Here is a 55,939-nt window from a genome sequence, read left to right as displayed (position 1 = left end):
TCCGCCGCGGTGGGCGCCGGTCGCCGGGCGAGGTACGCGACCTGGCTCGCCGCCGGGGCCTTCGCGTTATCGAGTGGGCTGGCGCTGTCCCTGGCGGTGGTCGCGGGCAGTGCGGGGGACGGCACGCTGCTGGTGCTCGCGCGGCTCACCCTGGTGATCGGCGGTCCGATCCACCTGGCCGGGCTCGCCGGGCTGCTGTGGTCGGTCTCGCGACGCGCGCTCGCCGAGGGGCTCCGGCCGCGCTGGCTGGTCCGGTTCGGTGTCGTCGTGGGCCCGTTGCTGCTGATATCCCTGGTCTCGCTCGTGGTGCCCGCGGTGGCCGTGGTGGAACCCCTGTGGCGGCTGCTGGCCGCGGTGTGGATCAACGGTGTCAGCGCTGCCGGGCTCGGCCGGGCCGACCGCCGAAGCGCTGTTGCCGAGTCGGGTCGGACGGGAACGCATTCGTCGACCGGCAGCTGATGGTCCATCATGCAGCGCTTCTGCGACGGCTCATGAGGCGAAGGGTGAGAAGTCGGCCGGGCCGACTTCTCGCGCGACCGGGTCTCAGTGGGGCCAGGCGGCCACCAGGGCACGGTGGCTCGCGAAGCGCGGGCCGGGAACCGTGTCACGGTCCTCCCGGCCGTCCAGCCAGCAGATCTCGAAGACGTCGGTCTCGGTGTCGAGCAGGCAGCACACCCCGTCGGCGGCGGCGGTGAGGCCGGTGAACACCGACCTGACGCTCGCGGACCGCTCGAACATCCGGCTCATCCCCGAGGAGGCCGCGGTGAACTGCAGCGATGCATGGCGGGGGTGCAGCGTGGGCGCGAACCGGACGGTGAGGTAGATGTATCCGACCGCGATCCTCCCGAGCTCGTCGAACTCCGCCGTACGACCCTCGAAGTACTCGCGTATGACGTCATCGGCACCGAACAGGAGGACGGTGTCCAGATCGAGCGCGCCGCCCGCCGAGCAATCCACCGGCGCGCTGCGGAAGTTGGAGGTGAACGGGACGACGACCCGGTCGCCGCCCGGCAGAGTGACCGTGAGCGGCGGGTTGCGGCGGTTCGGCGGCGCCAGCTCGGCGACCTGGGCGAGTGCGCGGGCGACGTTCCGGGCCGGTACGAAGATCTCGTAGCTGTAGTCGAGTCCCATGTCAGAGCCGGGATTTCAGTACGTCGATCTCGCAGCCCGGCGCGGATGGATCGAAGCCGTGCTCGACCAGCCAGCGGACCGCCAGCAGGCTCCGCAGCGACCACCACGCGCGGATCACCTCGACGTCGACGTCGACGTCGACGTCGGTCCCGTAACCGGCCAGGACGTCGGCGAGGTGCTCCTCGTGGCCGAGCGTCAGGATGGCGAGGTCGAACAGGGCGTCGCCCGGGCCCGCCTCGGACCAGTCGATCACGCCGGTGATCTCCTCGCCGTCGACGAACACATGGGAGGCCTGGAGGTCGCCGTGCGTGAACACCGGCGTCCACGACCGGAGCGCGGTCCCGGCGATCCGGCGGTTGACCGCGACCAGTTCGGTGGGCAGGACGCCGTGGTCGACGAGCCACTCGCACTTGCTGTCGAGCTCTGCCGTGAGCGAGTCGAGGCTCTGGCCGGGCCAGGGCGGTAGGGGTGCCTCGTGCAGCCTCCGTACGGCGGCGCCCGCCGCGGCCCAGGCCCCGGGCGATGCCGTCGACGGCTCGCCGAGGTGGCCGAGCGCCACCCCCGGGAGGGCGGCCAGAGCGAGCACCGGGGGCTGGTGCCAGAGGATCTCGGGCGTCGGGAGGGGCGCCAGCGCCATGGCCGCGGCTTCGGTCTCGGCGCGCGCCCGATCGGCGTCGACCTTCAGGAACACCTCGCCGACCCGCAGGGTCGCCCGCTCGTTGTGGGCGACGACGACCTCGACTTCTTCCACGGCTTCTTTCATGGCTTCGTCCACGGCGGTCATTGTTCCCCGGGGCGACCGCGGCCGTCGCGGGGATTTCCGCGTGCGCCGCTCAGCCCGGCAGGCCGTGACGCATCGGCGCGCAGGGTGCGCTGGGTGTCCGGCCGGTCCGTTCCGTCAGCAGTGCCCGGACCAGTGCCCGGGCCCTGCTGACGGAACGGGACGCGATGACCTCGCCCCGTCGAGCCGCACGCTCGACGGGGCGAGGCATGGCCGGCCGGCCGGTGTCAGCCGGCGCGGACGGCGCTGACCAGGTCGGGCAGCAGGGTGGCCGCGTTCGGCGTGCCGAGGCCGGTGACCGGGTCCCAGCCGGTGGTGGCGGGGTAGCCCGGGACGGTCGGGTCGGTGGTGTTGTTGCCGAGGGTCACGTCGTTGAAGTCGGCCGCGTACTTGGCCGGGTCAGCGGCCAGCTTGTACAGGGCCGGGTTGATCTGGCCGAGGCCGCCGCCGTTGATCTGGTCCGCGATTGAGACCAGGCCGGCCCACTGCGGGCAGGAGAGCGACGTCCCGCCGATGTCGTACCAGCCGGTGCTGCACGGCGTGCCACCGCACTTGAGGCCCGAGTTGCCGTCCGGCGGCAGCGACAGGTAGACCAGCGCGCCGGTGCTGGAGGCGGCCTGCAGGGAGATGTCCGGGACGCCGCGCTTGGCGCCGATCGCGGTGGAGCCGCCGGGCAGCGTCGACTGGTAGCCGGGCTTGTCGAAGACCTGGCTGAACCCGCCGCCCGAGTTGGTCCAACCGACCTCGGCGGAGCCGGAGTGGCTCTGGCAGGCGGCCGGGTTGTCGGTGCTGTCCACGCTACGGCCGCCGGCCGCGTTGGGGTCGGTGCACAGGTAGGTGCCGCCGACGCCGGTCACCAGCGGGTCGGAGGCCGGCCACTCCACCGAGGGGTACGGCAGGGTGGAGCCGCCCTGCTTCACCGGGGTCTTCTCGGAGCCGGTCGTGCCGCTGTCGCCGGAGGAGCCGAGCACCGTGACGCCGTTCAGGGCCGCCGACTTGAAGGCGTGCCGCAGCGGCTCGATCGACTGGGAGCTGGCGAACGCGCCCTCGGCGGAGGCGAAGGACTGGGACATGACGTTCGCCAGGTGGTGGTCGACCACGTACTGTTCGGCGTTCATCAGGGCGGGCAGGCCCTGGACGCCGAGGGTCTCGGCGGTGGGCGTGGAGACCAGCAGGATGTTGGCCCCGGGGGCCATCGCGTGCGCCGTCTCGACGTCCAGGGCGACTTCGAGCGCCCAGCCGGCCTTGCTCTCCTGGCCGGTGCCCTGACTGGTGGACGGCGGCGGGGTGGTGGCCGGATCGCCCTGGACGTGCAGCTCGCTGAAGGTCGGCATGCCCGGCTGGCAGGTCACGCCTTCCTCGCCGCACATCGCGGCGACGCCGAGGGCCTGGTCGAAGACGTGCAGGTCGTGCGCCATCGTGTCGCTGCCGTAGGAGTCGAAGATGGCGATGGTCTGGCCCCGGCCGTCGAACCCGCTCGCGTACAGCGGACCGAGGTTGTAGGCGGCCCTGATCGCCTGTGGGGAGAAGCAGCGGCGGCCCGCCGAGGCGCACTGCGCCTGGGTGGGGGGAGTGGTGCTCGCCGACACCTGGAGGTAGTCGGCCACGGCGGGGTGCACCGTCGGGTAGTCGGCGGCGGCGCCGACCGCGCTGACGGCCGTCGGGACGGCGAACGCGCCGGAGGCCGCGAGGGCCAGGCCGCTCACGCCGGCCAGCAGCATCCGGCGGATGGTTGGAGCCTTCAAGTAGTCCTCCATGAGGGATGGTTGGGGGACATCGGCCCGGGACCCGGGTCGGATCCGACGACACCGGGTACGTGGGGGCGTCCGGGACGCGAGGTCACGGACGGCGGCGAGTGTAGGCGCGGCGGCGGTGCAGTCTCAATGGCCCGTCGCGCACCGGTTCTCCCACCCGACCGGCCCCGGTCCGCGCGGGCGGCTTCCGTCGGCAGGTCTGCCAGGGTTCCTTCGTCCGAACACAGTCGGGTGGGAGGTGGAGCGGGGAGATTTCTCACCCGATTCTTGCCGACCGGTGCCGGCCGGACAGCCCGCTTCGGCGATCACGTAGTAGCCGGGGGACCGTGCCGTGAAGCACGGAGGCCGGGGACGGCCGGGGACGGCGGGGGATGGCGGGGACAGCGGGGGACATGGAACGGGAGCCCACCCCATGGCGCCCCGTCGTGTGCCCCGGCGCCATCGTCAAGGCGCGCCGGGCGCCCCCCGGTTCGGGGTTCCGTCGGGCGCCCGAACCCGTTCGAGTGAACGGCCGCCCGGTTGCTTCGTCTACGGCCGTCAACACGCCAAGCTGGGCCGCGAATCGGTGGGACCCCCCGGAGGAAAGGCCGTTCGATGACGCGCGCGCTGATCGTGGTGGATGTGCAGAAGGACTTCTGTGAGGGCGGCAGCGTGCCGGTCGGCGGCGGGGCCGACCGGGCACGGGCGATCGCCGCGCTGATCCAGGGGCCGGAGCGGGAGGGCTGGTCCCGGGTGGTGGCCACCCGGGACCATCACGTCGACCCCGGCGGCCACTTCTCCGAGCAGCCCGACTTCCACGACTCCTTCCCGGTGCACTGCGTGGTCGGCACCGAGGGCGGCGAGTTCCACCCGGCCTTCACCCCGGCCGTCGAGGCCGGCGCGGTGGACGAGGTGTTCTACAAGGGCGCCCACTCCGCCTCGAAGAGCGGTTTCGAGGGCTTCACCGCCGACGGCACCCCGCTCGCCGACTGGCTGCACGACCGGGGTGTGGACGCCGTCGACGTGGTCGGCATCGCCACCGACCACTGCGTCAAGGCCACGGCGCTGGATGCCCGGCGGGCCGGCTTCGACGCCCGGGTGCTGCTGGACTACACGGCGGGCGTGGCGGCAGACACCACCGACGCGGCCCTCACCGAACTGCGCAGCGCCGGCGTGGACTTGACGGGAGCCCCGGTCGTCCGCAGCTGAGCCGGGCGCCGTCGGCGGAGACCGCTCGCCGGGCTCGGACGGAGGTCCCTCGCCTCCGTCCGGGCGGAGGTGAGGGGCGGTAACGGAACGGTTGCGGTGCCCGTCCTCCCGGGGCCGGGGTCTTGACGGCGTGGTGAGCGGAGGCGTTTGCTGTCTCCCGCTCGTGCGAATCTGTTGGGTTCTGGTTTGTTTTGTGGTTTTGAACGTTCAAATCCATGGACGAGCACGCGAATACGCGAATACACGGACGCGCGAACACATCCGCGCGAATCCCAGCGAACCCCGTACGCCCCCCGCCCGCCCCGTTCCCGCACAGCGCCACCCCATCGGGAGGAATGCAATGTCACACCTTTCCCGTCGCGACCTGCTCCGGTCCTCCGGAGCCGGCCTGCTGGCCCTCGCCGCCGGCGGCACCCTCGCGGCCTGCGGCTCCGGCTCCGGGAGCGCCGCCGGCGGGGACGCCGACACCGGCACCGTCACCGTCTGGTCCTGGGCCACGGCCGCCGCCGCCCTGCGTGCCGTCGTCCCGGCCTTCGAGCAGGACAACCCCGGCATCAAGGTCGACGTCCAGGACATCGGCAACCCCGCCATCTGGGACAAGATCACCGTCGGTCTGGCGGCCGGTGGCCAGGGCCTCGGCGACGTCCTGCACATCGGCTGCGACTACCTCCCCGGCTACCTGGAGAAGTTCCCCGGCGGTCTCGCGGACCTCTCCGGCTTCGGCGCCGACGCCCACAAGGACAAGTTCGCCAAGGGCCTGTGGCCGGTCGTCACCGGCAAGGACGGCCACGCCTACGCGCTGCCCTGGGAGGTCAACCCGCTCGGCTTCTTCTACCGCAAGGACTACTTCGACAAGGCCGGCCTCGACCCCACCACCTTCGCCACCTGGGACGACCTGACGGCGGTCGCCGACCGCTTCAAGGCCGCCAACCCCGGCATCTCGCTGATCGGCATCAACAAGGCCGCCAACCCCAGTCCCGACCTGGACTTCGTGCAGTCCCTGATGCAGCTCCAGGGCGCCTTCTACTTCGACCTCCAGGGCCGGATCACCCTCGGCTCCCAGCCGGAGGTCCGGGCCCTGGCCACCCTCAAGAGCCTGGACGACGCCGGGCTGGTCGCCGACGCCCCCGGCGACCAGGGCTGGGCCACCCTGATGAGGGCCGGCAAGCTCGCCGTCGCCCCGATGCCCGCCTGGGCGGTGCACTACCTGGAGGCCAAGTTCGCCGACCAGGGCGGGAATTGGCGCCTCGCCAAGCCCCCGGCCGTCACCCCCGGCGGCAAGCGCACCGCCCTGGTCAACTCCACCCACCTCGCGGTCTCCGCCGGCAGCCCGCGCCGCCGCGCCGCCTGGAAGTTCGTCGAGTACGCGCTCACCCGCCCCGCCTCGGTGAACGCCATGTTCAACGGCGGCGGCGTCTTCCCCGCCCTCCTGGACGCCTACGCCGACCCGATGTACGCGAAGCCCAGCGACTACTACGGCGGCCAGTCCCCGCTGAAGACCTTCACCGAACTGGCCACCGACGGCGGCGACCCGACCAACTACTCCGGCGACTACGCCCGCGCCCTCAAGCTGGCCGGCGACGCCCAGACCAAGGTCTTCCTCAAGGCCGGCGACCCGGCCACCGTCCTCCAGGACGCCGCCAAGCAGCTCGCCCAGCAGACCGGGCGCACCATCGCATGACCGCCACCGCCCCGCCCCCCGTCCTCACCGGGCCGGCCCGCCCCGCCCGCCGTACCGAGCGCGCCCACCGCCGGGCCCGCCTGCGCCGCACCGCCCTGCCGTACCTGCTGCTCGCCCCCGCCCTGCTCACCTTCGGGGTGTTCAAGGCCTACCCGGTCGTCGACTCGCTGCTGCTCTCCTTCACCACCGGCTCCGGCGCCGCCACCCGCCCCGCAGGCCTGGCCAACTACCGCCGCCTGCTGGACGATCCGCTGTTCTGGACGGCCCTGCGCAACACCGGCGAGATCCTCGTCGTGCAGGTCCCGCTGATGCTCGGGCTGGCCCTGCTGCTGGCCGTCGGCATCAACTCCGCCCTGGTGCGCTGGCGGGCCGTCTGGCGGCTCGGCGTCTTCATGCCCGCCGTCACCGGCCTGGTCGCCACCGGCGTGATGTTCGCCTTCCTGCTCAGGCGCGACGACGGCGCCGTCAACTGGCTGCTGGACGCCGTCGACCTGCCCGCCGTCGACTGGCTCGGGCAGCCGTTCTGGGCCCGGATGTCCGTCGTCCTGGTGCTGACCTGGCACTACACCGGCTACAACGCCGTCATCTACCTGGCCGGCCTGCAGTCCGTCCCCAGGGAGCTGTACGAGGCCGCGATGGTCGACGGCGCCGGGCCGGTCCGGCGCTTCACCGCGATCACCGTCCCGGCGCTGCGCCCGTTGCTGCTGTTCACCGTGGTGCTCTCCACCATCGGCACGCTCCAACTCTTCGACGAGCCGTACGTGTTGACCGGCGGCGGGCCGGACAACGCCACCCTGACCGTCTCCATGTACCTGTACCAGAACGGCTTCCGCTACTTCGACTTCGGCTACGCCTCCGCCATCGCCTACGCGCTCACCCTGCTGGTGGCCGTGCTCGGGGCGGTCCAGACGCGCCTGATGGGGGACAAGGACCGATGAACCCCAAGAAGCTCCGCGGCTGGCCGCTGACCTTCCTGCTGGCCGGCCTCACCGGGCTCTCCGTCGCCCCCTTCTACTGGCTGCTGATCTCCACCACCCGCAAGGACACCGAGATCTTCGACTGGCCGCCGCACCTGCTGCCCGGCGGCGGCCTCGGCGAGAACCTGCACCGGCTCGACCACCGGATCGGCCTGCTCCGGGTGCTCGGCAACTCCCTGCTGGTGGCCGGGATCCAGACCCTCGGCGCACTGGTGGTCGCCCTGCTGGCCGGCTACGCCTTCGCCAAGTTCCGCTTCCGCGGCCGCACCCTGCTGTTCGCGCTGCTGCTCTCCACTCTCGTGGTGCCCGAACAGGTCATGCTGGTACCGCTGTTCACGATGATGACGAACTTCGGCCTGCTGGACTCCTACCAGGCGATCATCCTGCCCGGCCTGTGCGTGCCGTTCGCGATCTTCCTGATGCGCCAGTCGCTGGCCGGCCTGCCGGACGAACTCCTGGACGCCGCGCGGGTCGACGGCGCGGGCGAGTTCCGGGTGCTGTGGAACGTCGTCGTCCCGGTCATGCGGCCGGTGCTCGCGGCGCTCTCGATCTTCCTCTTCCTGGGCTCCTGGAACCAGTTCGTCTGGCCGCTGATCGCCCTGCGCAGCCCGGAGATGCACACCCTGCCGGTCGCCCTCGCGACCCTCTACGGCAACCAGGCCACCACCGACTACGGCGCCATCCTCTCCGGCACCGCGCTGTCCACCCTGCCGATGATGGTCCTCTTCCTGGTCCTCCAGCGGCAGTTCATCTCCGGCCTGCTGGCCGGCGCCACGAAAGGCTGAGCGGCATGACCGAGCCCGAGACCGTGACAGAGCCCGAGACCGGGACCGAGACCGCGACAGAGCCCGGGACCGCGACAGAGCCCGAGACGGCGACAGAGCCCGAGCCCGAGCCCGCGACCGCCGTCTGGGAACCGCACGCCCCCGCCGCCGGCCCGCTGAGCCCGCTCGCCGCCCCCGGCCTGGACCTGCGGGTGAGCGGCGCCGGCCGCGTCCGGGAGATCGCCGACGGGGTGGTCGAGGTAACCGCCGAAGGGCCGTCCGAGGTCCGGATCGAATGGCGGGTGCCCTGCGTGGACGCCACCTCCTTCTGGACCCCGGAACCGCGCGGCACCGGCTGGCTGCCCGCCGCCTGGAGCGCCCCGCGCCGCACCGGCCTCGCCTCCGGCGCCCCGATCGCCGCGCTGGTCGCCACCGGGGACACCGCCCGCTGCGCCTTCGCGGCCGACCGGCCCGACGTGCTGGCCGGGGCCGGAGTGGTCGAGGAGAGCGGCGAGTTCCGCTTCTGGGCCGGGGCCGAGGGCCGGCTCACCGTCCGCATCGACACCTCGGGCCGGCACTTCGCCCGGTGCCTGGCCGACCTCACCGCCTGGTCGGGCCGGGGCCGCACCGCCGTCATCCCGGACGCCGCCCGCCGCCCCGCCTACTCCACCTGGTACTCGATGCACCAGGACGTCTCGCCCGAGCGGATCGAGACCCAGGCCGCGCTCGGCAAGGAACTCGGCCTGGACGTGATCATCGTCGACGACGGCTGGATGACCGCCGACCGCACCCGCGGCTACGCCCACTGCGGCGACTGGGAGCCGCTCTCGCTGCCCGACACCGCCGCGCACGTCCGGCGCGTCCACGACCTCGGCGTCCGCTACCTGCTCTGGTACGCGCTGCCGTTCATCGGCAAGGACAGCGCCGCCCACCGGACGATCGGCGGGCACGCCCTCGCCGACGTCGCCCACCTGGGCGCGGTCGTCGCCGACCCGCGCCACCCCGAGGTCCGCTCGTTCCTCACCGACCGGCTGGCCCGGGCCGTCGAGGAGTGGGGCATGGACGGGCTCAAGGTCGACTTCGTCGACTGGTTCGCCCGCGCCGACCCCCCGCCGGCCGGCCCGGAGGCGGACTGCGCCGACGTGGACGAGGGCGTGCGCAAGCTGCTCGCCGCCATCCGCGCCCGGATCACCGCCGCCGACCCGGAGGCGATGATCGAGCACCGCCAGCCGTACGTCAGCCCCGGCCTGTGGCCGTACGTCACCATGATCCGGGCCACCGACTGCCCGCTCAGCCCGCAGGAGAACCGGCAGCGCACCGTCGACCTGCGGCTGGCTGCCGGGCCGGTACCGGTGCACTCGGACATGCTGATGTGGCACCCGGCCGAGCTGCCGGAGCAGATCGCCTGCCATCTGATCAACGTGCTGTTCTCGGTGCCGCAGATCTCCGTCGACCTCGCCGCCCAGACCGCCGGGCAGCGCGCGGCGATCGCCTTCTGGCTGGGCGTCTGCCGCGAGCACCTCGACACCCTGCAACTCGGCGAACTGCGCCCGAGCCGGCCGGACCTCGGCTACCCGCTGGTCACCGCCCTCGGCGAGGGGACGGTCGCGATCGCCCGGTACGCCGCGCTGCCGGTGGACGCCTCGGACCCGCACTGGCACACCCTGCTGGTGGCCAACGCCGACCCGGACCCGGACGTCCGGCTGACCGGCGGCAGCGGGACGGCCGCCCTCACCGTCCAGGACGCCCGGGGGCGTATCGTCCGGCAGGGCGAGGTCGACCTCGACCGGACGGACACCGTCGCGGTGCCGCGCGGCGGGCTGCTCACCCTGCGCCGCGCCTGACGCCCCACCGGCCTTGCGGGAACCACCCGCCCCGCAGGCCCCGCACACCCCGCACACCTGGAGGACCGCATGTCGGAGGGAGCGCACCGACCGCGTCGCGGCGCCAGCACCATCGAGGAGGTCGCCCGCGTGGCCGGGGTGTCCCGGCAGACCGTCTCCAACGCGCTCAACGCCCCGCAACTGCTCCGCCGGGAGACCCTGGAGCGGGTGAGTGCGGCGATCCGCGAACTCGGCTACCAGCCGGACCAGTCGGCCCGCTCGCTGCGCAGCGGCGCCCGCCGCACCCTCGGCTACCTCGCCCCGGCGGACGACCCCCACGACCCCAACCCGTTGATGGCCGGCTTCCTGGAGGCGCTGGTCGACGCGGCCGGGGCCGAGGGGCAGCGGGTGCTGCTGTTCCGCCCCGCCCGGGGCACGGCCGACCCGGGGGCCGCCATCGAGGAACTGGTGGCGGCCCGTCAGGTCGACGGGCTGGTCCTGGCGGACGTCCTGCCCGAGGACGCCCGGGTCGATCACGTCGCCCGGCTCGGCGTCCCGTTCGTCGCCTTCGGCCGGACCGGGCCGGCCCAGCCGCAGCACTGGGTGGACATCGCCAACGACACGGCGACGGCCGCCGTGGTCCGCCACCTCGCCGCCCTCGGCCACCGCCGGATCGGCTACCTCGGAGCGGCCGAGCACCTGCCCTGGATGGCCGCGCGCCGGGCGGGCTTCCGCGCCGAGGCGCACCGGCTGGGGCTGTCCGCCGTCACGGCGGACGGCCCGGAGCCGACGGCCGTACGGGCCCTGCTGCGCGGGCCGGACCGCCCGACCGCCGTGGTGGCGGGCAGCGACCTGCTGGCCCTGGACGCGTACGAGGCGGTGCGGGCGGAGGGGCTCGCGGTCGGCCCGGGCGGCGTCGCGGTCACCGGCTTCCACGACACCCCGCTCTGCCCGCACCTGCACCCGCCGCTGACCTCCGTCCGGCTGCCGCTGCGGGCGATCGCCACCGCGCTGGTGGCCCGGCTGCTCGACCAGGTGCGCGGGGCGGCCGGGCCGACGGAGGGGCTGGAGCTGGCCACCGAGCTGATGGTGCGGGCGAGTTCGGGCCGGACGGGCGACCACCCGTAAAGGGTGACGTGTTCTGTCGGGTTTGCCGTGAACGATGGATGACATGAGCAACGAGGACATGAGCAACGAGGACATGAACAACGAGGACATGAGCAACGAGGGCGACAACGCGGACGGGAACGCCCAGGGCCCGCGTCGAGAGGACCGGGACGGCTCCGCACCCCCGCTCGCCGGCCGGATCGCGCTGGTGGCCGGCGCCACCCGCGGGGCCGGGCGCGCGCTGGCCGTCGAGCTGGGCCGGGCCGGTGCGACGGTGTACGTCACCGGCCGCACCACCCGGGCCCGGGTCAGCGAGGTCGGCCGGGCCGGCGAGACCATCGAGGAGACGGCCGAACTGGTCACCGCGGTCGGCGGACCGGGGATCGCGGTCCCCACCGACCACCTGGACGAGGCCCAGGTGCGGGCCCTGGTCGAACGGATCGACCGGGAGCAGGGCCGGCTCGACATCCTCGTCAACGACCTGTGGGGCGGCGAGCACCTCCTCGCCGGATCCGTGTTCGGGAAGCGGAGTTGGGAGACCCCACTGGCCGACGGCCTGCGGATGCTGGAGCTCGGCGTGCGCTCGCACGTGATCACGGCGGCGCTGCTGCTGCCGCTGCTGATCCGCTCCGACGCGCCGCTGCACCTGGAGGTGACCGACGGCACCGCGCACGCCAACCGCCGCTACCGCGAGAACATGTACTACGACCTGGCGAAGAACGCCCCGATCCGGCTCGCGTTCGGCCTGGGCCAGGAGTTGGCGGAGTACGGGGGCGCGGCGGTCGCGGTCTCGCCGGGCTTCCTGCGCTCGGAGCAGATGCTCGCCCACTTCGGCGTCCGCGAGGAGAACTGGCGCGACGCGATCGCCCAGGAGCCGACCTACGCGATCGCCGAGTCCCCGCAGTACCTGGCCCGGGGGGTCGCGGCGCTGGCCGCCGACCCGGACCGCGCCGAGCGGTGGAACGGCCGGTCCACCTCCAGCGGAGAACTCGCCCGGGTGTACGGGGTGACGGACGTGGACGGCAGCCGGCCGGACGCCTGGGCGTACTTCGAGGACGTCGTCCACGGCGGGAAGGAGGCCTCCGTCGAGGACTACCGCTGACCCTCGCCCTCCCCGGAGCCGTCCCGGTAGAGGGCGGCCAGCGCCGCCGCACGCTCGCGGAAACGTTCGCGCAGCGCGGCCGGGGCCAGCACCTCGGCGTCCGCGCCGAGCCGGGACAGCTGGTCGAAGGCGACGTCCTCGGACTCGGCGGGCAGGTTGAGGGTGACCCGCCCGGCCGGGTCCGGGGCGCTCGCGGAGGCCAGCGCCTCCTCGACGGCGGCCCCGTCCACCACGTCCGGCAGGCGGCGCAGCCCCCGTTCGGTCAGCCGGAGCGTGACCGTGGCGCGCAGCAGCGCCCGGGCGAAGGCGGCCGAGCGCTCCCGCCAGTGCGCGGCCAGGTCGAAGGCGGCGTCGCGGACGAACGGCTCCTCGCCGCCGGGGGCGGGGGCGAGTGCCGTGACGCGGTCGACGCGGTAGGTGCGCCAGGCCTCAGCAGGGTCCGGGGTTCGGGCCCGGGCCACGACGTACCAGGTGCCGGCCTTCAGCACGAGCCCGTACGGCTCGACCACCCGGGTCACCGTGGCGGGCGGTGAGCCGTCCCGGCCGGGCCGCGCGTACGCCAGCTCGACGGCCCGGTCGGCCCACACGGCGCGGGCGAGGTCCGGCAGCAACTCGGGCGTGGACGGCTCCCGGAACCAGGCCGGGGCGTCGAGGTGGAAGCGCCGCGCCGACGACTCGGCGGCCTCGCGCACCGATGGGAGCAGGGTCGCGGTGAGCTTCAGCCGGGCGGTGTCCGCCGCGTCCGCGAGGCCGAGGTCCCGCAGGGCCGTCGGCAGCCCCGACAGGAACAGGGTCTCCGCCTCGCTCGGGTGGAGGGTGGTCAGCCGGGTCCGGTAGCCCGGGGCCAGGAAGTACCCGCCGACCCGGCCGCGCTCCGACCGGACGGGGAGGCCGGCCTCCTGGAGCGCCTGGGCGTCGCGGATCACGGTCCGCTCGGAGACCTCCAGTTCGCGGGCGAGTGCGACGGCGGTCAGGCCGGGGTTCGACTGGATCAGGAGGGCCATGCGGATCAGGCGGGCGGCGCGCATGCTCCAAGGATCGCCCTTGCGAGGACCGCCCTTGCGAGGACCGCCCTTGCGAGGACCGCCCCTCCTTCGGGCGGTGGATCAGCTGTCCACCGGGAGGCCGTCCCGCTGCTTGATCGGCTTCATGATGATCTGCGAGTTGACGGCGGTGGCGCCGGGGAGCCGGGTCAGCCGTTCGGTCCACAGCTTCTCGTAGGCCGCCAGGTCGGCGACCGCGACGCGCAGCAGGCAGCCGGGGCTGCCCATCAGGCGGTACGCCTCCACCACGTCCGGGATGGTCAGGAGTTCCTCCTCGAAGGCGGCGACCATCGTGGTGTCGCGCTCGATCGACACGAGCACCTCGAAACTGCGGCCGATCGCCTGCGGGTTGACCACCGCCCGGTAGCCCTCGATCACGCCGTCCTGTTCCAGCTGCCGCACCCGCCGCAGGCAGGGGGAGGCGGTGAGACCCACGCGCTGGGCGAGCTCCTGGTTGGTCAGCCGGCCGTCCTTCTGGAGCTCCCGCAAGATACTGCTGTCGATCGAATCCATGCAGCCATTATCTGCCACCGTCCGGGCCGCCCCCGCAGACACTCGCACACCCATTGCGACCGTTTCGCCGTAATGTTGCGCCCGGCGCCGGGGGCCCCGCGCCGAACGACCGGCGACCCTCGCAAACCCCTCGAAACGGACACGGACACCGTCATGCAGCCTGCCCTCCGCCCCTCCCACCCGTCGGACGCCCCCGGGACGCGCACCGAGCACGACCTGCTCGGCGAGCGGGACGTACCCGTGGACGCGTACTACGGCATCCACACCCTCCGGGCGGTGGAGAACTTCCCGATCACCGGGACCAGGGTGTCGGCGTACCCGGAGCTGGTGACCGCGCTGGCCTGCGTCAAGCAGGCGGCGGCGATGGCCAACCGCGATCTGGACCTGCTGGCGGACGACAAGGCGCGGGCCGTCGTGGCGGCCTGCGAGGAGATCCGCGCCGGACGGCTCCACGACCAGTTCGTGGTGGACGTGATCCAGGGCGGCGCGGGCACCTCCACCAACATGAACGCCAACGAGGTGGTCGCCAACCGCGCCCTGGAGCTGCTCGGCCACACCAGGGGCGAGTACCGGCTGCTCCACCCCCTGGAGGACGTCAACGCCGGGCAGAGCACCAACGACGTGTACCCGACCGCCGTCAAGATCGCCCTGTACTTCGCCGCCCAGGGGCTGCTGGCGGCCATGGCCGAGCTGCGCGACGCCTTCGCCGCGAAGGCGGCGCAGTTCGGGGACGTCCTGAAGATGGGCCGCACCCAGCTCCAGGACGCCGTGCCGATGACGCTCGGCCAGGAGTTCGCCGCGTTCGCCGTGATGCTGGAGGAGGACCGGGGGCGACTGGCCGAGGCCTGCGCGCTGATCCGCGAGATCAACCTCGGCGGCACTGCGATCGGCACCGGCCTCAACGCCCACCCCGCCTACGCGGCCACCGCCTGCGCCCACCTCGGGGCGATCACCGGGATCCCCCTGGAGGTCGCCGGCGACCTGGTCGAGGCGACCCAGGACGCCGGCGCGTTCGTCCAGCTGTCCGGCGTGCTCAAGCGGGTCGCCGTCAAGCTGTCCAAGACCTGCAACGACCTGCGGCTGCTCTCCTCCGGCCCGCGCACCGGCCTCGGAGAGATCAACCTGCCCGCGGTGCAGGCGGGTTCGAGCATCATGCCGGGCAAGGTCAACCCCGTGATCCCCGAGGTGGTCAACCAGATCGCCTTCGAGGTGATCGGCAACGACCTGACCGTCACCTTCGCGGCGGAGGCCGGGCAGCTCCAGCTCAACGCCTTCGAGCCGATCATCGCCCACAGCCTGCTGAAGAGCCTCACCCACCTGCGGGCCGGTTGCCTGACCCTCGCCGAGCGCTGCGTCACCGGCATCACCGCCAACCGCGACCACCTCGCCGAGCAGGTCGCCCGCTCGATCGGCCTGGTCACCGCGCTCAACCCGCACATCGGCTACGAGAACGCCACCAGCATCGCCCAGGAGGCGCTGACCAGCGGGACCCCGGTCCGCGACCTGGTGCTGCGCCGCGGCCTGCTCACCCAGGCACAGCTCGGCGAGATCCTCAGTCCCGCCAACCTCGCCCACCCCCACAGCAGCTGACGCCAGGCCCTGGGACGAAGCACCTTGAGGAGCCGCCCCTGCCCCTGCCCCCGCCCGGCGCGGGGGGAGGGGGCAGGGGCGGCCTCAGTCGGTCCGGCTCCCGCCGCGTCAGGCCCGGTGGGCCTCCGGCCGCTCCGGGGAGGCCTCCGCGAGCGCCCGCCGTACGGCCTCGACGCCGGCCCGCAGCCCGTAGACCGGCGTGGCCGGCTGCTGCCGCCAGGACTCGTCGATGCCACCCGCGTCCACGGTGTCGAAGCCCAACTCGTCGACCAGCGCCCGCACGACCGCCTTCGCCGCCTCGTCGTCCGAGGCGACCGGCACGGCCAGCCGCTCGGGGTCGCCCGCCGGGAGCGGGCGCTCCAGCAGGTCCTGCGCGTAGGTGCCGTTGAACACCTTCACCACCGGGTGGCCCAGGTGCTGCTCCGTCCAGCGGCTCTCCGTCAGCCCGCCGTCCTCGATCGCGTCGATCCGGCCGTCGCGCTCCTTCGGGTAGTAGTTGCCGGTGTCGATCACCGCCACCCCTTCGGCGGCGCCGTCGAACAGCCCGGCGGGCAGGTCCGGCACGTGCTTCAGCGGCACCGTCACCACCACGACCTGCGCGCCCTTCGCCGCCTCGGAAGCCGTCACGGCCGTGGCGCCCGTCTCCTCGACCAGGGCCTTCAGCGACTCCGGTCCGCGCGAGTTGGCCACCGAAACGTCATGGCCCAGCGCGGTCAGACGCCGCGTCAGGTTGCCGCCGATGTTGCCCGCGCCGATGATGCCGATCTTCATGGGAGAACCCCTTCGCAGTGCCCGACTGGCCCGTCGCCCTGCCCCAACCACGCGGTGACCGCGTCTGTTCCCGCACCGCAGCACCCGCAGGGTGGTTCTCCGGAGCCCATGGTTGACCTAACAGAATGGGAACTCCTCACCACCCCGGTCGCCGTGGAGCGCCTGTACGAGTTCGCGGTCGGCGGAGGGCGCAAACCGTGGAATGCCTTCTGGGACAAGCAGAGTGCCCCGTATCAGGCCTTCGTGGACTGGCTGTGCGGCGCTCGCCTCCAACTCGCCGTCGAGGAAGCCGTTTTCCGGATCGACGACCCCACCCAGCTCGATCAACTCTTCACCATCCATGACATCCTGGCGACATGACCCACGACATGGTGCCGCCACTGCTCGCGGTCGCAGTGCTCCTGCTCGTCATCAAACTGGCCCGGCTGCGGCGAAACGGCAAGCCCCTTCCGCTGCTTCCGCGTTCGCGGCCGGCCTGGGCGACGACGGCGGCCGTCGTCGCCCTGGTGGTGGCCTCGGGGGTGGCGGCCGGTCAGCCCTGGGACGCCTCGATCATTCCCGCCGTGGCGCTGGGCGGCCTGGTGGGGTCGTTCGTGGACCTCCGGCACCGCTGATCCGGCAGCGCTGATCCGGCACCGGACCGGTCACTCGAAGCGCGAGGGGTCGCCGGCCCCGCGCCGGACGATCTCGGCCTCGCCGTCGGAGAAGTCGATCACCGTGGTCGGCTCGGTGCCGCAGTCGCCGGAGTCCACCACGGCGTCCAGCACGTGGTCGAGCCGCTCCTTGATCTCCCAGCCCTGGGTCATCGGTTCGTCCTCGCCGGGGAGGATCAGGGTGCTGGAGAGCAGCGGTTCGCCGAGTTCGGCGAGCAGCGCCCGGGTGACGGCGTGGTCGGGGATCCGGACGCCCACCGTCTTCTTCTTCGGGTGCATCAGCCGGCGCGGAACCTCCTTGGTGGCGGGGAGGATGAAGGTGTAGCTGCCCGGTGTCGCGGCCTTGACGGCCCGGAAGACCCGGTTGTCGAGCTGCACGAACTGCCCCAGCTGGGCGAAGTCCTCGCACATCAGGGTGAAGTGGTGGCGCTCGTCGAGCCGCCGGATCGAGCGGATCCGTTCGAGCCCGTCGTGGTTGTCCAGTCGGCAGCCGAGCGCGAAACAGGAGTCGGTCGGGTACGCGATGAGGGCCCCGGAGCGGAGGCTGTCGGCCACCGTGCCGATGGTGCGCGGCTGGGGGGACTCTGGGTGAACGTCGAAGTACTTCGCCATTGGCCGACCCTACGGGATCCCGGCGGCCCGGGGGCGCAACCGCGACGGACCGCACCCTGGCGGACCGGCCGGGACGCGGCGTACGGTCGGGGGCCATGGGTGTGGACCAGGCGCGGGTGAACCGGATCTTCCTGCCCGGGACGTACGCCGACGGCGTGCCGTACGAGCTGTTCCGGGAGCTGCGGGCGCAGGCGCCGGTCCGCTGGGTGGAGGAGCCGGCGGTGGCGGACTGGCCGTCCGGCACCGGCTACTGGGCGGTGCTGCGGCACGCGGACGTCAAGCACGTGCTGCGCAGCCCGGAGCTGTTCTCCTCGCACCTCGGCGCGACCCAGATCAGGGACCCGGACACCCCGGCCGACCTGGCCTTCGCCCGCACCATGATGCTCAACCAGGACCCGCCCGACCACTCCCGGCTGCGCCGGGCCGTCGCGGCCGCCTTCACGCCGCGCGCGCTGCACGAGCTGACCGGTGCCATCGAGCGGCGGGCGGCCGAACTCGTCGCCGGGATCCGCCCGTTGGGCGAGGCCGACTTCGTACCGGTCGCCGCCGACCTGCCGGTGTGGACGCTGGCCCGCATCCTCGGCGTGCCCGAACAGGACCGGCAGCTCCTGGTCGACTGGTCGAACCAGGTGATCGGCTATCAGGACCCGGACCACGCCCGGTCCAGCACGGCCGACCCGTCCCGGCTCACCGACCTGGGGCGTTCCGCACTCGCGCACCGCCCCGGCCCCGCCGCCACGCCCGACGGCCGCCCGCTCAACCCGCGGTCCCGGGCGGCCCTCGCCGACATGTTCGAGTACGCCCACGCGCTCGCCGAACAGCCGCCGCCGGGCAGCATGGTCGCCCGGATGCGGGACGCCGGGCTGAGCACCGATGAGTTCGAGACGATGTTCTTCCTGTTCGGGGTCGCCGGCAACGAGACGCTCCGCAACGGCCTGCCCGGCGGGCTGTACACGCTGCTCGGCCACCCCGACCAGTACCGCGAGCTGTGCCGGCGGCCCGAGCTGACGGCTTCGGCGGTGGAGGAACTGCTGCGGTTCTGGCCGCCGGTCCTGGAGTTCCGGCGCACCGCCACCCGGGACGTGGTGCTGGCCGGGCAGGCGATCCGACGCGGGGACAAGGTGGTGGTCTACCACGCCTCCGCCAACCGCGACGAGGCCGTCTTCCCCGAACCGGACCGCTTCGACATCGCCCGCACCCCGAACGACCACGTGAGCTTCGGCCACGGCCCGCACTTCTGCGTCGGCGCCCAGCTCGCCCGGATCCAGCTGTCGGTGATGCTCCGCCGGATCACCGCCGAGTTGCCCGGCCTGGAGCTCGCTCCGGGCCCGCCGCCGAAGCGGCTGGTCTCCAACTTCCAGAACGGGTTGAAGGAGCTGCGGATCCGCTGGCGATAGTGCCGGCCCTCGTCCTTGCGCGGCGGCGGCGTGGAGCACGCCAACGCGGGCGTCAACGAGCGCGTCAACGAGCGCGTCAACGCGGGCGGTGACGTGGGCGGTGGCGGGTGGGGGAGAGCGTGGGGGAGCACGGGGGCGGAATGGTCTAGGCCAAGCGTCGTTCATAGGATGGCAAGTCAGTAGTTGTTTGTCGGAGTCACGATCTTCGGGGGCGCCACGGAGCCGGGCACGCCCGTGGAGCCGGGCGGTCCCCGGATCCGCTCCGGTCATCGGGCTCGATTCGAGGAGAACCATGCGTGACACCGTCCTCGCCGACCGCTACCGGTTGGTCGACTGGTTGGGCGGCGGCTCGATGGGCGACGTGTGGCTCGCCGAGGACGAGGTCCTGGGCCGCCGGGTGGCGGTCAAGCTGGTGAAGGCGGCCCTGCTGGAGGAGCCGGGCTTCGCCGAGCGCTTCCACGCCGAGGCCCGCGTCATGGCGCAGCTGCGGCACCCGGGCATCGTCGGGGTGTACGACTACGGGCACAACACCATCGACGGGCAGCGCTCGGTCGGGTACCTGGTCATGGAGCTGATCGACGGTGAGCCGCTGAGCGCCGTGCTGGAGCGCCGCGGCGCGCTACCGGTCGCGGAGGCGCTCCAGCTGGCGCTCCAGGTGCTGGAGGCCCTGGAGGTCGCGCACGAGTCCGGGGTGGTCCACCGGGACATCAAGCCGGCCAACCTGATGGTCCGTGGCGACCGGACGGTGATCGCCGACTTCGGCATCGCCCGGCCGGGCTGCGACGCCCGGCTGACGGTCCCCGGGGTGGTGCTCGGCACCGCCGCGTACCAGGCGCCGGAGCAGGCGTCCACCGGGACGGTCACCGCCTCCGCCGACCTCTACGCGCTCGGCGTCGTCCTCCACGAGTGCCTGGCCGGGCGGCTTCCCTTCGACGGGGAGACCGCCCTGGAGGTGATCCTCAAGCACCTGACGGAGCCCGTGCCGCCGTTGCCCGAGGAGGTGCCCGCGCCGGTGCGGGCGCTGGTCGGACGGGCGATGGCGAAGGAGTCCGGCGAGCGCTGGCCCGACGCGGCGGCCATGGCCACGGCGGTGCGGGAGGCCCTCGCGGCGGTCGGGGAGGAGGTGCCGCCGGCCCCGGACCGGCCCCGGTCGAGACCGGTCGCCGCCGCTCGTACGGCGCGGACCCGGCCCGGCCCGCGCGCGCTGGCCGGGGTGACGGCGCTGGTGCTGCTCTGCATGGGCGGGGCCGCCGGGGCGACGGTGATCCGGCCCGACCGGGAGGCCGCTCCGGCCGGAGCCTCCGCCGCCGGGGCCGCCGACCCGGGCGTGCCGGGCATGCCGATCTCGGCGCTGACGGAGGAGCGTCCGCTCGCCGCGCCGCAGACCGGTGCCACGCCGCTGTCCGGTGCCGCGACGGCTCCGGCTCCGTCCGACGGCCCGTCGGCGGGTGCCGGGAGCCCCGCTCCGGACGCCGGACCCGGGCCGGTCGCCGGGCCGACTCCGGCCGCGCCCGGTCCGTCGCCCGCGGTGCCCGCCGCCGGTCCGAACCCCGCCCCGCCCGCGCCGGTCCCCACCGCCCCGGCCCCGCCCGCCGTCCGCGACCCGGCCACCCAGCCCCCGCCCGCCACCCGGGAACCCACCCCGCCCAACCCGCCCGCCACCGCCGAACCGGCCACGCCCACCGCGACTCCGCAGCCCACCCAGTCGCCCCGGCCCACCCAGCCGCCGGCCCCGCAACCGCCCACCACGGCCACGCAGATCACCGCCAACGGCGCCGCGCTGGACAACTACCAGTCCAAGAACGAGGACGGCAACGGGATCAACACCTACTACGCCAACGGCACGTTGGCCCAGACCTGGCGGATGGAGAAGATCGCCGAAGGGAAGTACTACCTGCGCAACGGCGCCAGCGGCTACACCAAGGTGCTGGACCTGGACAAGGGCAGCCGGAAGGTGCAGATCTGGACGAATCCGCCGGCCGCCGAGAACCAGATCTGGGACCTGGTGCCGGTCGAGGGCGGATACCTGATCGTCAACGACTGGAGCAAGGAGTGCCTGACGTCCTACGGCGTCGGCTACTGGGCCGGGGTGTCGGCGTGCTCGAACGCCAAGGGCCAGGTGTGGGCGATCTCCTGAGCCGCCCCGGCGGCTGAGGCCACCTGGCGGCCGCGGTGGCCGGGGCTACCCGGCAGCCTCGGCCGCGGCTACCCCGGCAGCCAGGACGGCCACTGCCGCCGGGGCCGGTCGGCGGGGCGGCCGAGGCCGATCAGGGCGGACAGCCGGTCGGCCTCGGGGGAGGCGATGGCCGACAGGATGTCGTACGCCTCCGACCGGCACGCCCGGGCCGCTCCCTCGTCGCCGGTGGCGGCGCGGTCGGCGAGCGCGTCGCCCAGCGCCGCCAGGGCCAGGCCGCGGCCCCGGCGGTCGCCGTCGAGGGTCAGCACCTCGACCGCCCGGTCGGCGGTCTCCACCGCCTCGGCGCCGCGTCCGAGGGCGCGCAGCGACTCGGTGAGGCGCAGCAGGGTGCGGCCCGTCCGGCGCAGGTCGTCCGGTCGCAGCAGGTCGAGGGCGCCGCGGTGGTGGCGCAGGGCCTGCTCGAACTCGCCGCGGTCGTGGGCGATGGTGCCGAGCGATTCGAGGGCGAGCGACTGGAGTTCGCGGTCGGCGAGCTGGTGGCAGATCAGCAGGGACTGGTCGACCACCCGGACCGCCGCCTCGAACCGGCCGAGTTCGGTGAACGCGCCCGCCAGGTTGAGCAGTTCGCCCGCCACCGCCCGCCGGTCGCCGAGCCGCTCCCGGACCGAGATCGCCGCCGTGAAGCCGTCGACCGCATCGGTCGGCCGGCCGACCTGGACGAACAGGGCGGCGAGGGAGGCGTGGGCCAGGGCGAGCAGTGCGCCCGGCAGGTCGTGGGCGGTGCACAGGTCGCGGGAGCGGAGCAGCTCGCCGAGGGCGGCGGGTTCGGAGCCGACCTCGGTCAGCAGGCGTCCCAGGACGAGCCGTGCGCTGACCTCGGCGGTTCGGTCACCCTGCCGCAGGGCGGCCTGGAGCAGCACCTTGGCCGCGTGTCCGAGTGGCCGGGTGGCCTGCCCGGTGTCGCACAACAGACTGCAGCCGAGCAGGAGTTCGGCCGCCAGGTCGAGCCGGGTCGGGTCCGGGAGGCCCGCGTACTGGCCGACCAGGGCGCCGATGCCCTGGTACTCGCGGCGGGCGCGGACCACCGCGCGGGCGTCGGGGGCGGCCGGTGCACCGGCGCCGGGCAGGGCGGCGCGGGCGGCGGACGGGCCGAGGGCCGCCACGGTCTCGGCGTGGTGGTGGACCATCAGGCGGGTGAGGACGGCGGCGGGATGGTCCGCCGTCGGGCTCGGGCCGGTGAGCCGCTGGGCGAAGGCGCGCAGCAGGTCGTGGTACCGGTAGCGGTCCGGCGGCGCGGTCTCCAGCATCGAGCAGTCGACCAGCGACTCGGCCAGCTCCTCGGCCTCGTCCTCGGGCAGGCCGAGCACCGCCGCGACCGCGCCCGGCGACAGGTCGGGCACCTCCGGCACGGCCAACAGGCGGAAGGCACGGGCCTGTTCGGCATCCAGCTGGTCGTACCCGAAGCGGAACGCCGACTCGACGGCGAGGTCCCCGGTGCGCAGCACGTCCAGTCGGCGGCGGTTCTCGGAGAGCTTGTCGAGCAGCCGCGCCATGGTCCACCCCGGCCGGCAGGCGAGGCGGGCGGCGAGGATGCGCACGGCCAGCGGGAGGTGGCCGCAGAGCCGGACCAGCTCCAGGGCGGTGTCGGCCTCGGCCCGCAGCCGTTGCTCGCCGATCACCCGGCCGAGCAGGTCGAGGGCCTCCTGCGGATCGAAGGCGGGCAGCTCGACGACGTGCGCGTTGGGCAGTGCACCGAGCCTGACCCGGCCGGTGACGAGCACGGCGCAGCCGGGCCGGCCGGGCAGCAGCGGCCTGATCTGCTCGGCGTCCCGGGCGTTGTCGAGGACCACCAGCACGCGCCGGCCGGAGAGCAGTGAGCGGAACTGGGCGGAGCGTTCGGCGAGCCCGGCGGGCAGCGCGTCGGCGGGCATCCCGAGCGAGCGGAGGAGGGCGCCGAGGGCCTCCTCGGGCGGGGTCGGGCGGCCGTCCGCGCCGTGCAGGTCGACGTAGAGCTGGCCGTCCGGGAAGTCGGCGGCCAGGCCGTGCGCGACGTGCACGGCCAGGGCCGTCTTGCCGACGCCGCCCAGACCGGACACCGTCGCCACGGGCATGGCGTCGGGGGCCAGCAGGGCGGCCCGCAGCGCCGCCGTCTGCGCCGCGCGGCCGGTGAAGTCGGCGAGGTCGGCCGGCACCTGGGTGGGCCGTACCGGGGCCGGGTGCGGCGGGCGGGCCGGGGCGGTGCCGGTCCGGGACGGCGCGGGCGCCACCAGGGCGGCGTCGGCCGCCAGGATCCGGCGCTGCACCTCGCGCAGGCCGGGCCCGGCGGCGACGCCGAGCTGCGCCCGCAGCCGCCGGTCGGTGGCGCGGTACACGCTCAGCGCCTCGGCCTGCCGGCCGGTCCGGTAGAGGGCGAGCATCAGCAGCTCGGCGAAGCGCTCCCGGAGCGGGTGCTCGGCCGCGGCGGCGGTCAGTTCGGCGACGGTCCGGCCCGACGGGCCGAGCTCGACCTCGGCCTCCAGACAGGACTCCAGGACGGCCACCCGGCGTTCGGCCCACTCGGCGCGCTGCCGCTCGACGTACGGCCCGGGGAGTCCGGACATCGGCTCGCCCCGCCACAGGTCCAGGGCCGAGCGGAGCGTGGTGGCGGCGACGGCGTGCTCTCCGGCGAGGCGCAGTTCCCTCGCCTCGCCGATCAGCTCCTCGCAGCGGTGGGTGTCCAGTCCGCCGGCGTCCAGGGTGAGCAGGTAGCCCCCGCTGAGCGAAGTCAGCGGGGCGGGCCCGAGGACGCGGCGCAGCCGGTGCACGTACGTCCGGATCACGGCCGAGGCCCTGGCGGGCGGCTCCTCGCCCCACAGGTCGTCGATCAGCTGGCCGACCGGTACGGGGTGGTTGGCCCGCAGCAGCAGCGACAGCAGCAGGCTCCGCTGCTGCGGCGCGCCGAGCGTCAGCTCGCCGCCGTCGCGCCACCCGTGCACCGGCCCCAGTACCGCGAACCGCAAACCAGCCACCGGCCGTCTCCCCCTCTGCCCGCCGCAATGAACCCCCGGCGCATCTTACCGACCGCATCGCCGCTGGTCAGAGCCTGCTTCGTCGGGAGCCGAGGGGGAGTCACGGCCTGCCACGGCATGGCGCGAACGAGCGAGCGCGCGGGGGCGCAGGCCGTGGCGCACGGGCAGCGGCGGGGAGCGGCGGCGCGGAGGGCGCGGTCAGGTCAGCCCGCGCAGGTGGGGCAGAGCCCCCGGTAGGTGACCTCGGCGCCGGAGACGGTGAAGCCGAAGCGCTGGTCGGTCGGGAGGTCGGCGAGCGGGCTGCCGACCGGGTGGACGTCGCGGATGGCACCGCAGCCGGTGCAGACAAGGTGCTGGTGGGGGTGGTGGGCGTTGGGGTCGTAGCGCTTGGCCCGCCCGTCGGTGGACACCTCGATGACCTCGCCGAGGGTGACCAGCTCACCGAGGGCGTTGTAGACCGTCGCGCGGGAGATCTCCGGGAGGCGTTCGGCGGCCCGGGCGTGCACCTCGTCGGCGGTCAGGTGCACATGCTCGCCGTCCAGGACCTCGGCCACGACACGCCGCTGGGAGGTGAGTCGCCAGCCGCGCTCGCGCAGCCGCTCCAGCAGGTCACTCATAACGGTTCACCTATTCAGGTCACGGGGAAGACCGGAGTTTACCAATGCGGATCCCGGGGATTCCGGCTCCCGACCGGATACGGGTTTGGTGTCTTTCTTGACGTGGATCAGGTCCATCGTAGGATCGGCTCCGGCGCTAGCCTGGGTATCGGCAGTACCAGATAGCAGCAGTAGGTGCCGTAGGTAGCAGATAGACACCGTGATCCGCCTTTCTAGGGAAGGATTCCCATGTCTGAGAACCACGATGCAACCGTTGTAGAGGCGGGCACGGGCGGCTGCCCGGTCAACCACGGGCGCGCGCTCCACCCCACCCAGGGCGGCGGGAACCGCCAGTGGTGGCCGGAGCGGTTGAACCTCAAGATCCTCGCCAAGAACCCCGCCGTCGCCAACCCGCTCGGCGCGGACTTCGACTACGCCGCGGCGTTCGCCGCCCTCGACCTCCCGGCCGTCAAGCGGGACATCCAGGAGGTGCTCACCACCTCGCAGGACTGGTGGCCGGCCGACTTCGGCTACTACGGCCCCTTCATGATCCGGATGGCCTGGCACAGCGCCGGCACCTACCGGATCAGCGACGGCCGCGGCGGCGCCGGCGGCGGGCAGCAGCGCTTCGCCCCGCTGAACAGCTGGCCCGACAACGCCAGCCTGGACAAGGCCCGCCGCCTGCTCTGGCCGGTGAAGAAGAAGTACGGGCGCAGCCTGTCCTGGGCCGACCTGATCGTCCTGACCGGCAACGTCGCCCTGGAGGGCATGGGCTTCGAGACCTTCGGCTTCGGCGGCGGCCGGGTCGACGAGTGGGAGCCGGACGAGGACGTCTACTGGGGCCCGGAGACCACCTGGCTGGGCGACGAGCGCTACACCGGCGACCGCGAGCTGGAGAGCCCGCTGGCCGCCGTGCAGATGGGCCTGATCTACGTCAACCCCGAGGGCCCCAACGGCAATCCGGACCCGGTCGCCGCCGCCCGCGACATCCGCGAGACCTTCTACCGGATGGCGATGAACGACGAGGAGACCGTCGCGCTGATCGCCGGCGGCCACACCTTCGGCAAGACCCACGGCGCCGGCCCGGCGGACAACGTCGGCCCGGACCCGGAGGACGCGCCGATGGAGCAGCAGGGCCTCGGCTGGAAGAGCCGCTACGGCACCGGCGTCGGCGGCGACGCCATCACCAGCGGCCTCGAGGGCATCTGGACGGCCACCCCGATCACCTGGGACAACAGCTTCTTCGAGACGCTGTTCGGCTACGAGTGGGAGCTCACCAAGAGCCCGGCCGGCGCCCACCAGTGGAAGCCCAAGGACGGCGCCGGCGAGGGCACCGTGCCGGACGCCCACGACCCGGCCAAGCGGCACGTCCCGATCATGCTCACCACCGACCTCTCGCTGCGCTTCGACCCGGTGTACGGGCCGATCTCCCGGCGCTTCCTGGAGAACCCGGCGGAGTTCGCCGACGCCTTCGCCCGCGCCTGGTACAAGCTCACCCACCGCGACATGGGCCCGGTGGCGCGCTACCTCGGCCCGGAGGTCCCGAGCGAGCAGCTGCTCTGGCAGGACCCGCTGCCGGCCGTCTCCTACCAGCAGGTCGGCGCCGCGGACGTGGCGGACCTCAAGCGGCGGATCGCGGCCACCGGGCTGTCGGTCTCCGAACTGGTCTCCACCGCCTGGGCCGCGGCCTCCTCCTTCCGCAACAGCGACAAGCGCGGCGGCGCCAACGGCGGCCGGATCCGGCTGCAGCCGCAGGCCGGCTGGGAGGTCAACGAGCCGGACCGGCTGGCCGCCGTGCTGCGGGCGCTGGAGGGCGTGCAGCGGGACTTCAACGCGCAGGCCGGCGACACGCAGGTCTCCATGGCCGACCTGGTGGTGCTGGCCGGCGGCGTCGGCGTCGAGCAGGCGGCCAAGGCGGCCGGGCTGGCCGTCGAGGTGCCGTTCGCGGCCGGCCGGGTGGACGCCCCGCAGGAGCTGACCGACACCGAGTCCTTCGCCGCGATGGAGCCCAAGGCGGACGGCTTCCGCAACTGGGTCGGCAAGGGCAACCGGCTGCCGGCCGAGTTCCTGCTGCTGGACAAGGCGAACCTGCTGGGCCTCAGCGCGCCCGAACTGACCGTGCTGGTCGGCGGGTTGCGCGTGCTGGGGGCCAACCACCAGCAGTCCGCGCACGGTGTGCTGACCGAGACCCCGGGCGTGCTGACGAACGACTTCTTCGTCAACCTGCTGGACCTGGGCATCAGCTGGTCCTCCACCTCGGAGGACTCCCACACCTTCGAGGCCCGGGACGCCTCCGGCGCGGTCAAGTGGACCGGCACCCGCGCCGACCTGGTCTTCGGCTCGAACTCCGAACTGCGGGCCGTCGCCGAGGTGTACGCGAGCGACGACGCCAAGGAGAAGTTCGTGGAGGACTTCGTCGCGGCCTGGGTCAAGGTCATGAACGCGGACCGCTTCGACCTGGTGTGACACCGCTGAGGTAGCCGGGAGCCCCGGGGGCGCGAACCCCCGGGGCTCCCGCGCGTCGTCACGGTGCCGCGCGTGTCATCACGGCGCCCTGCGCGTCGTCACGGCGCGCGTCGTCGCGGTGCCCCGCGCGTCGTCACGGCGCCCCGGGCGTTCCCACACTGACCAGCCCGGTCTCGTACGCCGCGACCACCACCTGGGCCCGGTCCCGCAGGCCCAACTTGCCCAGGATCCGGGCCGCATGGGTCTTCACCGTCGCCTCGGAGAGCTGCAGCCGGGCGGCGAGTTCGGCATTGCTGAGGCCGCGGGCGAGCAGCCCCATCACCTCCAGCTCGCGCGGGGTGAGGGTGGCCAGTTCGCGGTGCGGGGCGGCCGCGTCCGGGGCGGCCGGGCGGGCGAAGCGCTCGACCAGGCGGCGGGTGATCGCGGGGGCGAGCAGCGCGTCACCGGTGCGGACCAGCCGGACGGCGGCGGCCAGGTGTTCCGGGGTGACGTCCTTGAGCAGGAACCCGCTGGCCCCGGCGGCCATCGCGGCGTACACGTAGTGATCCAGGTCGAAGGTGGTGAGCATGATGATCCGGGGTGCGTCGGGGGTGCGTTCGGCGAGGATCCGCCGGGTGGCCTCCAGGCCGTCCAGTCCGGGCATCCGGATGTCCATCAGCACCACGTCCGGTCTGCTCCGGCGGACGGCGGCGACGGCCTGCTCGCCGTCCTCGGCCTCGGCGACCACCTCGATCCCCTCGGACTCCAGGATCAGCCGGAAGCCGATCCGGACCAGCGCCTGATCGTCGGCGACCACCACGCGCAGCGGCCGCTCGTTCTCTCCGGTGGCCATCAACTCTCCAGGGGTATCGAGGCCGTGACGCGGTAGCCACCGCGCGGCCGGGGGCCGGTGTGCAGGGTGCCGCCGTAGACGGCGAGGCGTTCGCGCAGCCCGAGCAGGCCGCGGCCGTTGCCGGTGGCGGCGGCGCCGGTGGGGCGGCCGCCGGTGTCGGTGACCTCCACCCGCAGGCGGTCGGGGGCGTAGTCGACGGTCACCGCGGCGTCGGCGCCGCCCGCGTGCTTGACGGTGTTGGTGAGCGCCTCCTGGACGACCCGGTAGGCGGCGAGTTCGACCCCGGGCGGGACGGTCCGCCGCTGCCCGGACACGGTCAGCTCCACCGGCAGTCCGGCCCGGCGGACGCCCTCGACCAGGGCGTCCAGCCGGCCCAGGCCGGGCTGCGGGCTGAGGTCGGCATCGGCCGCCGGATCCTCCCCGGTGCCGGAGTCGATGGTCAACAGGCCCATCACGTGCCGCAGTTCGGTCATCGCCGCGCGCCCGCCGGACTCCACCGCGGCCATCGCCTCGCGGGCCTTGTCCGGGGCGGTGTCCAGGATCTTGCGGGCGGCCCCGGCCTGGATCGTCATCATGCTCACGTTGTGGGTCACCACGTCATGCAACTCCCGTGCGATGCGCGCCCGTTCGAGCTCCACCGCGCGGTCCAGCGCGGCCAGCTGCTCACGCTCCAGGGCGGACAACCGCTCCCGCCCCTGCTCCACCCGGCGGCGCCACATCCGCAGTTCGTAGGCGACCGCGAACACCGGTACCAGGACGAACACGGCCACCACCGAGTTCGGGAAGTGCGGCAGCTTGGCGGAGTCGAACAGCGCCACGAGCGCGGCCGCGGCAGCCGCCAGGCTCACCGGCAGGGCGGCGGTGCGGCGCCCGTACCCGGCCGCGCTGTAGGCGGCGACGATCACCGCCACGCCCGCCGAGTACGCGATGTCCTCGGACTGCCCCCGCACCAGCAGCGCGGCCGGCAGCACCGTCCACAGCACCGCCAGCGGGTGGCGCCGGCGCAGCACCAGCGGCAGCGGGACGAGCGGCACCAGCAGTAACAGCCCGGCCCACGCGGGGTCGTGCGGGCCGCCGGAGATGGCGGCGTAGCGGCCGGAGGTGAACGAGAGGAACAGGGCCAGGGCCAGGTCGAAGGCCTGGCCGCGCCGGGTCGGCCGGGGCGGGGGAGGTGCGCCGTCCGCGCCGCCGCCCGGGCGGGCGCCGGCCAGCAGCCGTCGTACCGCGGGGTGGTTGATCACCGGGACATTGTGGCGGTCGGCCGCCGCCCGGCACAGCCCCGCGAGCGGCGGCGGCCGGTACACCGGTCGACTACCTCGCAAGGATGACACCGGCGGCCGTACGCCCGACGCGGTACGGAACCTGCGGCCGGCGGCGGACGCGGTGCGGTGCCGTCCGTCCGTACCTTCGTCCTCGTCACCAGGCAGGACAGCACGAGGAGCGGGGACATGAGCAACGATCCGGTGATCGAACTGAGCGGTGTGAGCCGCCACTACGAGGGCGCGCGGGCGGCGCTCGACGGGGTGACGCTGAGCGTCCGGGCGGGGGAGTCGGTGGCGCTGCTCGGCCCGTCCGGCAGCGGGAAGTCCACCCTGCTGAACCTGGTCGCCGGGCTGGACCGGCCGAGCGCCGGGACGGTCACCGTGGCCGGGGTCCGGGTGGACCGGCTGAACGAGAAGGGCTCGGCCAGGTACCGGCGCGGCACGATCGGCATGGTGTTCCAGTTCTTCAACCTGCTGGACGACCTGACGGTGGCCGACAACGTGGTGCTGGCCGGCGAACTGGCCGGCGTCCCCCGGGCCGAGGCCCGGCGGCGGGCCGCCGAGTTGCTGGAGTCGCTCGGCATCGACCGGCATGCCCGCGCCCACCCCGGTCGGCTCTCCGGCGGCGAACGCCAACGCGTCGCGGTGGCACGGGCGTTGATGAACAATCCGCCCCTGCTGCTGGCCGACGAGCCGACCGGCGCACTGGACTCGGCCTCCGGCGAGGACGTCAAGGAGCTGTTCCGGGAGCTGCACCAGGACGGCCAGACCATCCTGATCGTCACCCACGACCTGACCCTCGCCGAGGACTGCGCCACCCGCACCGTCCGGATGCGGGACGGCCGGGTCGAGTCGGACACCGCGGCGGTGGCGGCATGAGTGCGTTGAGCCGGGTCGTTCGCGCCGGAGTACGGCGCCGCCGGACCCAGTCGATCGCCATCGGGCTGTCCGCCCTGGTGGCCACCACCTGCTCCGTCCTCGGCGGCTCGCTGCTGGTCGCCTCCGAGGCCCCCTTCGACCAGGCCTTCGACGGCCAGCACGGCGCCCACCTCACCGCGCGCTTCGACGGCACCCGGGTGAGCGGCGGCCAGCTCGCCGCCACCGCGCACGCCGCCGGGGTGACGGAGACCGCGGGCCCCTTCCGGACCGTCACCGTCGACCCCGAGCCGGGCCCCGGCTCCGGCGTCCCGGTCGGGGCGACGATGGCCCCGATGACCGTCACCGGCCGCGCCTCGGCCACCGAGGGCATCGACAAGGTCCAGCTGACGGAGGGGAGTTGGCCGATCAAGCCGGGCGAGGTGACGATCGGCGACTCGTACCTGAACCAGAACGTGCCGCTCGGCGGCACCCTGCGCCTGCCCGGCCTGCCGGGCGCCCCCACCCTGAAGGTGGTCGGCTTCGCCCGCTCGGTCAGCCGCACCGCCGACGCCTGGGTGACGCCCGAGGCGATCCCCGCCCTCACCGCCCCCGGCAGCACCCCCGGCTACGAACTGCTCTACCGCTTCGCCGACGCCGCCACCACCGGCGCGATGGACGCCGACCGGACCGCCGTCGCCGCCGCCGCACCCGCCGGGGCACTGACCGGCGCCCAGTCCTGGCTCGCCGCCAAGCAGGGCTCGGACCGCAACACCGCGCTGTTCCTGCCGTTCATGGTCGCCTTCGGCCTGCTCGGCATGGCGATGTCGGTGCTGGTCGCGGGCAATGTGGTGGCCGGCGCCGTCGGCACCGCGACCCGGCGGATCGGCGTGCTCAAGGCGATCGGCTGCACCCCGGCCCAGGTGGTGCGCGCCTACGTCGCCCAGGCGCTGGCCCCGGCCACCGTCGGCGTCCTGCTCGGGGTGGTGGCGGGCAACCTGCTGGCCGTCCCGGTGCTCGCCACCGCCGGAAACCTCTACGGCACCAAGGCCTCCGGCATCGCCCCCTGGGTGGACGTCGCGGTGGCCGGCGGCACCCTCGCCGCCGTCGCCCTGGTCGCCTGGGCGGCCGCCGCCCGGGCCGGCCGGCTGCGCACCGTGGACGCGCTGGCCGTCGGCCGTACGGCGGGCGGCACCAGGCGGGACGCCCTGGCCCGGCGGGTCGCCGCGCTGGCCGCCCGGCTGCCGCTGCCCCGGCCGGTCAGCCTCGGCCTGGCCCAGCCCTTCGCCCGCCCGGCCCGGGCCGCCGGGATGCTCGCCGCCGTGCTGTTCGGGACGGCCGCGGCCACCTTCGCGGTCGGCATGGGCGGCACGATGAGCTGGGTGCAGGAGGCCAAGAACCACGCGAGCGCGGACGTCCTGGTGACGCCCGTCCGACCGGCCGTCCAGCCCGGGGCCGCCCCGGTGAAGCCGGCTCCGGCCGACCCGGCCGCCGTCACCGCCGCGCTCACCGCCCAGCCGGGCACCGCCGCTTACTACGGCGTCGGCGTCGAGGAGGTCACCGTCCCCGGCGTGGCCGGGAGCACCACGCTGACCGCCTTCCGGGGCGACTCCTCCTGGGCGGGGTACCGGATGGTCACCGGCCGCTGGTACCAGGGGCCCGGCGAGGCGGTCGCCCCGAACACCTTCCTCGCCGCGGCCTCGATCGGGCTCGGCGACCAGGTGACCTTCACCGACCACGGCCGGCCGGTCACCGTCCGGATCGTCGGCGAGGTCTTCGACCCGCACGTGCAGACCAACGAGCTGTTCACCGACGCCGGAAGCCTCCCGAGCGGCACCGCGCCCGTCCCCGACCAGTGGTTCGTCAAGCTCCGCCCCGGCACCGACCACGCCGCCTACGCCACCGCCCTCGGCGGCGCGCTCGCCCCGCTCGGCCAGACCGCCGAGGACGGCGTCCCGCAGCACTCCGCCGACTCGATCCTCGCCCTGAACTCGCTCACCGCCACCCTGACCGTGCTGCTGGTCGTGGTCGCCGGGCTCGGCGTCCTCAACACCGTCGTGCTGGAGATCCGCGAGCGCACCCGCGACACCGGCGTCGCCAAGGCGCTCGGCATGACGCCGGCCCAGACCGTCGGCGTGGTGCTCGCCTCGGTGCTCCTGGTCGGGCTGGTCGGCGGCGCGATCGGCCTGCCGGTCGGCCTACTGCTGCACGGCCTCACCGTGCCCGCCATGGGCCACAGCGCCGGACTGGACATCCCGGCGGCGGCGCTGGACGTCTTCGGCACCCCGACCCTGGCCCTGCTCGGCCTCGGCGGCGTGCTGCTCGCCCTGCTCGGCGCCCTGCTCCCGGCCGTCCGGGCGGCCCGGGCCCGGACGGTGGACGCCCTGCGCGCGGAGTGACACGTGTGCCGTCGACCGTGCTCAGGACCGGAGGGGCTGGATGCCGGTGCTGTACCGGATGGCCTGAGCGGCTCAGGACTCGTCGGCCTTCCGCTCCCCGGCCTCGGGCCGGCCGTCCCGCTGCTCCGCGTCCCGCTGCTCCCCGTCCCGCTGCTCCTCGGCCTTGCGCTCCGCCTCGCGGACCTGCTCGGTGAAGGTGTGCTCGTCGATCCGCTCGACCGACGCCCCGTACTCGGCGGCCAGTTCGTCGGCCGGTCCCGGCGAGGCCTCCCGCACCTCCAGGGCGACCATCGCCCCGCCGTCCGGCACCCGCGGCGACAGCACGATCAGCGCCGCGCCGGCCTCCGTCGCGATGTGCTCCTCCGCCGCGTTGCCCAGCGCCGCACCCGCCGCGAAGCCCAGCAGCACCCCGATCGGCCCGCCGAGCAGCCCCACCAGGCCGCCCACCACCCCCGAGCCGACGGTCGCCACCCCCGCGCCCCGGGTGAAGGTGTCCCGGATCTCCAGCACCCCGTCCGCGCTCCGCTCCAGCGCCGCCGCCATCCGCAGCCCCGGCAGGTGCTGGGCACCGTCGAAGGCGGAGCGCCACGAGGTGGTGTCCGGAAAGGTCAGCAGGACCAGGTTGTGCTGCTCGCTCATCGCACTCCGATCGGGGTGGGGTCGCTCGGGACTCCATCGTGGCCCTCGGCGCGGGGCGCTGCCACAGGAGCCGGGGTTCAAACCAGGGCCCCGGTTCACCTGGGCGCAACCGGCCGTTTTTCGGCCACCTGCGGAGCCGTGTCGGGCCGCCCTGGGCCGTACCGGGCCGCCCGAACGGCCGGACGGCGGGGCCGGACCCGGTCCGGCCTGGTGGAACGGGGGCGCGGCGGCTACCGGGGCGTTGGTTCGATCCTGACCGAAACACGTACCGCCGAGGCGCATGCCCCTGGTGTGACGGGTGGGGCGCTGTCAGGATCCCGGACCGGCACACCCGTGCCAGACCCGAACGCTTGCAGGAGGCATCATGCAGCCCACAGCTGAGCAGGTTCGCGCACTGAAGGACGAGGACTTCCGGCTCACCCTCGGTCAGGGCGGGTCGGTCCACCCGGCCGGAGAGCCGGCCGACGAGCTCTACGTGACCGCCGCGGTGCTGAACAGCACCTGCGACGGCTGGTCCAGCTGCGGGCGCGTCTGCAGCTTCTGAGACCGGGGTCCGGCGCCGTCCCCGGCCACGGTCGTACGGCCGGCCGGGGTCCGCGCCGGACCCGCCCCGGGCGTCAGTGCAGACGAGTACCAGCACACGAGTACCAGCAGACGAGTGCCAGCAGAGAGGCAGCACCACCCCGTGGTCGACGCGTCCGAACTCCTGCGGGCGGCTGCCCGAGCCGTTCCGCTGAACGCCCGCGGCCGGGCGCGGGCGCCGGAAGGGTTCGACCCGTCGCCGGCCGGCGACGCCGAGCCCGCCGACCGTGCCGAGCAATCCGACCGTGCCGAGCGCGCCGCCCGCGCCGAGCGCGCCGCCCGCGCCGCCCGGAAGCTGGAGCGCTGGCAGGCCCAGGCGCCGTTCGACCGGGCCGGCTGGTTCGCGCACCGCCTCGCCGCCGACGGCCTCGACCCCGAAGCCCTGCGCGCCCTGCTCGCCGAGCCCCCCGAGGCGCTCGCCGCCCGCCTCGGGACGCCCCCGTGGGCCGAGCGGCTGGCCGCCGCCTTCGACCGGGCGGCCGCCCTGGACGTCCCCGAAGAACACGAGTTCGCCGGGCTCGTCGCCCCGCTGCTCGCCGATGCCCGTGACCGCCTGTGCGCCGGCCTCGCCGCCCTGGACGCCCCCGCCCTCGGCACCCCCGAGGAACTGGCCGCGCTCGCCCTCCCCGCGCTCACCGCCACCGCCCACGGGATGGCGACCCGGACCGTCATCACCGAACTCCACGTCGCCCGCCTCACCGGCGAATCGACCGGCGGCACCCCCGAACTGCGCTACCGGGACTTCCTCGGCCGGCTCACCCGGCCCGAGCGGGCGCTGCGACTCCTCGCCGAGTACCCGGTCCTGGCCTTCCGCCTGACCACCGCCGCCGAGCAGTGGACGAGTACCACCCTCACCCTGTTCCGCCGCCTCGCCGCCGACCTCCCCGCCCTCGCCCGCACCTTCGCCGACGGCCGCCCGCTCGGCCGGCTCACCGAACTCGCCACCGGCCTCGGCGACCCGCACCGCGGCGGCGCCACGGTCAGCTCCCTGCGCTTCGAGCACGGTGTCCGGATCGTCTACAAGCCGCGACCGCTCGGTGCCGAGACCCACTTCCAGCAGCTCCTCCACTGGCTCAACCCGCAACTGCGGCTGCCGCTGCGCGACCTGACCCACCTGGCCGCCGACGGCTACGGCTGGGTCGCCCACCTCACCGCCGAACCGGCCAGGGACGACGCCGAGTTGCGCGACTTCTACCACCGCGCCGGCGCCCTCGCCGCGCTGATGTACGTGCTCGACGCGGTCGACTGCCACGCCCAGAACCTGCTCGCCGTCCGGGACCAGCCGGTGCTCATCGACCTGGAGGCGATCCTCCACCCCGACCTGCGCGAGCCCGCCAAGGACCTCTCCGAGTCCGAGCGGCTCGCCCGCCACCAGGCCCGGCACTCGGTACTTCGCTCGGGCCTGCTCCCCGAGCGGATGTGGGACGAGGGCAACGGCGGCGCCGACATCTCCGCCCTCGGCTGGGACCCGGGCAGCCTCCCGCCCCGCCCGCTGCCCGTCCTGGTCGGCCAGGGCACGGACGAACTCCGGCTGGAGTACCGTCGGTTGCCCGTCGAAGCCCCCGGCAGCCGACCCGTACCGGCCGACCGGCCGCTGCGACTCGCCGACCACCTGGCGGAGTTGACGGCCGGCTTCACCGAGGCCTACCGGCTGCTCGCCGCCGACAAGCCGCAACTCCGGTCACTGATCGGCGCGTTCGCGGCCGACGAGACCCGCCTGCTGCGCCGCGACACCTTCGAGTACCGCAGTCTGCTCAACACCGCCTGCCACCCCGACGCCCTGGGCGACGCCCTCGACCAGGACCGCCACCTCGACCGGCTCTGGGCGCTCGTCGGCTGGGAGGAGCAGGCCCTCGACTTCGTCGAGCACGAGCGCGCCGACCTGTGGCGCGGCGACGTACCCGTCTTCACCATCCGCCCGGACGGCGTCGACGCCCGCTCGGCCACCGGCGCGCTCGTCCCCGGCGTCACCGAGCGGCCGGCCCTCGACCTGGCGCTCGCCAAGGCGGACGGCCTCGGCGAGGAGGACCTCGCCCGCCAACTCCAGCTGCTCAGGCTCTCGGTGACCACGGCCGACGGGGTGCGCGAGCCCGGCCGGGCCGTCGCCACCACCCGACCCCAGGCGCCCGCCGAGCCGGCCGGGAGCCTGGCCGCCCGCGCCCTCGCCCAGGCCGTGGACGCTGGTGAGCAGCTGCTCCGCGAGGCCTACCGGGGCGCCGCCGACCTCGCCTGGGCCGGCCCCAACTGGGCCCCGCCCGGCCGCTGGGCCCCCGCCGAACTCGGCCCGGACCTGTACAGCGGCACCGCGGGCATCGTCCTCTTCCTCCACCAGCTCGCCCAGGTCACCGGCGACCGTTCGCACCACGAGGCCGCCCGGGCCGCCGAACTGACGCTCCGTCAGCAGATCCGGCGCCGGGCCGACCGGCTTGGCGGCGGCCTGGCCGGCACCGGCGGGGTGCTGTACGCGCTCGCCCACCTCGCCGCCGACCACCCGGACCCGGAACTCGACGCGCTCGGCAGCCTGGTCCTCGACCGCATCGCCGCCACCGCCGCCGAGGACACCCAGTACGACGTCCTCGCCGGGAACGCCGGCACCATCGGCGGCCTGCTCGCCTGGGAGGCCGTCCGCCCGGGGCCCGCCGTCACCGACGCGCTGGCGGTCTGCGCCGAACGCCTCGTCCGGGCCGCCGGCCCGCACCCCGAGGGCGGCACCGGCTGGCTCCCCGCCGCCCTGGCGGAGACCGCCGGCCGCCCCCTCGCGGGCTTCGCCCACGGCGGCTCCGGCATCGCCTGGGCCCTGGCCCGCGCCGGGCACCGCCTGGGCGACCCGCGGCTGCCCCACCTCGCCCTCGCCGCCGTGGAGTACGAGCGCACCCTGTTCGACCCCACCGCCGCCAACTGGCGCGACGTCCGCGAGGACGGCGGCCCCGACGGCCCGAGCCACCCCGCCCTCTGGTGCCACGGCGCCGCGGGCATCGCCCTGGCCCGCACCGCGCTCGCCCCGCTGCTGCCCGAACGGCGCGACGCACTCCTGGCCGAACGCGACACCGCGCTCGACACCGTCCTCCGGGACGGCTTCGGCCACAACTCCTCGCTCTGCCACGGCGATCTCGGCAACCTGGAGGCCCTCCACCAGGCCGGCGACCGCTGGCGGGCCACCACCGAGCGGCAGGCCCACGCCACCCTGGACGCTCTGGAGACCCAGGGCCGGCGCTGCGGACTGCCGAACGGGCTCCACAGCCCCTCCCTGATGGTCGGCCTCGCCGGCATCGGCCACGGCCTGCTCCGCCTCGCCGCCCCCGACACCACCCCCGCCGTCCTCACCCTCGAACCCCCGACCATCTGACCCCCGGCGCCCCCGGCCCTCCCTGCCCTGCCCGCCCTGTCCCGGCGGGCGGTGGAACACCGCGTCCCTGGCCCCGCGGTCCGCTCCTCCGATCGTCGGATCGCCTGCCGGGCAGCTGTCCGGAGGCCCGCCCGCAATCGAACATCGCGGACCGATCCGGTGATCGACATCCACCAACTCGCCGTCGCCGACACAGAATCGCCCGGATCGGGTGAGACCGGCCGGGACACGCCGGGCGGCCCCGCCGACCGCTGCCAGGATCGGGGTCCGCACCGGCAGCCCGCCCCTCGCAGAGTGCCCACCGGCACCGCTGCCGACCCACCACGCCCACCCGGCGATGAGGGCTGCCCGCGTGCGGACCCACCCGTGGCCGCAGGCCGCCGTACCAGGGAGGAACCCGGTGTCGGAGCAGCTCGTGAAACCCGAGAAACCCCAACCCGACCAGCCGCACGACCAGCCGCACGACCAGCAACCCGAGGAGCACGACGAGGAACTGCGCCTGCGGTTCCCCGGCGACCGCCGCGCCGAGGCCGGCGCCTCGATGTCGGCGAGCGCGATGCTGCGCCGCCTGCCGCACCTGGTGCGCCGGGCGCTGGCGCTGGCCTGGGCGGCGGACCGCGCGTCCACCGTGCTACTGCTGGTCTGCCAGGCGCTGGCCGGGGTGTTCGGCGCGCTGGCGTTGTACGCCACCACCGGCACCCTGGGCGCCCTGCTGGTCGTCGGCCCGGTGACCGAGCACCTGCGCACCGCCGCGCCGTCGCTGCTCCTGCTGACCGTCTCGGCCGGACTGCGCGCCGTCCTGGGCATCGCGGTGGTGGCCCTGTCCGGCCGGGTGTCGCCGCGGATCACCAGGGAGGCGGAGCTGGCGCTGATCGCCGCCGGGTGCGCCGCCGAGCTGAAGGCGTACGACGAACCCGCGTACAACGAGCAGTGGGAGGCCGCCGACCGGGGCGCCTCGACCACGCCCGACCTGCTCTCCAACGCCCAGGACGTGATCGCCTCCACCGTCTCGCTGGCCGCCGCCGCGGGCGTGCTGGCGACGCTCCACCCCTGGCTGGTGCCGCTGCTGCTGCTCGGCTCGGTGCCGACCGCCGTCGGCGCCGTCCGCACCGCCCGGATCCACTACCTGGCCGCGGTGAGCACCAACGAGGACCGCGGCGCACTGCGCGTCTACCGGTGGTTCCTGATCGACAAGACCCGTGCCGACCAGGTCCGTTCGGACCAGGTCACACCCTTCCTGATGGCCAAGTACCGCCGCGCCGAGGCCAAGATCGTCGCCGCCACCGACCGGGCCACCCGGGAGGCCGCCAAGGTGTCGCTGCTGGCCGCGCTCGGCACCGGCGCCGGCACCGCGCTGATCTGGGGCACCCTGCTGTTCCTGGTCGGCAGCGGCCGGATCGACCTCGCCGCCGCCGGCACCGCCACCTTCGCGCTGCGCACCGCCGCCTCCGGGCTGCACGGCCTGGTCGGCAACGGCGCCCGGCTGTACCGGATGGGCCTCTACCTGGACGACTACTTCACCTTCCTGGACGAGGCCGGCGGCCACCGCATCGCCCGCGGCGGGCTCGTCCCGGACGCGCCGCGGTCGGTCGAGGTGACCGAGCTGAGCCACGCCTACCCGGGCGAGCAGCAGGAGCCCGCGCTGCGCGGCGTCAGCCTGACCCTGCGGGCGGGTGAGGTGGTGGCGGTGATCGGGCAGAACGGCAGCGGGAAGTCCACCCTGCTGAAGCTGCTGTCCGGCCTGTACCTGCCGCAGTCCGGCCGGATCACCTGGGACGGCGTGCCGGTCGAGGAACTGGACGCGGACGGCATGTGGTCCCGGGTCGCCCGGGTGCCGCAGGAGTTCGCCCGCTGGCCGCTCGGCGCCGCCGAGAACGTCCACCTGGGCCACCTCACCGACCGGCTGATGGCGGACGTGGAGCAGGCCGCGGCCCGGACCGGCTTCGACGAGACCGTGGCCCGGCTGCGCTCGGGCTGGCGCACCCTGCTCGCCCAGGGCTGGTGGGGCGGCGCCGAGCTGTCCGGCGGCGGCTGGCAGCGTGCGGCCGTCGCCCGGGCGCTCTACCGCACCGTGCGCAGCCCCGGGTTGCTGATCCTGGACGAGCCCACCTCGGACCTCGACCCGCGCGCCGAGCACCGCATCCTGCACGCCCTGCGCGGCCTCGCGCCGGGCCGGATCACCCTGCTGGTGACCCACAACATCGCCAACGCGGCGGTCGCGGACCGGGTGATCGTGATGGACCGGGGCAGCATCGTGCAGACCGGCACCTGGGCCGAACTCGCCGCCCGCCCCGACGGGTTGTTCCGCGAACTGCTCGACCTCCAGCGCGACCGCACCGTCCCGGCCCAGCGGCCGGCCGGGGACTGACCGGGTGATCCCGCCGGGCGGACGGCGCCCACCGTCCGCCCGGCCGGGGTCAGGAAACCGGGTGAGACTCCGGGCAGGATGGACGACCATGGCCGGATGGGTATCGACGGGGGGCCCGACGAGGGCGGGGACGCGGACGACCGACTGCTGCGCGGTCTGGTCGGCGAAGTGTGGGTCGACGTCTACCGGTTCGGGGACATGGGGGTGGTCGACTTCGGCGGGACGGTCTCCTGGCCGCTGGGCGACTCCGGGGAGGTGTCGACGGGCAGCAGGTTCGCGGTGCACGCCCAGTGCCCGTTCCGGATCGTCCAGTGCGGGGAGGTCTACCTCGGCTCCGGGGACCTGGTGCCGGCCGGACAGGACCCGGTGCCGGCCGGGAGCGGCGACCGCCTCGCCTACGACATCGGCGCCGACGCGCTGCGGGAGTTCCTGGCGCGGGAGTCGCCCCGGGTGCTGGCGGTCGAGCGGGCGCCGGAGGGCGACCTGCGGATCACCCTGGAGCACGAGCTGAGGATCGACGTGCTGCCGACGAGTTCGAAGGTCGAGGAGTCCTGGCGGTGCTTCGAACGGCTCGGCGAGCAGGTGGTCTTCCCGTCAGCCGACTGACCGGTTCCGGCCGACGGCCCGCAGCCGCCGCCAGGTGCGGCCGACGCTCCCCCCGGCGGGGGCGTCCGCCTCCCAGCTCCGGGCCGTCCCGGCGAAGGTCTCCGGGCGCGCCGCCACGACGGGCTCCGCCTGGCCGGCCCGGGCGGCGCGCAGCAGGTCCGCGGGGGTGACGGCGGCGAGCCGGGCCCGGGCGTGGTCGAGCAGGGCGGCGCAGGCGTCGGCGATCGCGGGCTCGCCGAGCGGGCGGGTCGGCGCTTCCAGCCCTTCGGCGAGCAGCCGCTCCAGGGCGGTGCGCAGTTCCGGCAGCGAGAGGTCGCGGACGGTCAGCGAGAGGTGGCCGGAGAGTCCGCCGGCGCCGACCGCGCGGTGGGCGAAGGCGCGGGGGACGTAGAGCACGTCGCCGGGTTCGAGGACGGTGTGCAGGCGCTGCGCCGAGTGTTCGTGGTCGGGGAGTTCGCCGAGCGACCACTCCGCCGCGGCGGGCGCGTCGTGGACGTACCAGGTCTTGCGTCCGGTGACCTGGAGGACGAACACGTCGGCGTCGTCGCGGTGCACGGCGAGGCCCTGGCCGCCGGCCGGGGTGAGGAAGAAGAAGGCCTCCACCCGGCGGTCGAGTTCCTCGGACAGCCGGGCCACCAGCTCGCCGGTGGGGCCGTGCCACTGGTCGACGCGGCGCAGCAGCAGGGTGGCCCCGGTGCGCAGCAGGGCGAGCACCTTGGCGCGGTCGGCGTAGCCGTGGTGGGTGGTGCCGTTGATCGTCCGGGGGGTGGTGAAGGCCTCGGGCGGGATGACCACCTTGTCGGAGCGCACCAGCTCCAGGTAGGGGGTGCGCAGCAGCCCGCCGTCGAAGGCGGCGTCCAGCGCGTCGAGGTCGAACGGCGAGACGGGCCGCCCCGGGGTGTAGACGGCGGGCTCGCGCTGCCACCGCCGGTCGGCGAAGCCGTCGAGGTCGCCGACCCAGCCGGCGAGGGTGGGGGATTCCATGGGGCGTCCAGGGATTGTCGGGAGGGGCGGGGCCGATCAGCGGCCGACGGCGGCCTCGAACCGCACCGAGAGCAGGGAACGCATCGGCACGGGCGCGTCCTGCCGGGGGCCGCGGATGGTGAGCCCGTGGTCGAGGGCGACGGTCAGCAGGCGTTCGGCCAGCGGCACGACCAGGTGTTTGGCCCAGCAGCGGGCACCGTCGAAGCCGAACGGCATGAACCCGGGGGTCTTCTCCGGGTCGGCGACCGACGTCCACCGCTGGGGCCGGAAGTCCAGGGGGTCCGACCAGTAGTCCGGGTGGCGGTGCATCAGCAGCGGGAGCAGGGCGATGTTGTCCTCGGGCCGGATCTCCGGGTGCAGTCCGGTGTACGCCGGCCCGCCGTTGCGGTAGAGCATCCAGGCGGGCGGGAGCAGCCGGAGGGTCTCCCAGAGGGTGGCGGTGAGGTCGGTCCGGGGTGTGCCGGTCGCCCGCATGAGCCACAGGGCGTTGCCGGCCAGGGCGGCCACGCCGTCGCACAGGGTGGCGGAGGCCCGCCGGTACATGGCGACGGCCTGCCTGCGGTCCAGTGGGTCGGCGGCCCCGCGGATCAGCCCGGCCATCGCCGTGGTGGGCCGGCCGTCCGGGCTCCCGGTGCCCGGCCGGGCGGTGACGGCGTGGTCGACCAGGCGGGAGAGCGTGTCGGAGCGGGTGATGCCGCGCTTCGCCAGCAGGGAGATGGGCAGCGGGTCGGAGCCGAAGAGCCACCGGCGCAGGTACGAGGTGGGCGCGTACGGCCAGGCGCCGGCGAGGGCGTGCGCCGGGGGCGGCGGCGTCCTGATGCCCGCCATGACGTCCTGGCCGAGTGCGCGGATGGTGCGGGTCGCGCTGTCGTGGGGGATGTCGGCTCCGGCGGCGGGCTTGTAGACCGAGCGCTCCGTCTGGAGCACCGGGCGGGCCGCGACGATTTCCGCCATCAGGGCGGCGTCCGAAACGCCGACCGTGGCGGCTTCGGCGCGGAACACCTTGGTGTCCCGGGCCAGCAGGTCCTGAATTCGCGGGGCGAAGACGACGGAATGTCCGCGGACGGTGTCCGGTGCCATTTCTTGCACGAGAATCACGTCTCCGTGGGAATAGCGATGAAATGCGGCGCCGGTGGGGCGGGGGCCAGGCCACCGCCCCACCGGGCGTGGTGCATCAGATGCGGTGCATCAGATGACGTGCAGGACCCACGCGTTGTTGGCGAGGTCCTCGTTGCGCTGGAACTTCTTCACGATCGCCTTGATCATCTTCATGGCTGTCCCCTTTCCGGGATTCCGGGTGCGGCGAATGGGTGTCGGCCGCACCGTCGGCGGGGTCCGGCTTTCCGGTCTGGAAGGCCGAACGCTTCAACTGACTCAGGACCTTAACCGAAAGAAGGCGTTCCTGATACCCCTTCGATCACTGGAGTTCGATTTCCAGGCACGGTTGGCCGCCAATTCGAATGGCGAATCGTTATAACCTTTTCCGGTGGGGGCATTTCCACCGGCCTTTACCAGCGAATTTTTCGAAGTCTTTACCGGAGCCCTCGGGGTGCCCCGGCCGGGGCGCCGGACCGGACCGGCCGGCCGGTGGGGGACGATGGCAGGCATGGAGCTGAGGATCGAGGCCACCGACCTGCCCGGCCGCGCGTGCGGGGCTGGGCAGGGCTTCCCGGGGTACCGGGACATCCACGTCGCCGTCCAGCGCCGGGGCCGCCCGGCCGAACTGCTGGATCCGCAGCCCGGGGACGCGCCCCGGGCGCGGTGGTCGCTGGAGTGCGCGGCGAAGCCGCTGTCCGAGGGCGGGGCGGACGTCACCGGGCGCTACGTCCAGGGCGGCCCGGGCGGGCGGTTCGTCTACCTGAACTGGGTGACGCCGGACGGTGACGCCTGGTCGCTGTTCCGCCGGGCGAAGCTGCTGCTGGCCGCGGTGGACGACGAGGTCCTGGAGCGGGCGGTCGCCACCGGCCTGCTGGTCGCCCGCCTCGGCCTCACCGACGCCAAGGGCCACCCGCTGTGCGCCGCCGTCCGCCCGCCCCGGGTCACCTGGTCGGCGACGGCCTGACCGCACGACGGCCTGACCGCACGGGGGCCTGAACGGACGGGGACGGCCGGAACCTACGGCGAAGGGCCCTAACCTACGGCGAAGGGCCGGAACGCACGACGGAGGGCCCCGCGCGGACGCGGGACCCTCCGGTGGCTGCGGGAGCGGTCAGTTGTACGTGGTGGTGACGGCCGTCCGTGCCGCCCGCCGTCCGTGCCCTCCCGCCGTCCGTGGCGATCCGTCAGGCTGCCGATCGCGCCCGGGGTGTGAGTGCCGCGAACTCCAGCGGCGCCGAAGGGTCCACCGAGACGTCCGCCGGCGCAGGTTCGGCCCCCGAGCGGACCAGCAGGTCGCCGATCGCCGCGACCATCGCGCCGTTGTCCGTGCACAGCCGCAGCGGCGGCACCCGCAGGGTGATGCCCGCCGCGGCGCAGCGCTGCTCGGCGAGCGCCCGGACCCGGGAGTTGGCGGCGACCCCGCCGACCACCACCAGGGTGTCGATGCCGTGGTCGGTGCAGGCCCGCACCGCCTTGCGGGTGAGCACGTCCGCGATCGCCTCCTGGAGCGCGGCGGCCGCGTCCGGGACGTGCGGCTCGGCGCCGGCCGCGCGCTGCGCCTCGACCCAGCGGGCGGCGGCGGTCTTGAGGCCGGAGAAGGAGAACGCGTACGGGTCGTCCCGCGGCCCGGTCAGCGGACGCGGCAGTCGGACGGCCGTCGGGTCGCCGTCGCGGGCCGCGCGGTCGACGGCCGGACCGCCGGGGTAGGGCAGTCCGAGGATCCGGGCGGCCTTGTCGAAGCACTCGCCGGCCGCGTCGTCCAGGGTGTCGCCGAGGTGGACGATCGGGTCCCGGGCGAGGTCGCGGACCAGCAGCAGCGAGGTGTGCCCGCCGGAGACGATCAGCACGACGCACGGGTTCGGCAGCGGCCCGCCGTCGAGGGTCGCGGCGGCGACGTGCCCGGCCAGGTGGTGCACCCCGTACAGCGGGACGCCGAGCGAGAAGGAGTACGCCTTGGCGGCGGCCACCCCGACCTGGAGGGCGCCGGCCAGCCCGGGGCCGGTGGTGACGGCGACCGCGCCGATGTCGCCGAGGGTCAGTCCGGCCCGGTCCAGGGCCTCCCGCACCACCGGGGCCAGCGCGTGGACGTGCGCCCGGGCGGCGATCTCCGGCACCACCCCGCCGTAGCGGGCGTGCTCGTCCATCGAGGAGGCCACCGCCTGTCCGAGCAGCACGCCGTCCCGGACCAGGCCCGCGCCGGTCTCGTCGCAGGAGGACTCGATGCCCAGCACCACCCGAGGCGCCCCTGTCATGGTCACTCACCCTCCTCAGTCATTACATGTTTGAGTGACCATTGTGCCCGACGGAATGTGAGGGATAAGCAGGAGCCCATGCTGCGCTCCTGCAAGTCATACGCAATAGTGTTGTCCCGGCACGATCGTCATCGCTCAACCCGCCGAAAGGGGCCGTGTCCTGATGGGCACCTACAACCTTCCCGACCTGCCGTACGACTACTCCGCGCTCGAGCGGGCCATGTCCGCCGAGATCCTGGAGCTGCACCACTCCAAGCACCACGCCGCGTACGTCAAGGGCGCGAACGACACCCTGGAGCAGCTCGCCGAGGCGCGCGACAAGGAGCAGTTCGGCGGCCTGGTCGGCCTGCAGAAGACCTTCGCCTTCCACCTCTCCGGCCACGTGCTGCACTCGCTGTTCTGGCAGAACCTCTCCCCGGAGGGCGGCGACCGCCCCGAGGGCGAGCTGGCCGACGCCATCACCGAGCACTTCGGCAGCTTCGAGGCCTTCAAGAAGCAGCTCACCAGCGCCACCACCGGCGTCCAGGGCTCCGGTTGGGGCATCCTCTCCTGGGAGCCGCTCGGGCAGCGCCTGATCGTCGAGCAGGTCTACGACCACCACGGCAACGTCGGCCAGAACACCACTCCGCTGCTGGCCTTCGACGCCTGGGAGCACGCGTACTACCTGCAGTACCGCAACGTCCGCCCGGACTACGTCACCCGTCTGTGGGACGTCGTCAACTGGCAGGACGTCTCCTCCCGCTTCGCCGCCGTCAAGGGCGCCTGAGCGCGGACCGAGCAGGAGGGTCCCGGGCCGGTCGGGCGGTCCGGGGCCTTCCCCGTTGCTCCCACCGGGGTTGCCCGGGTTTCCACCGCGCCTGCCCGTCACGGCCGTTGACACCGGTCACAGCCGCCACACCGAACCGAAGGCTCGACGCCACCCGTTGTTCGCCCGCGACGGACGCGCGCTCGCTATGCTCGGTCGACCGTCGGCTCCCGCCGGCTCCCGGCGGCCGACCGGCCGACCGGCCGTCCGCTCCTGAGCGAAAGGTCGTCCGATGGCTCCGCGCCTGTCCGTGGTGGTCCCGATCTACAACGTCGAGCGCTACCTCGGGGAGTGCCTGGACTCGATCGCGGCCCAGACCTTCGAGGACTTCGAGTGCGTCATGGTCGACGACGGCTCGACCGACGACGGTCCCGTCCTCGCCAAGGCCTACGCCGCGCGCGACCCGCGCTTCCGGCTGGTCCAGCAGGAGAACAAGGGCCTCGGCGCCGCCCGCAACACCGGCTGGCGCCACCTCGCCCCCGGCACCGAGTACCTGACCTTCGTCGACAGCGACGACACCCTGCCGCCGCACGCCTACCAGCTGATGATCAGCACGCTCGACCAGACCGGCTCCGACTTCGCCACCGGCAACGCGATGCGCCTGCGCACCACCGGCCTCACCCCCTCGCACGCCCACCGCCGCCCGTTCCGCGAGACCCGGCTGCGCACCCACGTCAGCGAACTGCCCGCCCTGGTCACCGACCGCACCGCCTGGAACAAGGTCTACCGGCGCTCCTTCTTCGACGACGCCGGCATCCGCTACCCCGAGGGCCTGCTCTACGAGGACGCTCCGGTCAGCGTCCCCCACCACTTCCTCGCCACCCGGGTCGACGTCCTCTCCGAGCCCATCTACCACTGGCGGGTCCGCGAGGACGGCAACCTGTCCATCACCCAGAAGAAGACCGACCCGCGCGGCCTGATCGACCGGGTCCGCTCGATGGAACTCGTCCGCGAGTGGCTGCTCGCCCGCCCCGAACCGCTCTTCACCGAGCAGTACCTGCGCGCCTACGACCGGAACTGCCTGACCGAAGAGATCCCGATGTTCTTCTGGTCCATCCCGGACGGCGACCGCAACTACTGGGAGGTCTACCAGCGGCACGTCAGCCGCCTCCTGCACGCCATCGGCCCCGAGCGGATCGCCGGCCTCAACGCCCAGCTCCGGCTCAAGTACCGGCTCACCCTGACCGACGCGATGAACCGCTTCATCGCCGTCCAGCGCCTCCACCGCGCCGTCCGCCGCACCCGCCAGGCCGCCCAGGCCGCGCGCCGCCGCTGACCTCGACGGGGTCGCTGTCGGCCTCGTCGGGGCCGCTCCCTCGACGGGGCCGCCGCTCAGCCGTCTGCGGGTGAGGTGAGGTGAGGTGAGCGGGCGGACCAGGTTGGCGGGTTGCACCGGTCCAGTGCGACCCTCCTGGCATGAGCCTCGATGACAACGACCACTGGCAGCGCTGGACAGTGAGGTTGCTGGCCGTCCTGGCAGCTGATCCTTCCGATCAGCTGGCCTGGGCCGGCGAGCACCGAGTGACCACCGCCGCCGTCGCGGACGACGTCGAGTTCGTCCTGCGGCTGGCCGAGGGCATGGTCGAGCGGGGAACCCTCGATCCGGACGCCCTCCATGACCTCAGGACCATCGACCGACTGCTCGGCGAGACGGACGCCCGCAGTGGTGCCGGCCCGTGGGCCGACGCGCTGGCCGCCGACGTGGTCTGGAGCGAGGTGCGGACTGCGGCCCGCCGGATCCTCACCGCCAGGCCGGGCGAACGGCGGCTCCCGCTGCCACGCCGTGTGCTGCCGCGACACATCCACGACTGAGCACGTTCACCCGCACGCCGCCAGCCGTTCCGGGCGCCGTCCGGTGCGGCGCGAACTCACCGCCGCCGGCGCATCGGGGTGAAGCGGACGGGAGTGCCGGGGGCGGCCTGGGCGGCGGCGGGGAGGGCGGCGGCGGGAATGACGCCGATGACGGGGTAGCCGCCGGTGGTGGGGTGGTCGGCGAGGAAGACCACCGGGCGGCCGTCGGGCGGCACCTGGACCGCTCCCAGGACCATGCCCTCGCTGGGGAGTTCACCTTCACGGGCGCGCTCCAGGGGCGGGCCGTCCAGGCGCAGGCCGATCCGGTTGCTGGTGGGGGAGACGCGGTAGCCGGAGCCGGTCAGGACGGCGAGGGAGCGGGCGGTGAACCAGTCGTCGCGCGGGCCGAGCAGCACCGGCAGGAGCAGCGGGTCCGGCGGCGCGGGCGTCGGCAGCGCGTCCGCTCCGACGGGCGGGCCGGCCGGCTCGCCGAGCGGCAGCGCGTCCCCGGGGGCCACCGGAGCGGGGCCCAGCCCCGAGAGCAGATCGGTCGAGCGGCTGCCGAGGACCGGCGTGGCGGCGATCCCGCCCGCGAAGGCGACGTAGCTGCGCACACCCCGCGTCGCGGGGCCCACCTCCAGCAGCGCCCCGGCGGGCAGCCGCACCGGGGCGCCCCAGGCGGCGGGCCGCCCGTCGACCCGCACGGCGCACGGCGCGCCGAGCACGGCCACCGTCACCGCGCGGCCCACGCGCACCGCGCAGCCGAGCACGGTGGTCTCCAGGGTGGCCGCCGTCGCGGGGTTGCCGACCAGGCGGTTGGCGAGCCGGTGGGCGGGCTGGTCGAGCGCGCCGGAGCGCGGCACGCCCAGGTGCGCGTGCCCGGGCCGGCCGAGGTCCTGGACGGTCGTCAGCAGGCCGGCACTGGTGATGGTGACGGTCATGTTTCCTCGATCACGCTTCCTGGGTCGGGCTCCTGCGGCCATGCTCCCGCAGTCAGGCTTCCTCGATCACGAACCGGACCCGGGTCCCCGGGCTGAACAGGGCCGCGGGTTCCCGGGACGGGTCCCACAGCACGGCGTCGGTGCGCCCGATCAGCTGCCACCCGCCCGGGGACGAGCGGGGGTAGGCGCCGGTGTACGGGCCGGCGAGGGCGATCGACCCGGCCGGAACGGCGGGGCGGGGGACGGCCCGCCGGGGCACCCGGTAGCGCTCGGACAGGCCGGTCAGGTAGCCGAAGCCGGGGGCGAAGCCGCTGAACGCGACGCGGAACTCGGTCGCGGAGTGGATCCGCGCGACCTCCTCCTCGGCGACCCCCCACAGCGCGGCGACCTCCGCGACGTCGGCGCCGTCGTAGCGCACCGGGATGGTCACGGTCTCCGCGGCGCCCGCCCGCGGCGGCGGCACGCGCCAGCCGGCCAGCTCGGCGGCCAGGGCGGCGGGATCGGCCACGCCGTCGAGCAGCACGGTCCGCTCGGCGGGCACGACCTCGGTGACGGGCGGGAGTTCGGACGCCGCGCGGCGGCGCTGGAGTTCGGCGTGGAAGGCGGTCGCCTCCTCGGCGCCGGCCAACTCGACCAGGAGCGCGTCGAGGCCGACCCGCAGGACCCGCATCTCCATCCCGTCGGTCCGGTGCGTCCCGGCCCGCTTCGTCTGCTCGGCCCGCTCGGCCCGCTTCGTCGGCTCGGTCCGTTCGGCCCGCCTCGTCTGCTCGGCCCGCGCGGTCGGCTCCGCTCGCGCGGTCGGATCGGCGCTCACGCGAACGCCTCCACGCGGACTCCGGCCGCCCACAAGGCCGTTCGCACCCGACGGGCGAGGTCCGCGGCCCCCGGGGTGTCGCCGTGCACGCACAGCGAACGAGCCCGTAGTCGGATCCGGTCGCCCGTGCGGGCGGTGACCTCGCCGTCCCGGGCGATGGCGACCGAGCGGTGGACGACGGCGTCCGGGTCGTGGACGACGGCGTCGGGCTCGCGGCGGGGGACGAGTGTGCCGTGCGGGGTGTACGCGCGGTCGGCGAAGGCCTCGGCGACCACCGGCAGCCCGGCCCGCGCGGCCGCCGCGTGCAGCTGTGAACCGGGCAGCCCGAGTACGGACAGGGCGCGTTCCCGCGCCCCCGCGGCCAGGCGGACGCCGCGGACCACCGCCTCCGCCTGCTCCTCGTCGTGCACCGCCCGGTTGTACAGCGCGCCGTGCGGTTTGACGTATGCCACGTGTGCGCCGGCTGCCCGCGCGAACACCTCCAACGCCCCGATCTGGTAGGCGACTTCGTCCGCCAGCTCGTCGGGCGGGACGTCCATCGCCCGCCGCCCGAACCCGGCGAGGTCCCGGTAGGAGACGTGCGCGCCGATCCGCACGCCGCGTTCCGCGGCCAGCTCGCACACCCGTCGCATGGTGGTCGGGTCCCCGGCGTGGAAGCCGCAGGCGACGTTGGCGCTGGTGACCACCGACAGCAGGGCATCGTCATCGGTGAGCGTCCAGCGGCCGAAGCCCTCGCCGAGGTCGGCGTTGAGGTCGACGACCGGTACGGGAGCGCCCTCGGGCGGGGTCATCTCGTGCCGTCCGCCATCGGGCCGTCCGCCGCGAAGCCGTCCGCCGCGAAGCGATCCGTCACGGTGCCGTACGTCATCGGGCGGTCCACTACGGTGCCGTCCGCCGCGAAGCCGTCCGCCATCGGGCGGTCCGTCACGGTGCCGTGTGCCATCGCGCCGTCCGCCAACCGGCCGTCCGTCATCGCACGGACGATCACCGCGCGCGCGTCGTCCAGGTACCTGGTCAGCTCCACCACGGCGTCGTCGATCTCGCCCGTCTCCAGCAGCCCGGTGAGCGTCTGGTTGCGGCGCAGGAACGGTGCGTGGAGCCCGCGCGCCGACGGGACGGCGGCGAAGGCCAGGCGCAGTTCGGCCATCAGGCGGGCCATGCACTCGTCGATCCGCCGGCTGCCGGCGATCCCCGCGACGGCCTGGTGGAAGTGCAGGTCGGCGGTGCCGACGGTGACCCAGTCGCCGGCCGCCTCGGCGGCCTCCGCGTGGTCCAGGGCGGTCCGTACGGCGGCCAGCCGCTCGGGTGCGGCGCCGTGCAGGGCGCGCACGCCGGCGGTCTCCAGGGCGAGGCGCAGCGTGTAGATGTCTGCGACGTCCGCCGGTTCGAGGATCCGGACGAACACGCCCCGGTTCAGCTCGTGGACGACCAGCCGTTGGTCGGCGAGCAGCCGGAACGCCTCGCGGAGCGTGTTGCGCGAGACGGCGAGTGCTTCTCCGAGCGCCTCCTCCGACAGCCGGGTGCCGGGGGCGAGCAGGCCCTCGGTGATGTGGTCGCGCAGCACCTCGGCCACGCGTTGGGCGGCGCTGGCGCGGTCGAGTCGGCCCCGGTCGGCCGCGAGCGCGTCGAAAACTCCAGTCACGTTCCACCTCCTGAACTCTTGTCGGATTGTTCCACAATCCCCTAGCCTCGCGGCAACCCCCGCACGGTCGCGGCCCACCCGGACGCGACCGCCTCCGCCCATGGCGCCCGAGACGGTCAGCCAGCGGCGGAGGCCCGTCCGAAAGGCGGCCAGGAACACATGATCGTTCTTGTCGGCATCCTCGTCGTGGTGGCCGGGTTCGCCACCCGGCGGAATCCGCTCCTCGTCGTCGGCGCCGCCGGCGTCCTCACCGGACTGCTGGGCGGGATGAGCCCGTTGAAGGTCCTGGAGGCCTTCGGCACCGGCTTCGCCTCCAGCCGCTCGGTGACCCTCTTCGCGATCACCCTGCCGGTGATCGGCCTGCTGGAGCGCCACGGCCTCCAGGAACAGGCCCGCACCCTGATGAACAAGTTCGCCAAGGCCAGCGCCGGACGCGTGCTCGCGGTCTACCTGGTGGTCCGCCAACTCACCGCCGCCTTCGGCCTCACCAGCCTCGGCGGACCGGCCCAGGCGGTGCGCCCGATGGTCGCGCCGATGGCCGAGGCCGCCGCCGAGCGCCGCCACGGCACCCTGACCGACAAGGCCCGCGAACGGGTGCGCTCCTTCGCCGCGAGCGCCGACAACGTCGGCCTGTTCTTCGGCGAGGACTGCTTCCTCGCCGTCGGCTCGATCCTCCTGATCACCGGCTTCGTCGACGCGACCTACCACACCGACCTGGAGCCGGTGCAGCTCGCCCTGTGGGCCATCCCCACCGCGGTCTGCGCCACCCTCATCCACGGCGCGCGCCTGCTGCGCCTGGACCACGCCCTCGCCCGGGACCTGCCCGCAGCGGCCGCCACCGAGGCGACCACCGAGGCGACCACCGAGGCGACCACCGCCGACCGCATCGAGGAGACCACCAAGTGATCAAGGTCGAGTGGCTGTACTGGCTGGTCGGAGCCGTCTTCCTCGCGATGGCGGCGCAGATGGCCGTGGACCGCGGCAACCCCAGGCGCCACGGCAGCGCCGCCTTCTGGGGCCTGCTCGGGGCGAGCTTCGTCTACGGCTCATGGGTCGCCGACAAGAGCGCGCCCGCCGCGCCGCTGGGCGTCGCCGTCCTGGCGATGATCTGTCTGGCCGGCTTCGGCTTCACCGGCCGCGGCACGTCCACGGCCGCCGCCCCCGAGCGGCGGGCCGCCTCCGCCGCGCGCCTCGGCAGCCGGCTGTTCATCCCGGCGCTGGCACTCCCGCTGGTCGCGCTCGCCTGCGGAACGCTCCTCAAGGGCGTGCACCTGGGCGGCGGCGTGCTGCTCCAGACCGGCAGCGAGACGCTCCTCGGGCTCGGCATCGGCTCACTCGTCGCCCTGGGCCTGGCACTGCTGCTCACCCGCGAGCGCAACCCCACCGTCGCCCTGCGCTCCGGCCGCGGACTGCTGGAGGCCATGGGCTGGGCCCTGCTGCTGCCCCAACTCCTCGCCGTCCTGGGCTCGATCTTCCAGAGCGCCGGCGTCGGCACCCAAGTCGGCAGGATCACCACCCACTTCCTGCCGGACGGCAGCAAGTACGCGGCGGTGGCGCTCTACTGCGTGGGCATGGCCCTGTTCACGATCATCATGGGCAACGCCTTCGCTGCCTTCCCGGTGATGACCGCCGCGATCGGCTGGCCGGTCCTGATCACCCAACTGCACGGCAGCCCGGGCGTGGTGCTGGCCGTGGGCATGCTGGCCGGCTTCTGCGGCACGCTGGTCACGCCGATGGCGGCCAACTTCAACCTCGTCCCGGCGGCGCTGCTCGAACTCAAGGACCAGTACGGGCCGATCAAGGCCCAACTCCCCACCGCCGGCGCCCTGCTGGTCTGCAACATCGCCATCATGTCGTTCTTCGCGTTCTGACGAGTCCCTCTTCCGGCTTTCAGAAAGGCCGCCCCATGACCAGGGTCCTGCTCACCGGTTTCGAACCGTTCGACGGCGCCGACGTCAACCCGTCCTGGGAGGTCGCCCGCCTGGTCGCCGACAGCCCGCCTGAGGGGCTCCTGGTCACCGCCACCCGGCTGAGCTGCGTCTTCGGGCAGGCGGCCGAGGAACTGCGCACGGCGATCGCGGAGTGCGCCCCCGACCTGGTGGTCTGCCTCGGCCAGGCGGCCGGCCGGCCGGACGTCACCGTCGAACGCGTCGCCGTCAACATCGACGACGCCCGCATCCCCGACAACGCGGGCCGGCAACCGGTCGACCGGCCCGTCGTCCCCGGCGGTCCCGCGGCCTACTTCGCCACCCTGCCCGTCAAGGCGTGCGTGGCCGCCGTCCGGGAGGCCGGCGTGCCCGCCTCCCTGTCGCACACTGCCGGGACGTTCGTCTGCAACCACGTCTTCTACGCCCTGATGCACCTGCTCGCCACCGAACACCCCACCACCCGAGGCGGATTCGTCCACATCCCGGCCTTGCCCGAGCAGGTCCTCGACGGCTCCAAGCCCTCCCTGCCGGCCCCCTCCGTCGCCCACGCCGTGCGCGCCCTGCTCACCGCCGCCGCGACCCGCACCGCCGACCTCCGCGTCCCGGAGGGGGCGACCCACTGACGGGCGGGGCCGCCCCGGCGGACCGGCGGCTCAGGCGTCGAGCACCTGGCCGGCGCGCTTGACGACCGGCTCCTGCGCCGACCACGGGAACTCGATCCAGTCGTCGGTCCGCTTCCACACGTACTCGCACTTCACCAGGGAGTGCGACTTCTCGTAGATCACGGCGGACCGGACCTCGGCGACATGGCTCAGGCAGAAGTCGTGCACCAGCTTCAGCGTCTTGCCCGTGTCGGCGACGTCGTCGGTGATCAGGACCTTCTTGTCGGTGAAGTCGATCGCCGAGGGGACGGGCGCCAGCATCACGGGCATCTCGAGGGTGGTGCCCACACCCGTGTAGAACTCGACGTTCACCAGGTGGATGTTCTTGCAGTCCAGCGCATACGCCAGCCCGCCCGCCACGAACACGCCGCCACGGGCGATGCTCAGGACGAGGTCGGGCTCGAAGCCGTCGTCGGCGATCGTCTGCGCCAGTTCGCGCACCGCCCGGCCGAAGGTCTGGTAATCCAGGATCTCTCGCACATCAGTCACGCCGTTCAGTCTCCTGGAGACTCGGCCGAGCGGCGAATCCGGCCCCGGGGCGGCCGCTGCGCTCCAGCCGCGCAGCACGGCGTGGACCGTCGTCCCGAACTCGGCCATTCGGCCCCATGGAACGGCCTCGACGACCACAACGGCAGGGCCGCCGGGGTCACCGGGGCGCCCGGCCTCCTCCGACCCGATCGCGGCCACCCCACACGGTCACGTGCACGGCTGCCACGGGTCATCTTCCCGAAGTCGATAAGCATCAACTCCCCTGAGATCAGGGCCTGTCCGGCGGATCTCGCCGGACAGGCCCCTGGTTCCGGGGAGGGCTCAGCGCTTGAGCGTGAAGGTGAAGTCGCCGGAGAGCTTGCCGCTCAGCCGGACCGCCGAAACGATCTCGCCCTCCGTGACCAGTCTCTCGACCTCGGCCCGCGAAAGACCGCACCCTTCAGCGATCAGTCGCACCGGCCGGACGGGAATCCGCGCCGCGAATCGGACCGAGACGTCGATCACCTCGCGGTCCAGGTGATCCGATCCGCCGGTGTCGAGGCGCCAGGCGTTGTCCCAGTCGAGGGCGATGCGATTGCGGCGCCGCAGGACGGGATCCTGGAGCAGCTCAGCCGCCAGGTCAGGGTCGTTGTCATGCATCCGGTCCAGCAGCTCAGGTCGTACGGAGCGCACGTTCACCCGCTCCAGGACCGTGAGCTTTGCCGTGTCCCCGCAAACGGTGCACAGCACGAGGAGCCAGGCGTCGAGGAGCTTGTGGTTTGCGTTGACGCGGAATTTGCCGTTCGCCCGGAAACGGTCGGACGCGCACGTGGGGCAACGGCGGAGAACGGCAGGCAGGCAGGTGGGCACGACCACCCAGTCATTGAGCACAGAAGTACACCGATTTCAGTGAGAAGTCCGCAGCAAAAAGCAGCGCGGCGCACAGGCGCGACGCGCGACAGATCAGCACTCGGGAGGTCTCACAGGGTGTACAACGGAACGTCCTTGCCTAGACGACGTGACTCGGCAGCACGGTAATGGCGCACAGCGGCGCCGCTCCACTGGTTTTCGAGCGCCTCACCGCCAGGTTCTGCCCGGCGGACCATGGGCGGAGCCAGAGCCAGAGCCAGAGCCGGATCGCCGGGACCGTGGCGGTGCCGTGGAAACCCTAGGCGATCTTGTCGAACCTCTCGGGGGCCACGTCATGGCCGAGGTAACGGGAGACGGCCTGGAGCAGACCGCACACGGCGGTCTGCTCCAGGTCGGGCTGGTGTGTGGTCACTTGCTCTTGTCGCCGTCCTTGCCGTGCTTGCCGGCGGACTTCGCGGTCTACTGCTCGGGGCCTCGTAGAACGCGTCGCCGGGAAGCTGCAGACGACTGCTCATCTGCCACCGACCCACCCTGACGCCGGTCCCCATTGGTCATCCCAAGGGCCATGAATGCGCGGGATCGTCGAGCCAGGCCCATTGGCCCTCGGACGTCACGGTGAGCCCGAGGCGGTCGGGCCCGGGGCGGTTGTTGTCGAGCCACCAGCGGTGCGCGGCTTCGACCTCGTCCCAGAGCTGACGCGGGCCGTGCTGCCAGACGGTGTACTGCTCGGTGTCGTCGCTGCCGTCCCAGTCGACGGCGGCCCACGAGCCGCCGTCGGTCGTGGCCACCCAGAGGCGGGTCTTGACGTCGTCGACGTCCGGGTCGTGGTCCCAGGCGTACCAGAGGTCACCGAGGCGGTGGCCCAGGGCGAACTGGGTCGCGATCGGAGAGTCGGCGACCGCCCACGGGTCGAGGGTGGTGGTGGACTCGGTGGGGACGTGGTCGTCCATGACCACGTCCCGGAACAGGAAGAGGTCGCGGCGCTGGGTGCGCATCAGCATGAAGGCGCTGTCAGGGGTGTAGCGGCCGGTGGCGGTTCCGTCCTCGCCGACGGTGAGGCGGAGCAGGCCGCCGCAGATCCACGGATTCTCCCAGGGGGTGAGCACCACTCCACCGGGCCGGGTCTGCTCGATCCAGGCATAGGGCAACTGTTTCACCGAGCAGGTGGCCACCACCCGGTCGTACGGCGCCTGGGCACGCCAGCCGAGGCCTCCGTCGCCGCAGACGACGGTAGGAGAGTAGCCGGCAGCCTTGAGATTGGACCGGGCGAGTCCGGCCACGGTGGGGTCGATCTCGACCGTGGTCACGTTGACGTCGCCCAGCCGGTGCGAGAGGAGCGCGGCGTTGTACCCGGTGCCGGCGCCGATCTCCAGGATCCGCATTCCCGGTGCGAGGTTGAGGAGTTCGAGCATCCGGAAGACGATCGAGGGGGCGGAGGCGGAGGAGGACGGCGAGGCGTCGGAGGGGTCCTCCGGCTCCTGCCCATCGTTGACCTGGGTTACGACCGGTACGTCCCCGTAGGCCGCAGCGAACCAGCGTTCGGGCTCGTGCTGGCGATCGCACGGTGTGAAGGCCTCGTCGTCGTCGGAGAGCCAGATCAGGTCCGGCAGGAACCGGTGGCGGGGGGGGGGGGGGGGGGGGGGGGGTGGGGGTGGGGGGGGGGGGGGGGGAGGGGGGGGGGGGGAGGAGGGCCAGAGAAGG

At 73.9% G+C, this 55,939-nt stretch carries 49 protein-coding genes (1 of these 49 cut by a window edge); 27 read left to right on the top strand and 22 right to left on the bottom strand.

The window, feature by feature from the left end:
• Positions 1–459 carry the 3' portion of a hypothetical protein gene (locus ACZ47G_RS07350; RefSeq protein WP_465740481.1) on the top strand. Its footprint begins 234 nt before the window's first position, so only the last 459 of its 693 coding nucleotides appear in the window; its start codon lies beyond the left edge, outside the window; the stop codon is at positions 457–459.
• Between the two features lie 84 nt (positions 460–543).
• Here ACZ47G_RS07350 and ACZ47G_RS07345 read toward each other — a convergent pair whose 3' ends face one another.
• The 3 genes from ACZ47G_RS07345 to ACZ47G_RS07335 all read right to left on the bottom strand — a co-directional run bounded on the left by ACZ47G_RS07345 (position 544) and on the right by ACZ47G_RS07335 (position 3,657).
• Positions 544–1,131, bottom strand: coding sequence for a hypothetical protein (locus ACZ47G_RS07345; RefSeq protein ID WP_465740480.1), 588 nt, complete (start codon positions 1,129–1,131; stop codon positions 544–546).
• A gap of 1 nt (position 1,132) precedes the next feature.
• Entirely contained in the window at positions 1,133–1,882 is a 750-nt protein-coding gene (locus tag ACZ47G_RS07340) for a phosphotransferase family protein (RefSeq protein ID WP_465740569.1), read from the bottom strand.
• Positions 1,883–2,139: 257 nt separating this feature from the next.
• The gene (locus ACZ47G_RS07335) at positions 2,140–3,657 is read right to left on the bottom strand and encodes a S53 family peptidase (RefSeq protein ID WP_465740479.1); all 1,518 of its coding nucleotides are present in this window, start codon (positions 3,655–3,657) and stop codon (positions 2,140–2,142) included.
• Between the two features lie 603 nt (positions 3,658–4,260).
• On the opposite strand from ACZ47G_RS07335, the gene ACZ47G_RS07330 reads away from it, so the two are divergent.
• The 7 genes from ACZ47G_RS07330 to ACZ47G_RS07300 all read left to right on the top strand — a co-directional run bounded on the left by ACZ47G_RS07330 (position 4,261) and on the right by ACZ47G_RS07300 (position 12,308).
• Entirely contained in the window at positions 4,261–4,854 is a 594-nt protein-coding gene (locus ACZ47G_RS07330; RefSeq protein ID WP_465740478.1) for an isochorismatase family protein, read from the top strand.
• A gap of 340 nt (positions 4,855–5,194) precedes the next feature.
• Positions 5,195–6,535, top strand: a complete 1,341-nt coding sequence (locus ACZ47G_RS07325; RefSeq protein ID WP_465740477.1) for an ABC transporter substrate-binding protein — start codon at positions 5,195–5,197, stop codon at positions 6,533–6,535.
• Positions 6,532–7,473 carry a carbohydrate ABC transporter permease gene (locus tag ACZ47G_RS07320; protein ID WP_465740476.1) on the top strand — a complete coding sequence of 314 codons (942 nt, stop codon included), beginning with the start codon at positions 6,532–6,534 and terminating at the stop codon, positions 7,471–7,473. The genes ACZ47G_RS07325 and ACZ47G_RS07320 overlap by 4 nt, the downstream gene beginning before the upstream one ends.
• On the top strand, positions 7,470–8,297 hold the full coding sequence (locus tag ACZ47G_RS07315) for a carbohydrate ABC transporter permease (protein ID WP_465740475.1): 828 nt from the start codon (positions 7,470–7,472) through the stop codon (positions 8,295–8,297). The genes ACZ47G_RS07320 and ACZ47G_RS07315 overlap by 4 nt, the downstream gene beginning before the upstream one ends.
• Before the next feature lie 5 nt (positions 8,298–8,302).
• Positions 8,303–10,120, top strand: a complete 1,818-nt coding sequence (locus ACZ47G_RS07310; protein WP_465740474.1) for an alpha-galactosidase — start codon at positions 8,303–8,305, stop codon at positions 10,118–10,120.
• Positions 10,121–10,189: 69 nt separating this feature from the next.
• The gene (locus tag ACZ47G_RS07305; RefSeq protein WP_465740473.1) at positions 10,190–11,227 is read left to right on the top strand and encodes a LacI family DNA-binding transcriptional regulator; all 1,038 of its coding nucleotides are present in this window, start codon (positions 10,190–10,192) and stop codon (positions 11,225–11,227) included.
• 88 nt (positions 11,228–11,315) lie between these two features.
• Complete coding sequence (locus ACZ47G_RS07300; RefSeq protein WP_465740568.1) at positions 11,316–12,308, top strand: SDR family oxidoreductase; 993 nt, start codon at positions 11,316–11,318, stop codon at positions 12,306–12,308.
• Here ACZ47G_RS07300 and ACZ47G_RS07295 read toward each other — a convergent pair.
• Complete coding sequence (locus ACZ47G_RS07295) at positions 12,299–13,336, bottom strand: helix-turn-helix transcriptional regulator (RefSeq protein ID WP_465740472.1); 1,038 nt, start codon at positions 13,334–13,336, stop codon at positions 12,299–12,301. The genes ACZ47G_RS07300 and ACZ47G_RS07295 overlap by 10 nt on opposite strands.
• Positions 13,337–13,414: 78 nt before the next feature.
• A complete protein-coding gene (locus tag ACZ47G_RS07290) occupies positions 13,415–13,864 on the bottom strand; it encodes an Lrp/AsnC family transcriptional regulator (RefSeq protein ID WP_465740471.1) in 450 nt (149 codons plus the stop codon).
• A 153-nt stretch (positions 13,865–14,017) separates the two neighbouring features.
• On the opposite strand from ACZ47G_RS07290, the gene aspA reads away from it, so the two are divergent.
• The gene (gene aspA / locus ACZ47G_RS07285; RefSeq protein ID WP_465740470.1) at positions 14,018–15,454 is read left to right on the top strand and encodes an aspartate ammonia-lyase; all 1,437 of its coding nucleotides are present in this window, start codon (positions 14,018–14,020) and stop codon (positions 15,452–15,454) included.
• Between the two features lie 108 nt (positions 15,455–15,562).
• On the opposite strand, the gene ACZ47G_RS07280 is transcribed toward aspA, so the two are convergent.
• Positions 15,563–16,243, bottom strand: a complete 681-nt coding sequence (locus tag ACZ47G_RS07280) for an NADPH-dependent F420 reductase (protein WP_465740567.1) — start codon at positions 16,241–16,243, stop codon at positions 15,563–15,565.
• A gap of 90 nt (positions 16,244–16,333) precedes the next feature.
• Between ACZ47G_RS07280 and ACZ47G_RS07275 the strand changes: the two genes are divergently transcribed.
• Complete coding sequence (locus tag ACZ47G_RS07275; RefSeq protein WP_465740469.1) at positions 16,334–16,585, top strand: hypothetical protein; 252 nt, start codon at positions 16,334–16,336, stop codon at positions 16,583–16,585.
• Complete coding sequence (locus ACZ47G_RS07270) at positions 16,582–16,839, top strand: hypothetical protein (RefSeq protein ID WP_465740468.1); 258 nt, start codon at positions 16,582–16,584, stop codon at positions 16,837–16,839. Before ACZ47G_RS07275 ends, ACZ47G_RS07270 begins: the two co-directional genes overlap by 4 nt.
• Before the next feature lie 30 nt (positions 16,840–16,869).
• On the opposite strand, the gene ACZ47G_RS07265 is transcribed toward ACZ47G_RS07270, so the two are convergent.
• The gene (locus ACZ47G_RS07265; protein WP_380463775.1) at positions 16,870–17,490 is read right to left on the bottom strand and encodes an L-threonylcarbamoyladenylate synthase; all 621 of its coding nucleotides are present in this window, start codon (positions 17,488–17,490) and stop codon (positions 16,870–16,872) included.
• 95 nt (positions 17,491–17,585) lie between these two features.
• Between ACZ47G_RS07265 and ACZ47G_RS07260 the strand changes: the two genes are divergently transcribed.
• Together ACZ47G_RS07260 and ACZ47G_RS07255 are read left to right on the top strand one after the other, a co-directional pair.
• Positions 17,586–18,887 (top strand): cytochrome P450, encoded by a 1,302-nt coding sequence (locus ACZ47G_RS07260; protein ID WP_465740467.1) that lies wholly within the window; start codon positions 17,586–17,588, stop codon positions 18,885–18,887.
• 292 nt (positions 18,888–19,179) lie between these two features.
• Positions 19,180–21,024, top strand: a complete 1,845-nt coding sequence (locus ACZ47G_RS07255; RefSeq protein ID WP_465740466.1) for a protein kinase domain-containing protein — start codon at positions 19,180–19,182, stop codon at positions 21,022–21,024.
• 68 nt (positions 21,025–21,092) lie between these two features.
• Here the strand turns inward: ACZ47G_RS07255 and ACZ47G_RS07250 are convergent, their stop codons facing one another.
• Positions 21,093–24,032 (bottom strand): AfsR/SARP family transcriptional regulator, encoded by a 2,940-nt coding sequence (locus ACZ47G_RS07250; RefSeq protein WP_465740465.1) that lies wholly within the window; start codon positions 24,030–24,032, stop codon positions 21,093–21,095.
• Positions 24,033–24,235: 203 nt separating this feature from the next.
• The gene (locus ACZ47G_RS07245) at positions 24,236–24,649 is read right to left on the bottom strand and encodes a Fur family transcriptional regulator (RefSeq protein ID WP_465740464.1); all 414 of its coding nucleotides are present in this window, start codon (positions 24,647–24,649) and stop codon (positions 24,236–24,238) included.
• A 228-nt stretch (positions 24,650–24,877) separates the two neighbouring features.
• Between ACZ47G_RS07245 and katG the strand changes: the two genes are divergently transcribed.
• Positions 24,878–27,094, top strand: coding sequence for a catalase/peroxidase HPI (gene katG / locus ACZ47G_RS07240; RefSeq protein WP_465740463.1), 2,217 nt, complete (start codon positions 24,878–24,880; stop codon positions 27,092–27,094).
• Positions 27,095–27,227: 133 nt separating this feature from the next.
• On the opposite strand, the gene ACZ47G_RS07235 is transcribed toward katG, so the two are convergent.
• Positions 27,228–27,926: a response regulator transcription factor gene (locus ACZ47G_RS07235; RefSeq protein WP_465740462.1), complete on the bottom strand. Its 699-nt coding sequence runs from the start codon at positions 27,924–27,926 to the stop codon at positions 27,228–27,230.
• Entirely contained in the window at positions 27,926–29,167 is a 1,242-nt protein-coding gene (locus ACZ47G_RS07230) for a sensor histidine kinase (RefSeq protein WP_465740461.1), read from the bottom strand. Before ACZ47G_RS07230 ends, ACZ47G_RS07235 begins: the two co-directional genes overlap by 1 nt.
• Positions 29,168–29,374: 207 nt before the next feature.
• Here ACZ47G_RS07230 and ACZ47G_RS07225 point away from each other — a divergent pair, with 207 nt between their 5' ends.
• Positions 29,375–30,067 (top strand): ABC transporter ATP-binding protein, encoded by a 693-nt coding sequence (locus ACZ47G_RS07225; RefSeq protein WP_465740460.1) that lies wholly within the window; start codon positions 29,375–29,377, stop codon positions 30,065–30,067.
• Entirely contained in the window at positions 30,064–32,442 is a 2,379-nt protein-coding gene (locus ACZ47G_RS07220) for an FtsX-like permease family protein (protein ID WP_465740459.1), read from the top strand. The genes ACZ47G_RS07225 and ACZ47G_RS07220 overlap by 4 nt, the downstream gene beginning before the upstream one ends.
• A gap of 72 nt (positions 32,443–32,514) precedes the next feature.
• Here the strand turns inward: ACZ47G_RS07220 and ACZ47G_RS07215 are convergent, their stop codons facing one another.
• Positions 32,515–33,081: a hypothetical protein gene (locus tag ACZ47G_RS07215; protein ID WP_465740458.1), complete on the bottom strand. Its 567-nt coding sequence runs from the start codon at positions 33,079–33,081 to the stop codon at positions 32,515–32,517.
• A 364-nt stretch (positions 33,082–33,445) separates the two neighbouring features.
• Between ACZ47G_RS07215 and ACZ47G_RS07210 the strand changes: the two genes are divergently transcribed.
• The 4 genes from ACZ47G_RS07210 to ACZ47G_RS07195 all read left to right on the top strand — a co-directional run bounded on the left by ACZ47G_RS07210 (position 33,446) and on the right by ACZ47G_RS07195 (position 39,983).
• Positions 33,446–33,625 carry a hypothetical protein gene (locus ACZ47G_RS07210; protein WP_380459662.1) on the top strand — a complete coding sequence of 60 codons (180 nt, stop codon included), beginning with the start codon at positions 33,446–33,448 and terminating at the stop codon, positions 33,623–33,625.
• Between the two features lie 114 nt (positions 33,626–33,739).
• Entirely contained in the window at positions 33,740–37,009 is a 3,270-nt protein-coding gene (locus ACZ47G_RS07205) for a type 2 lanthipeptide synthetase LanM family protein (protein ID WP_465740457.1), read from the top strand.
• 400 nt (positions 37,010–37,409) lie between these two features.
• Positions 37,410–39,377 (top strand): ATP-binding cassette domain-containing protein, encoded by a 1,968-nt coding sequence (locus ACZ47G_RS07200; protein WP_465740456.1) that lies wholly within the window; start codon positions 37,410–37,412, stop codon positions 39,375–39,377.
• A gap of 96 nt (positions 39,378–39,473) precedes the next feature.
• Positions 39,474–39,983: a hypothetical protein gene (locus tag ACZ47G_RS07195; RefSeq protein WP_465740455.1), complete on the top strand. Its 510-nt coding sequence runs from the start codon at positions 39,474–39,476 to the stop codon at positions 39,981–39,983.
• Here the strand turns inward: ACZ47G_RS07195 and ACZ47G_RS07190 are convergent.
• Positions 39,972–40,967: a JmjC domain-containing protein gene (locus ACZ47G_RS07190; protein ID WP_465740454.1), complete on the bottom strand. Its 996-nt coding sequence runs from the start codon at positions 40,965–40,967 to the stop codon at positions 39,972–39,974. The two genes, ACZ47G_RS07195 and ACZ47G_RS07190, sit on opposite strands and share 12 nt — an antisense overlap.
• 36 nt (positions 40,968–41,003) lie before the next feature.
• Positions 41,004–42,047 (bottom strand): cytochrome P450, encoded by a 1,044-nt coding sequence (locus ACZ47G_RS07185; RefSeq protein ID WP_465740453.1) that lies wholly within the window; start codon positions 42,045–42,047, stop codon positions 41,004–41,006.
• Positions 42,048–42,573: 526 nt separating this feature from the next.
• Between ACZ47G_RS07185 and ACZ47G_RS07180 the strand changes: the two genes are divergently transcribed.
• Positions 42,574–43,029 (top strand): DUF5990 family protein, encoded by a 456-nt coding sequence (locus ACZ47G_RS07180; RefSeq protein WP_465740452.1) that lies wholly within the window; start codon positions 42,574–42,576, stop codon positions 43,027–43,029.
• Between the two features lie 220 nt (positions 43,030–43,249).
• Here the strand turns inward: ACZ47G_RS07180 and tsaD are convergent, their stop codons facing one another.
• Entirely contained in the window at positions 43,250–44,317 is a 1,068-nt protein-coding gene (tsaD, locus tag ACZ47G_RS07175; RefSeq protein ID WP_465740451.1) for a tRNA (adenosine(37)-N6)-threonylcarbamoyltransferase complex transferase subunit TsaD, read from the bottom strand.
• 163 nt (positions 44,318–44,480) lie between these two features.
• On the opposite strand from tsaD, the gene ACZ47G_RS07170 reads away from it, so the two are divergent.
• The 3 genes from ACZ47G_RS07170 (at position 44,481) to ACZ47G_RS07160 (ending at position 46,934) form a co-directional block, all read left to right on the top strand.
• Positions 44,481–45,083, top strand: a complete 603-nt coding sequence (locus ACZ47G_RS07170) for a superoxide dismutase (RefSeq protein ID WP_465740450.1) — start codon at positions 44,481–44,483, stop codon at positions 45,081–45,083.
• A 271-nt stretch (positions 45,084–45,354) separates the two neighbouring features.
• Positions 45,355–46,398: a glycosyltransferase family 2 protein gene (locus ACZ47G_RS07165; protein WP_465740449.1), complete on the top strand. Its 1,044-nt coding sequence runs from the start codon at positions 45,355–45,357 to the stop codon at positions 46,396–46,398.
• Positions 46,399–46,538: 140 nt separating this feature from the next.
• On the top strand, positions 46,539–46,934 hold the full coding sequence (locus tag ACZ47G_RS07160) for a hypothetical protein (protein ID WP_465740448.1): 396 nt from the start codon (positions 46,539–46,541) through the stop codon (positions 46,932–46,934).
• A 56-nt stretch (positions 46,935–46,990) separates the two neighbouring features.
• Here the strand turns inward: ACZ47G_RS07160 and ACZ47G_RS07155 are convergent, their stop codons facing one another.
• From ACZ47G_RS07155 to ACZ47G_RS07140, 4 genes are all read right to left on the bottom strand, one after another.
• Positions 46,991–47,854 (bottom strand): 5-oxoprolinase subunit C family protein, encoded by an 864-nt coding sequence (locus ACZ47G_RS07155; RefSeq protein ID WP_465740447.1) that lies wholly within the window; start codon positions 47,852–47,854, stop codon positions 46,991–46,993.
• A 52-nt stretch (positions 47,855–47,906) separates the two neighbouring features.
• On the bottom strand, positions 47,907–48,524 hold the full coding sequence (locus tag ACZ47G_RS07150) for a 5-oxoprolinase subunit B family protein (protein WP_465740566.1): 618 nt from the start codon (positions 48,522–48,524) through the stop codon (positions 47,907–47,909).
• A 140-nt stretch (positions 48,525–48,664) separates the two neighbouring features.
• Positions 48,665–49,459 carry a LamB/YcsF family protein gene (locus ACZ47G_RS07145; protein ID WP_465740446.1) on the bottom strand — a complete coding sequence of 265 codons (795 nt, stop codon included), beginning with the start codon at positions 49,457–49,459 and terminating at the stop codon, positions 48,665–48,667.
• Positions 49,456–50,310: a GntR family transcriptional regulator gene (locus tag ACZ47G_RS07140; protein WP_465740445.1), complete on the bottom strand. Its 855-nt coding sequence runs from the start codon at positions 50,308–50,310 to the stop codon at positions 49,456–49,458. Before ACZ47G_RS07140 ends, ACZ47G_RS07145 begins: the two co-directional genes overlap by 4 nt.
• Positions 50,311–50,469: 159 nt before the next feature.
• On the opposite strand from ACZ47G_RS07140, the gene ACZ47G_RS07135 reads away from it, so the two are divergent.
• Genes ACZ47G_RS07135 through pcp form a run of 3 tightly spaced genes read left to right on the top strand, consistent with a single transcriptional unit; the run spans position 50,470 to position 52,861 of the window.
• On the top strand, positions 50,470–51,216 hold the full coding sequence (locus ACZ47G_RS07135; RefSeq protein WP_465740444.1) for a DUF969 domain-containing protein: 747 nt from the start codon (positions 50,470–50,472) through the stop codon (positions 51,214–51,216).
• Complete coding sequence (locus ACZ47G_RS07130; protein WP_465740443.1) at positions 51,213–52,181, top strand: DUF979 domain-containing protein; 969 nt, start codon at positions 51,213–51,215, stop codon at positions 52,179–52,181. Before ACZ47G_RS07135 ends, ACZ47G_RS07130 begins: the two co-directional genes overlap by 4 nt.
• Positions 52,182–52,216: 35 nt before the next feature.
• The gene (gene pcp / locus ACZ47G_RS07125; RefSeq protein WP_465740442.1) at positions 52,217–52,861 is read left to right on the top strand and encodes a pyroglutamyl-peptidase I; all 645 of its coding nucleotides are present in this window, start codon (positions 52,217–52,219) and stop codon (positions 52,859–52,861) included.
• A gap of 30 nt (positions 52,862–52,891) precedes the next feature.
• Here pcp and ACZ47G_RS07120 read toward each other — a convergent pair whose 3' ends face one another.
• The 3 genes from ACZ47G_RS07120 to ACZ47G_RS07110 all read right to left on the bottom strand — a co-directional run bounded on the left by ACZ47G_RS07120 (position 52,892) and on the right by ACZ47G_RS07110 (position 55,836).
• Entirely contained in the window at positions 52,892–53,389 is a 498-nt protein-coding gene (locus ACZ47G_RS07120; RefSeq protein ID WP_465740441.1) for a phosphoribosyltransferase, read from the bottom strand.
• Positions 53,390–53,710: 321 nt separating this feature from the next.
• On the bottom strand, positions 53,711–54,259 hold the full coding sequence (locus ACZ47G_RS07115) for a DUF1062 domain-containing protein (protein ID WP_465740440.1): 549 nt from the start codon (positions 54,257–54,259) through the stop codon (positions 53,711–53,713).
• Positions 54,260–54,789: 530 nt separating this feature from the next.
• The gene (locus ACZ47G_RS07110) at positions 54,790–55,836 is read right to left on the bottom strand and encodes a methyltransferase domain-containing protein (protein WP_465740565.1); all 1,047 of its coding nucleotides are present in this window, start codon (positions 55,834–55,836) and stop codon (positions 54,790–54,792) included.
• Between the last annotated feature and the right edge of the window lie 103 nt (positions 55,837–55,939).

The sequence above is a fragment of the Kitasatospora sp. NPDC030952 genome, from assembly GCF_055571335.1.
Note: the sequence above shows the minus strand (reverse complement) of the source record. Positions and strands in the feature narration are given on the sequence as shown.

Excerpts from the sequence above, each read along its gene's own strand:
- ACZ47G_RS07345 (WP_465740480.1), bottom strand. The coding sequence starts at position 1,131 with ATGGGACTCGACTACAGCTACGAGATCTTCGTACCGGCCCGGAACGTC.
- ACZ47G_RS07330 (WP_465740478.1), top strand. The coding sequence starts at position 4,261 with ATGACGCGCGCGCTGATCGTGGTGGATGTGCAGAAGGACTTCTGTGAG.
- ACZ47G_RS07325 (WP_465740477.1), top strand. The coding sequence starts at position 5,195 with ATGTCACACCTTTCCCGTCGCGACCTGCTCCGGTCCTCCGGAGCCGGC.
- ACZ47G_RS07320 (WP_465740476.1), top strand. The coding sequence starts at position 6,532 with ATGACCGCCACCGCCCCGCCCCCCGTCCTCACCGGGCCGGCCCGCCCC.
- ACZ47G_RS07315 (WP_465740475.1), top strand. The coding sequence starts at position 7,470 with ATGAACCCCAAGAAGCTCCGCGGCTGGCCGCTGACCTTCCTGCTGGCC.
- ACZ47G_RS07310 (WP_465740474.1), top strand. The coding sequence starts at position 8,303 with ATGACCGAGCCCGAGACCGTGACAGAGCCCGAGACCGGGACCGAGACC.
- ACZ47G_RS07305 (WP_465740473.1), top strand. The coding sequence starts at position 10,190 with ATGTCGGAGGGAGCGCACCGACCGCGTCGCGGCGCCAGCACCATCGAG.
- ACZ47G_RS07300 (WP_465740568.1), top strand. The coding sequence starts at position 11,316 with ATGAGCAACGAGGGCGACAACGCGGACGGGAACGCCCAGGGCCCGCGT.
- ACZ47G_RS07295 (WP_465740472.1), bottom strand. The coding sequence starts at position 13,336 with ATGCGCGCCGCCCGCCTGATCCGCATGGCCCTCCTGATCCAGTCGAAC.
- ACZ47G_RS07290 (WP_465740471.1), bottom strand. The coding sequence starts at position 13,864 with ATGGATTCGATCGACAGCAGTATCTTGCGGGAGCTCCAGAAGGACGGC.
- aspA (WP_465740470.1), top strand. The coding sequence starts at position 14,018 with ATGCAGCCTGCCCTCCGCCCCTCCCACCCGTCGGACGCCCCCGGGACG.
- ACZ47G_RS07275 (WP_465740469.1), top strand. The coding sequence starts at position 16,334 with ATGGTTGACCTAACAGAATGGGAACTCCTCACCACCCCGGTCGCCGTG.
- ACZ47G_RS07270 (WP_465740468.1), top strand. The coding sequence starts at position 16,582 with ATGACCCACGACATGGTGCCGCCACTGCTCGCGGTCGCAGTGCTCCTG.
- ACZ47G_RS07265 (WP_380463775.1), bottom strand. The coding sequence starts at position 17,490 with ATGGCGAAGTACTTCGACGTTCACCCAGAGTCCCCCCAGCCGCGCACC.
- ACZ47G_RS07260 (WP_465740467.1), top strand. The coding sequence starts at position 17,586 with ATGGGTGTGGACCAGGCGCGGGTGAACCGGATCTTCCTGCCCGGGACG.
- ACZ47G_RS07255 (WP_465740466.1), top strand. The coding sequence starts at position 19,180 with ATGCGTGACACCGTCCTCGCCGACCGCTACCGGTTGGTCGACTGGTTG.
- ACZ47G_RS07245 (WP_465740464.1), bottom strand. The coding sequence starts at position 24,649 with ATGAGTGACCTGCTGGAGCGGCTGCGCGAGCGCGGCTGGCGACTCACC.
- katG (WP_465740463.1), top strand. The coding sequence starts at position 24,878 with ATGTCTGAGAACCACGATGCAACCGTTGTAGAGGCGGGCACGGGCGGC.
- ACZ47G_RS07235 (WP_465740462.1), bottom strand. The coding sequence starts at position 27,926 with ATGGCCACCGGAGAGAACGAGCGGCCGCTGCGCGTGGTGGTCGCCGAC.
- ACZ47G_RS07225 (WP_465740460.1), top strand. The coding sequence starts at position 29,375 with ATGAGCAACGATCCGGTGATCGAACTGAGCGGTGTGAGCCGCCACTAC.
- ACZ47G_RS07220 (WP_465740459.1), top strand. The coding sequence starts at position 30,064 with ATGAGTGCGTTGAGCCGGGTCGTTCGCGCCGGAGTACGGCGCCGCCGG.
- ACZ47G_RS07215 (WP_465740458.1), bottom strand. The coding sequence starts at position 33,081 with ATGAGCGAGCAGCACAACCTGGTCCTGCTGACCTTTCCGGACACCACC.
- ACZ47G_RS07210 (WP_380459662.1), top strand. The coding sequence starts at position 33,446 with ATGCAGCCCACAGCTGAGCAGGTTCGCGCACTGAAGGACGAGGACTTC.
- ACZ47G_RS07195 (WP_465740455.1), top strand. The coding sequence starts at position 39,474 with ATGGGTATCGACGGGGGGCCCGACGAGGGCGGGGACGCGGACGACCGA.
- ACZ47G_RS07190 (WP_465740454.1), bottom strand. The coding sequence starts at position 40,967 with ATGGAATCCCCCACCCTCGCCGGCTGGGTCGGCGACCTCGACGGCTTC.
- ACZ47G_RS07185 (WP_465740453.1), bottom strand. The coding sequence starts at position 42,047 with ATGGCACCGGACACCGTCCGCGGACATTCCGTCGTCTTCGCCCCGCGA.
- ACZ47G_RS07180 (WP_465740452.1), top strand. The coding sequence starts at position 42,574 with ATGGAGCTGAGGATCGAGGCCACCGACCTGCCCGGCCGCGCGTGCGGG.
- tsaD (WP_465740451.1), bottom strand. The coding sequence starts at position 44,317 with ATGACAGGGGCGCCTCGGGTGGTGCTGGGCATCGAGTCCTCCTGCGAC.
- ACZ47G_RS07170 (WP_465740450.1), top strand. The coding sequence starts at position 44,481 with ATGGGCACCTACAACCTTCCCGACCTGCCGTACGACTACTCCGCGCTC.
- ACZ47G_RS07165 (WP_465740449.1), top strand. The coding sequence starts at position 45,355 with ATGGCTCCGCGCCTGTCCGTGGTGGTCCCGATCTACAACGTCGAGCGC.
- ACZ47G_RS07160 (WP_465740448.1), top strand. The coding sequence starts at position 46,539 with ATGAGCCTCGATGACAACGACCACTGGCAGCGCTGGACAGTGAGGTTG.
- ACZ47G_RS07155 (WP_465740447.1), bottom strand. The coding sequence starts at position 47,854 with ATGACCGTCACCATCACCAGTGCCGGCCTGCTGACGACCGTCCAGGAC.
- ACZ47G_RS07150 (WP_465740566.1), bottom strand. The coding sequence starts at position 48,524 with ATGCGGGTCCTGCGGGTCGGCCTCGACGCGCTCCTGGTCGAGTTGGCC.
- ACZ47G_RS07145 (WP_465740446.1), bottom strand. The coding sequence starts at position 49,459 with ATGACCCCGCCCGAGGGCGCTCCCGTACCGGTCGTCGACCTCAACGCC.
- ACZ47G_RS07135 (WP_465740444.1), top strand. The coding sequence starts at position 50,470 with ATGATCGTTCTTGTCGGCATCCTCGTCGTGGTGGCCGGGTTCGCCACC.
- pcp (WP_465740442.1), top strand. The coding sequence starts at position 52,217 with ATGACCAGGGTCCTGCTCACCGGTTTCGAACCGTTCGACGGCGCCGAC.